The organism is Lysinibacillus sp. NPDC097868 (assembly GCF_044761135.1).
In the GTDB taxonomy this organism is placed as follows: Bacteria; Bacillota; Bacilli; order Bacillales_A; family Planococcaceae; genus Lysinibacillus.
In genome coordinates this window covers 1-57,671 of sequence record NZ_JBIWBS010000005.1, presented here as the reverse complement: position 1 = coordinate 57,671, position 57,671 = coordinate 1, and the positions used below count along the sequence as shown (strand labels likewise).

At 36.5% G+C, this 57,671-nt stretch carries 53 protein-coding genes; 11 read left to right on the top strand and 42 right to left on the bottom strand.

Features of this window, described 5'->3' with window-relative positions; genetic code table 11:
• The first annotated feature begins 121 nt into the window (after positions 1 to 121).
• The gene (locus ACIQXJ_RS20700) at positions 122 to 1,117 is read left to right on the top strand and encodes a LysM peptidoglycan-binding and 3D domain-containing protein (protein ID WP_403057166.1); all 996 of its coding nucleotides are present in this window, start codon (positions 122 to 124) and stop codon (positions 1,115 to 1,117) included.
• A 131-nt stretch (positions 1,118 to 1,248) separates the two neighbouring features.
• Here ACIQXJ_RS20700 and ACIQXJ_RS20695 read toward each other — a convergent pair whose 3' ends face one another.
• The 15 genes from ACIQXJ_RS20695 to ACIQXJ_RS20625 all read right to left on the bottom strand — a co-directional run bounded on the left by ACIQXJ_RS20695 (position 1,249) and on the right by ACIQXJ_RS20625 (position 18,459).
• Complete coding sequence (locus ACIQXJ_RS20695) at positions 1,249 to 1,977, bottom strand: amino acid ABC transporter ATP-binding protein (protein WP_403057483.1); 729 nt, start codon at positions 1,975 to 1,977, stop codon at positions 1,249 to 1,251.
• Positions 1,978 to 2,004: 27 nt separating this feature from the next.
• Complete coding sequence (locus ACIQXJ_RS20690) at positions 2,005 to 2,670, bottom strand: amino acid ABC transporter permease (protein ID WP_403057163.1); 666 nt, start codon at positions 2,668 to 2,670, stop codon at positions 2,005 to 2,007.
• Between the two features lie 32 nt (positions 2,671 to 2,702).
• Entirely contained in the window at positions 2,703 to 3,485 is a 783-nt protein-coding gene (locus tag ACIQXJ_RS20685) for a transporter substrate-binding domain-containing protein (RefSeq protein ID WP_403057160.1), read from the bottom strand.
• A gap of 415 nt (positions 3,486 to 3,900) precedes the next feature.
• On the bottom strand, positions 3,901 to 4,395 hold the full coding sequence (locus ACIQXJ_RS20680) for an LURP-one-related/scramblase family protein (RefSeq protein ID WP_401012319.1): 495 nt from the start codon (positions 4,393 to 4,395) through the stop codon (positions 3,901 to 3,903).
• Positions 4,396 to 4,624: 229 nt separating this feature from the next.
• Positions 4,625 to 6,676: a GAF domain-containing sensor histidine kinase gene (locus tag ACIQXJ_RS20675; RefSeq protein WP_403057157.1), complete on the bottom strand. Its 2,052-nt coding sequence runs from the start codon at positions 6,674 to 6,676 to the stop codon at positions 4,625 to 4,627.
• 862 nt (positions 6,677 to 7,538) lie between these two features.
• Positions 7,539 to 8,426, bottom strand: coding sequence for a nucleotidyltransferase domain-containing protein (locus ACIQXJ_RS20670; RefSeq protein ID WP_403057154.1), 888 nt, complete (start codon positions 8,424 to 8,426; stop codon positions 7,539 to 7,541).
• A 119-nt stretch (positions 8,427 to 8,545) separates the two neighbouring features.
• Positions 8,546 to 9,025, bottom strand: coding sequence for a 23S rRNA (pseudouridine(1915)-N(3))-methyltransferase RlmH (gene rlmH, locus ACIQXJ_RS20665; protein WP_340821557.1), 480 nt, complete (start codon positions 9,023 to 9,025; stop codon positions 8,546 to 8,548).
• A 90-nt stretch (positions 9,026 to 9,115) separates the two neighbouring features.
• On the bottom strand, positions 9,116 to 9,280 hold the full coding sequence (locus ACIQXJ_RS20660) for a CxxH/CxxC protein (RefSeq protein WP_401012289.1): 165 nt from the start codon (positions 9,278 to 9,280) through the stop codon (positions 9,116 to 9,118).
• 272 nt (positions 9,281 to 9,552) lie between these two features.
• A complete protein-coding gene (locus ACIQXJ_RS20655) occupies positions 9,553 to 10,863 on the bottom strand; it encodes a S1C family serine protease (RefSeq protein WP_403057150.1) in 1,311 nt (436 codons plus the stop codon).
• Positions 10,864 to 11,111: 248 nt separating this feature from the next.
• The gene (locus tag ACIQXJ_RS20650) at positions 11,112 to 11,900 is read right to left on the bottom strand and encodes an MBL fold metallo-hydrolase (RefSeq protein WP_403057480.1); all 789 of its coding nucleotides are present in this window, start codon (positions 11,898 to 11,900) and stop codon (positions 11,112 to 11,114) included.
• A 2-nt stretch (positions 11,901 to 11,902) separates the two neighbouring features.
• Entirely contained in the window at positions 11,903 to 12,724 is an 822-nt protein-coding gene (locus ACIQXJ_RS20645) for a two-component system regulatory protein YycI (RefSeq protein WP_403057147.1), read from the bottom strand.
• Positions 12,711 to 14,027 carry a YycH family regulatory protein gene (locus tag ACIQXJ_RS20640; RefSeq protein ID WP_403057145.1) on the bottom strand — a complete coding sequence of 439 codons (1,317 nt, stop codon included), beginning with the start codon at positions 14,025 to 14,027 and terminating at the stop codon, positions 12,711 to 12,713. The genes ACIQXJ_RS20645 and ACIQXJ_RS20640 overlap by 14 nt, the downstream gene beginning before the upstream one ends.
• Entirely contained in the window at positions 14,024 to 15,889 is a 1,866-nt protein-coding gene (walK, locus tag ACIQXJ_RS20635) for a cell wall metabolism sensor histidine kinase WalK (RefSeq protein ID WP_403057143.1), read from the bottom strand. Before walK ends, ACIQXJ_RS20640 begins: the two co-directional genes overlap by 4 nt.
• Positions 15,890 to 15,894: 5 nt before the next feature.
• Complete coding sequence (yycF, locus tag ACIQXJ_RS20630; RefSeq protein ID WP_403057141.1) at positions 15,895 to 16,608, bottom strand: response regulator YycF; 714 nt, start codon at positions 16,606 to 16,608, stop codon at positions 15,895 to 15,897.
• Positions 16,609 to 16,995: 387 nt separating this feature from the next.
• Positions 16,996 to 18,459: a peptidoglycan DD-metalloendopeptidase family protein gene (locus ACIQXJ_RS20625; RefSeq protein WP_403057139.1), complete on the bottom strand. Its 1,464-nt coding sequence runs from the start codon at positions 18,457 to 18,459 to the stop codon at positions 16,996 to 16,998.
• Between the two features lie 296 nt (positions 18,460 to 18,755).
• Here ACIQXJ_RS20625 and ACIQXJ_RS20620 point away from each other — a divergent pair, with 296 nt between their 5' ends.
• Positions 18,756 to 19,673, top strand: a complete 918-nt coding sequence (locus ACIQXJ_RS20620; RefSeq protein ID WP_483869674.1) for a YitT family protein — start codon at positions 18,756 to 18,758, stop codon at positions 19,671 to 19,673.
• Between the two features lie 230 nt (positions 19,674 to 19,903).
• On the opposite strand, the gene ACIQXJ_RS20615 is transcribed toward ACIQXJ_RS20620, so the two are convergent.
• The 12 genes from ACIQXJ_RS20615 to rpsF all read right to left on the bottom strand — a co-directional run bounded on the left by ACIQXJ_RS20615 (position 19,904) and on the right by rpsF (position 31,137).
• Positions 19,904 to 21,193 carry an adenylosuccinate synthase gene (locus ACIQXJ_RS20615; protein WP_403057137.1) on the bottom strand — a complete coding sequence of 430 codons (1,290 nt, stop codon included), beginning with the start codon at positions 21,191 to 21,193 and terminating at the stop codon, positions 19,904 to 19,906.
• A gap of 188 nt (positions 21,194 to 21,381) precedes the next feature.
• Entirely contained in the window at positions 21,382 to 22,743 is a 1,362-nt protein-coding gene (gene dnaB / locus ACIQXJ_RS20610; protein WP_173479150.1) for a replicative DNA helicase, read from the bottom strand.
• Between the two features lie 13 nt (positions 22,744 to 22,756).
• Positions 22,757 to 23,203: a 50S ribosomal protein L9 gene (gene rplI / locus ACIQXJ_RS20605; RefSeq protein ID WP_173479149.1), complete on the bottom strand. Its 447-nt coding sequence runs from the start codon at positions 23,201 to 23,203 to the stop codon at positions 22,757 to 22,759.
• Positions 23,200 to 25,173, bottom strand: a complete 1,974-nt coding sequence (locus tag ACIQXJ_RS20600; RefSeq protein WP_403057135.1) for a DHH family phosphoesterase — start codon at positions 25,171 to 25,173, stop codon at positions 23,200 to 23,202. The genes rplI and ACIQXJ_RS20600 overlap by 4 nt, the downstream gene beginning before the upstream one ends.
• A 12-nt stretch (positions 25,174 to 25,185) precedes the next feature.
• On the bottom strand, positions 25,186 to 26,127 hold the full coding sequence (locus ACIQXJ_RS20595; protein WP_403057133.1) for a YybS family protein: 942 nt from the start codon (positions 26,125 to 26,127) through the stop codon (positions 25,186 to 25,188).
• Between the two features lie 230 nt (positions 26,128 to 26,357).
• Positions 26,358 to 27,050, bottom strand: coding sequence for an ABC transporter ATP-binding protein (locus ACIQXJ_RS20590; RefSeq protein ID WP_403057131.1), 693 nt, complete (start codon positions 27,048 to 27,050; stop codon positions 26,358 to 26,360).
• Positions 27,043 to 28,329 (bottom strand): hypothetical protein, encoded by a 1,287-nt coding sequence (locus ACIQXJ_RS20585; RefSeq protein WP_403057129.1) that lies wholly within the window; start codon positions 28,327 to 28,329, stop codon positions 27,043 to 27,045. Before ACIQXJ_RS20585 ends, ACIQXJ_RS20590 begins: the two co-directional genes overlap by 8 nt.
• The gene (locus ACIQXJ_RS20580) at positions 28,326 to 29,261 is read right to left on the bottom strand and encodes a hypothetical protein (RefSeq protein ID WP_403057126.1); all 936 of its coding nucleotides are present in this window, start codon (positions 29,259 to 29,261) and stop codon (positions 28,326 to 28,328) included. The genes ACIQXJ_RS20585 and ACIQXJ_RS20580 overlap by 4 nt, the downstream gene beginning before the upstream one ends.
• Positions 29,262 to 29,348: 87 nt before the next feature.
• Positions 29,349 to 29,735, bottom strand: coding sequence for a hypothetical protein (locus tag ACIQXJ_RS20575; protein ID WP_403057123.1), 387 nt, complete (start codon positions 29,733 to 29,735; stop codon positions 29,349 to 29,351).
• Positions 29,736 to 29,954: 219 nt separating this feature from the next.
• A complete protein-coding gene (rpsR, locus tag ACIQXJ_RS20570; RefSeq protein WP_024364646.1) occupies positions 29,955 to 30,191 on the bottom strand; it encodes a 30S ribosomal protein S18 in 237 nt (78 codons plus the stop codon).
• A gap of 46 nt (positions 30,192 to 30,237) precedes the next feature.
• Positions 30,238 to 30,810: a single-stranded DNA-binding protein gene (gene ssb, locus ACIQXJ_RS20565; RefSeq protein ID WP_403057120.1), complete on the bottom strand. Its 573-nt coding sequence runs from the start codon at positions 30,808 to 30,810 to the stop codon at positions 30,238 to 30,240.
• 36 nt (positions 30,811 to 30,846) lie between these two features.
• Positions 30,847 to 31,137: a 30S ribosomal protein S6 gene (gene rpsF / locus ACIQXJ_RS20560; protein WP_024364644.1), complete on the bottom strand. Its 291-nt coding sequence runs from the start codon at positions 31,135 to 31,137 to the stop codon at positions 30,847 to 30,849.
• Between the two features lie 179 nt (positions 31,138 to 31,316).
• On the opposite strand from rpsF, the gene ACIQXJ_RS20555 reads away from it, so the two are divergent.
• On the top strand, positions 31,317 to 31,889 hold the full coding sequence (locus ACIQXJ_RS20555) for a DUF3267 domain-containing protein (RefSeq protein WP_403057118.1): 573 nt from the start codon (positions 31,317 to 31,319) through the stop codon (positions 31,887 to 31,889).
• 17 nt (positions 31,890 to 31,906) lie between these two features.
• Here the strand turns inward: ACIQXJ_RS20555 and ACIQXJ_RS20550 are convergent, their stop codons facing one another.
• From ACIQXJ_RS20550 to ACIQXJ_RS20535, 4 genes are all read right to left on the bottom strand, one after another.
• On the bottom strand, positions 31,907 to 32,947 hold the full coding sequence (locus ACIQXJ_RS20550; RefSeq protein WP_403057115.1) for an acyl-CoA dehydrogenase family protein: 1,041 nt from the start codon (positions 32,945 to 32,947) through the stop codon (positions 31,907 to 31,909).
• A 227-nt stretch (positions 32,948 to 33,174) separates the two neighbouring features.
• Entirely contained in the window at positions 33,175 to 34,275 is a 1,101-nt protein-coding gene (ychF, locus tag ACIQXJ_RS20545; RefSeq protein WP_401012258.1) for a redox-regulated ATPase YchF, read from the bottom strand.
• Between the two features lie 254 nt (positions 34,276 to 34,529).
• Complete coding sequence (locus ACIQXJ_RS20540) at positions 34,530 to 34,730, bottom strand: DUF951 domain-containing protein (protein ID WP_340821535.1); 201 nt, start codon at positions 34,728 to 34,730, stop codon at positions 34,530 to 34,532.
• Between the two features lies 1 nt (position 34,731).
• Positions 34,732 to 35,613 carry a mechanosensitive ion channel family protein gene (locus ACIQXJ_RS20535; protein WP_401012257.1) on the bottom strand — a complete coding sequence of 294 codons (882 nt, stop codon included), beginning with the start codon at positions 35,611 to 35,613 and terminating at the stop codon, positions 34,732 to 34,734.
• A gap of 93 nt (positions 35,614 to 35,706) precedes the next feature.
• Between ACIQXJ_RS20535 and yyaC the strand changes: the two genes are divergently transcribed.
• Positions 35,707 to 36,339 carry a spore protease YyaC gene (gene yyaC, locus ACIQXJ_RS20530; protein ID WP_403057112.1) on the top strand — a complete coding sequence of 211 codons (633 nt, stop codon included), beginning with the start codon at positions 35,707 to 35,709 and terminating at the stop codon, positions 36,337 to 36,339.
• Here yyaC and ACIQXJ_RS20525 read toward each other — a convergent pair.
• From ACIQXJ_RS20525 to rpmH, 11 genes are all read right to left on the bottom strand, one after another.
• Positions 36,256 to 36,972, bottom strand: a complete 717-nt coding sequence (locus ACIQXJ_RS20525) for a DUF554 domain-containing protein (RefSeq protein ID WP_403057109.1) — start codon at positions 36,970 to 36,972, stop codon at positions 36,256 to 36,258. The two genes, yyaC and ACIQXJ_RS20525, sit on opposite strands and share 84 nt — an antisense overlap.
• Positions 36,973 to 37,047: 75 nt before the next feature.
• Positions 37,048 to 37,899: a ParB/RepB/Spo0J family partition protein gene (locus tag ACIQXJ_RS20520; protein WP_403057106.1), complete on the bottom strand. Its 852-nt coding sequence runs from the start codon at positions 37,897 to 37,899 to the stop codon at positions 37,048 to 37,050.
• Positions 37,892 to 38,653 carry a ParA family protein gene (locus ACIQXJ_RS20515; protein WP_173479136.1) on the bottom strand — a complete coding sequence of 254 codons (762 nt, stop codon included), beginning with the start codon at positions 38,651 to 38,653 and terminating at the stop codon, positions 37,892 to 37,894. Before ACIQXJ_RS20515 ends, ACIQXJ_RS20520 begins: the two co-directional genes overlap by 8 nt.
• A 233-nt stretch (positions 38,654 to 38,886) precedes the next feature.
• Positions 38,887 to 39,786 (bottom strand): nucleoid occlusion protein, encoded by a 900-nt coding sequence (gene noc, locus ACIQXJ_RS20510; RefSeq protein ID WP_403057104.1) that lies wholly within the window; start codon positions 39,784 to 39,786, stop codon positions 38,887 to 38,889.
• A 180-nt stretch (positions 39,787 to 39,966) separates the two neighbouring features.
• Positions 39,967 to 40,683 (bottom strand): 16S rRNA (guanine(527)-N(7))-methyltransferase RsmG, encoded by a 717-nt coding sequence (gene rsmG, locus ACIQXJ_RS20505; RefSeq protein ID WP_401012247.1) that lies wholly within the window; start codon positions 40,681 to 40,683, stop codon positions 39,967 to 39,969.
• A 152-nt stretch (positions 40,684 to 40,835) separates the two neighbouring features.
• Positions 40,836 to 42,731: a tRNA uridine-5-carboxymethylaminomethyl(34) synthesis enzyme MnmG gene (gene mnmG / locus ACIQXJ_RS20500; protein WP_403057101.1), complete on the bottom strand. Its 1,896-nt coding sequence runs from the start codon at positions 42,729 to 42,731 to the stop codon at positions 40,836 to 40,838.
• 27 nt (positions 42,732 to 42,758) lie between these two features.
• Entirely contained in the window at positions 42,759 to 44,144 is a 1,386-nt protein-coding gene (gene mnmE / locus ACIQXJ_RS20495; RefSeq protein ID WP_403057098.1) for a tRNA uridine-5-carboxymethylaminomethyl(34) synthesis GTPase MnmE, read from the bottom strand.
• A gap of 301 nt (positions 44,145 to 44,445) precedes the next feature.
• Positions 44,446 to 45,267 carry an RNA-binding cell elongation regulator Jag/EloR gene (gene jag, locus ACIQXJ_RS20490; protein WP_403057095.1) on the bottom strand — a complete coding sequence of 274 codons (822 nt, stop codon included), beginning with the start codon at positions 45,265 to 45,267 and terminating at the stop codon, positions 44,446 to 44,448.
• Positions 45,264 to 46,034, bottom strand: a complete 771-nt coding sequence (gene yidC, locus ACIQXJ_RS20485; protein WP_173479130.1) for a membrane protein insertase YidC — start codon at positions 46,032 to 46,034, stop codon at positions 45,264 to 45,266. The genes jag and yidC overlap by 4 nt, the downstream gene beginning before the upstream one ends.
• Positions 46,035 to 46,272: 238 nt before the next feature.
• Positions 46,273 to 46,617, bottom strand: a complete 345-nt coding sequence (gene rnpA / locus ACIQXJ_RS20480; RefSeq protein WP_340821516.1) for a ribonuclease P protein component — start codon at positions 46,615 to 46,617, stop codon at positions 46,273 to 46,275.
• Between the two features lie 94 nt (positions 46,618 to 46,711).
• Positions 46,712 to 46,846: a 50S ribosomal protein L34 gene (gene rpmH / locus ACIQXJ_RS20475; RefSeq protein WP_004233310.1), complete on the bottom strand. Its 135-nt coding sequence runs from the start codon at positions 46,844 to 46,846 to the stop codon at positions 46,712 to 46,714.
• A 554-nt stretch (positions 46,847 to 47,400) separates the two neighbouring features.
• On the opposite strand from rpmH, the gene dnaA reads away from it, so the two are divergent.
• The 7 genes from dnaA (at position 47,401) to ACIQXJ_RS20440 (ending at position 57,332) form a co-directional block, all read left to right on the top strand.
• On the top strand, positions 47,401 to 48,750 hold the full coding sequence (gene dnaA / locus ACIQXJ_RS20470) for a chromosomal replication initiator protein DnaA (RefSeq protein WP_401012240.1): 1,350 nt from the start codon (positions 47,401 to 47,403) through the stop codon (positions 48,748 to 48,750).
• 168 nt (positions 48,751 to 48,918) lie between these two features.
• A complete protein-coding gene (gene dnaN, locus ACIQXJ_RS20465; RefSeq protein ID WP_403057092.1) occupies positions 48,919 to 50,055 on the top strand; it encodes a DNA polymerase III subunit beta in 1,137 nt (378 codons plus the stop codon).
• Between the two features lie 172 nt (positions 50,056 to 50,227).
• Positions 50,228 to 50,452: a S4 domain-containing protein YaaA gene (gene yaaA / locus ACIQXJ_RS20460; protein ID WP_403057089.1), complete on the top strand. Its 225-nt coding sequence runs from the start codon at positions 50,228 to 50,230 to the stop codon at positions 50,450 to 50,452.
• Positions 50,453 to 50,455: 3 nt separating this feature from the next.
• Positions 50,456 to 51,571, top strand: coding sequence for a DNA replication/repair protein RecF (gene recF / locus ACIQXJ_RS20455; RefSeq protein ID WP_403057086.1), 1,116 nt, complete (start codon positions 50,456 to 50,458; stop codon positions 51,569 to 51,571).
• 91 nt (positions 51,572 to 51,662) lie between these two features.
• Positions 51,663 to 53,597, top strand: a complete 1,935-nt coding sequence (gene gyrB, locus ACIQXJ_RS20450) for a DNA topoisomerase (ATP-hydrolyzing) subunit B (RefSeq protein WP_403057083.1) — start codon at positions 51,663 to 51,665, stop codon at positions 53,595 to 53,597.
• 25 nt (positions 53,598 to 53,622) lie between these two features.
• Positions 53,623 to 56,097, top strand: coding sequence for a DNA gyrase subunit A (gene gyrA, locus ACIQXJ_RS20445; RefSeq protein ID WP_403057080.1), 2,475 nt, complete (start codon positions 53,623 to 53,625; stop codon positions 56,095 to 56,097).
• Positions 56,098 to 56,243: 146 nt separating this feature from the next.
• Positions 56,244 to 57,332 (top strand): HD-GYP domain-containing protein, encoded by a 1,089-nt coding sequence (locus tag ACIQXJ_RS20440; protein ID WP_403057077.1) that lies wholly within the window; start codon positions 56,244 to 56,246, stop codon positions 57,330 to 57,332.
• Positions 57,333 to 57,671 lie beyond the last annotated feature (339 nt).

The window sequence follows — 57,671 nt, the reverse complement described above, 5'->3', positions numbered from 1 at the left end:
ATATTATTGCAATATAAATGCCATAGTCGTAAACAAATTAACACCTCCCTGTTCTTTTTCTCAGAAAAAACTATGTTACGATTATTTTAAATTAGCAACCAAGAACATGGAGGATAAATAAATGCTTAAAAAAATTATATCAATTGTACCAGTTGCAATGCTCTCTGCAACTTTAGGTGCTAATGCTCAAGCTGCAACAATTACCGTCCAAAAAGGTGATACCCTTTGGGATTTATCACGTGCAAATAATACATCTGTAGAAAATATCCAAAAGTTCAATCATATTAATACTAACCTTATTCACCCTGGGGATGTTCTAACCATACCACAGCAAAAACAATATAACGTTAAGCAAGGTGATACATTATGGGACATAGCCCTAAATCATCAAGTAACCGTTTCGCAAATTAAAGAATGGAACCAATTACATACTGATCTCATTCAACCAGGTTTAAATCTATCCATCTTTGTTGGTTTAGAAACTACTACGGCTGTAACTGAAACAATGCCTGCAACTCATGAAGCAAAGGAAACGACAACTTCAGCAACCACTCCATCAAGTAATTCAACTTCAACGGAGAATAAACCTGAAGCAACTGTTCCTTCAACAAGTAATTCAGCTTCAGAGGAAAGTATGCCTAAAGCAACAGCTCCATCAACAAGTAATTCTACTTCATTGGAGAGTACGCCTAAAGCAACAGCTCCATCAACAAGTAATTCAGCTTCAACGGAGAGTAAACCTGAAGCAACTGTTCCTTCAACAAGTAATTCAGCTTCAACGGAGAGTAAACCTGAAGCAACTGTTCCTTCAACAAGTAATTCAGCTTCAAAGGAAATTATAGTGGAAGCTTCAGCCTATACAGCATCATGTGAGGGATGTTCCGGCATTACCGCTACTGGAATTAACCTTAAAACAAACCCAAATGCAAAGGTCATCTCAGTTGACCCAACTGTTATTCCGCTTGGCAGTAAAGTTTATGTAGAAGGCTATGGTGAAGCGATTGCAGGAGATACTGGAGGAGCCATTAAAGGAAAACGAATCGATGTCTTCTTTCCTTCTCAACAGGATGCAATCAATTTTGGAGTAAAACAATTAAAGGTAACAATATTAAACTAACATACATCAATCCCCATCCTATACTTAGGATTTAATATATATGAACAATAAGGTGACTTGAATCCTTATTTAAAGCAAAAAAAGAACCAGATTAGGTTCTTTTTTTGCTTATTCTTCAGGGTCTCTATGTTTTATTTAAGCATTGTTGCAGTTAAAAATTCCCGAGTTCTCTCCTCTTTCGGATGGTCGAAAAATTGTTCAGGTGTGCCGCGTTCAATAATTTTCCCATCGTGCATATAAACAATCCAATCAGCTACTTCTCTTGCGAATCCCATTTCATGGGTTACAACAACCATTGTCATTCCTTCTTCAGCTAAGTCTTTCATGGTTGTTAAAACCTCTCCCACAAGCTCGGGATCGAGTGCCGATGTTGGCTCATCAAAAAGCATAATGTCTGGTTCCATCGCAAGTGCTCTCGCAATCGCCACCCGTTGCTTTTGCCCCCCTGATAGTTTACTAGGATAGACATCCGCCTTATCTTCCAAACCTACTTTTTTCAGTAATTCTTCTGCTTTGTTGACGGCCTTCTCTTTGTCTACACCCTTTACCATAATAGGTGCTTCAATAATATTTTCCAAAACCGTTTTGTGGGGGAATAAGTTGAAATTTTGAAACACCATTCCTACCTTTTCTCTAATTTTATTAAGGTCATCTGTCCGTGGATTGACTTCATTTCCCTCAATAATAATATTGCCGTTATCCTTTCTTTCTAAAAAGTTTAAACAACGAAGGAGGGTACTTTTCCCTGACCCACTCGATCCTATTAGACAAACAACATCGCTCTCGTAGACTGTCATGTCAATATTTTTTAATACATGTAAATCTCCAAACGATTTATTCAATTGATTTATTTTAATCATTTCCTTGGTGTCCAATTTTTTCAGCTCCTATCTGTCGCTTATTGCTAATTTCATTTCAGTTCGGTTCACTACAAATGTCATCAACGCTACCAGTAATAAATAGTAGACTGCTACGATGAGTAAATAGGTCATTTCGTCAAAATTATTTGATCCAAGTGTTGTCGCCACATTAAACAGCTCATTCATGGAGATAAATGCAGCCAACGAAGAATCTTTTAAACTGATGATAAATTGATTGCCTAAAGGCGGCAACGCTCGACGGAATGCCTGTGGAAGAATAATTCTTCTTAATGTCAGTATCTTTGTCATTCCCAAAGAGCGGCCTGCCTCAACCTGACCTTTATCGACTGACTGAATTGCTCCCCGAAGGATTTCAGAAATATAAGCTCCATTATGTAACGCTAGAGCAAGTGAAGCAGCCCAAAAATCAGGAATAAGGAAAATCCCGCTTATTCCGAAGTAAAGGATAAATATTTGAACGATCAGCGGTGTTCCGCGAACCAAATAGACATATATATCTGAAATAAGTTTTAAAATTTTGATATTAGAAATTTTTAATAAGGCAAAGACAAGTCCGATGACGATTCCAAGTAAGATAGAAACCACCGTCAGCTCTAATGTTAATAGCATTGCGTTGAAAAATATTCCTTTTGTTTCCATTAGTATGTTAAAAAAATGCGAAAAACTTGGCAAAGTACTACTTCCTTTCTTTCTATAGCATTGATTTATTCTGGTTTTTTGGTAATGTCCTCACCAAAATATTTCATACTGATCTGAGTCAGTGTCCCATTTTCCCGGAGTTGTTCCAAAGATTCATTTACTCGCTTCAATAGCTTTGGATTATCCTGGGGCAGCACAATCGCTTGTTCACTGCGATTAATTAATTGCTGTCCTTTAATCTTAAACCCTTCTTTTTCAGCTGTTTTTCCTGTAACAAAATCTGTAATGACCGCATCATGACGTCCGGTACTCAACGCCTTTAAAGCTGTAATATCGCTGTCATATGTTTTTACATTGTCTGTATACTCGGAAGCTGTATCGGCATATGTCGACCCTTTTGCAACAGCTACTTCTTTTCCCTTTAAATCTTCGACAGTCTTAATTTTACTATCCGGTCTGGTGAAAATTTTCGGTCCCGAATAATAATACGGGGTAGAGAAAGAAACATGTTTACTGCGCTGCGGGTTAATCGTGTGACTCGCAACCGCTGCATCCGCTCGGCCTGTTTTTACCCCTTCTACAATCCCTTTGAACTTGATTCGTTTCTGAACCGGCTCAAGGCCCATTTCCTTTGCAATTGCTTCCCCCACCTCAATATCAAAGCCCGACATTGTGAGATCGTCATTCATATAACTAAATGGCTTAAATTCACCAGAAGTAGCAAAAACAAATTGGTTTTTATTTATCAGTTCAGATCCATCCTCAAGCTTCTTCTTCTCTGTACAACCAGTCAAAAAGCAGACTACGATTATACTAAAGACCAATAGTAACTTTTTATTCAACAACATGTTGGCTATGACTCCTTTTCCCTTTCGATTATTCCTACAATGCTTCTTGCTAAATAACTTGCTTATGATGGTTAATACCCTATCTACTCCTGATAAAACAAAAAAGTGTATGGCACTGTTAATAGTACCCGACACTTTTTAATCATTTTTAATTTATATACATCTCTTTCAAGTCTTCTCTTTCCTCAAATATTGATGCTTTTCAAATGCTTTCGTAATCATTATGGAAGACAATTTCATAAGCAAATGGTGTGGTACAAATATGTCTTTGAATCGTTAAACCCTCTTCTCTACAACTGTCTACTAAAAAAGCAGCACCAATATAAAATTGATGCTGCCTTAATTAACCGCACTTACTTGTGGTATGGTTCACCGTTCCACCTTTAATGGAGGTTATTTTCAACATGTTAATTTTCTAAGTCGCTGCTGAGGAAGCAGCCGCATGGTCAGCCTTCACACAATCAATTGCAACAACGAATGCAATAATGATGGCCTCCATCTCCTCATCCAATATTTGAACCTTATAGCTATCTCCCCAAGTGAACCACTCCTTGTTCACTTTACCGATGACTACACCATGCTGTAAGACCTGAAACTCCATATCCCACCAGTTACCATGTATCTCAATGTCTGCTCCATCAATCGTATAACGTGCTTTAAAGAAAGAAAACTCTTTCTTAATCGTTAACACCTCTCGACCATTTACCTCAACAAAAAACTTCGGTAAAAAGCTGAACACCTTTTTCGTAATAAGGGCTACTTCATCTCTTGTTTTATTCATAATGGAGAAAGTCTTTGGAATTTGCATAAAACTACCTTCTACGTAATAAACATCCTCTTCCTGCTGATCCTTTATTGTGAATTTGCCACTTAGACTGAATACCTTTTGCTTTATATAAAGTTGCTTCATTCTACACCTCCTTCGAAATAGCATATCAATATAGCGCAGATTTCATCATAGCTATTAATAATTATCGAAATAGTTTTTTGAAATTTGGACTTGTAAATTTATTTATTCAGAGCATTATATGTAAATACCTTCTTAACAAAAAAGATATGCAAGTAAAGAGATTTGCATATCTTGCTATTCTATTAAACACTTGGTTCTCGTAACAACACTAAAGAAAAGTTTCACTTTTTCATATATAAGTAAATTTTATAAAAAAGGTAGTTCCTTCAGATCCTGTTTGAAATTCAATTTTTGCGTTATGACGGGCAGCAATTGCATAGCATATGCCTAGTCCTAAGCCAGTGCCATTATCTTTGGTCGTATAAAATGGAGTACCCAATTTCTCAACTATCGCAGGACTGATACCTTCTCCTTGATCCCGTACTGCAAGAATTACACAATTTCCATCCCCTTTGTAGGTACTGATGGATAGAACCTTACCTGTTCTCATTGATTCTAAGCCATTACGGTATAGATTTATTATCAATTGTCGTATTTCGTTACGATTTAAAAGTAAATTCGGAATGTCATTCAGATTAAATTGAATATTTTTATTTTGATTAAATGCATCTATCTTTATTAAAGGCGTAATATCTCGAATAATAGAATTTAAATCTAACATCTGTAAATCGGATGTCTTTGTATTACCTATAGAAAGGAATTCAGTAATAATAGAATTGGCACGGTCAAGCTCTTCAATCATGACATTAAAGTAATCATTATATTTTTCGAATTCGCTCTCTTTTTTTAATAGCTGCAAAAATCCTCGTACTGTTGTCATAGGATTTCTAATCTCATGGCTAATACCCGCTGCCATCTGACCTATTAAGTCTAGGTTTGATAATCTTTTCAATTCCTTCTCATATTTCTTTTTTTCAGTTATGTTTTTTAAAAGGCAACAGATTCCCTCATCATATGGGTAAGCAACTGCTTCATACCAAAAATAACCATATGCTGAGGTCATTTCGAAATGTACTGGTATTCGCTCTGACATCGCACGATGAAATTCCTTATACATAACCGTATCTACACACTTCGGGAAAATTTCCCATATATTTTGTCCTAATACATCCTTTGCCGTTTTCCTTTGCGGCAAATATTGATGTTTATTCATGTAAAGAAATTCCCACTCTTTGTTCAATGCAAAGAATCCATCCGTAATACTTTCAATAACACTTGTAACCTTTTCATTAGCAGCAGCTAGTTCCCTTGTTCGCTCCTCTACCATATTTTCAAGTTGGTCCATATATAACAAGTTTGAAATTGTAGGCGCTGTGGCATCGACTATCGATTTTGCTAATTGAATTTGAGATTCATGGAAATTACATGTTTCCCCTCCTAAATTAACAACTGTTATAACCCCTAATACTTCCCCCATTGAAACTAGTGGCATCATAAAAAGACTCATACTATCTATATTTGGAGTGACAATTATACTTTTTGTTTCAATAATCTGTTGAATCATAGCTTCGTAGCTTTGGTTCATTCCAATGCTTTTAAGATTCTCCATCCAATTGGCTTCTGTCCAATCACAGTCTGTATTAAATTTCATGAATGTGATTGTGTTTTTTCCCAATGGATCCAGGATGTGGGCTGCACTTTTTTTGCTACCTAAAACCTTTCCTAAGTAGTAAAAACATTTATCAAGACTTTTCTGCACGGAGGAACACATCGACAAATCACGTGTAACATTGAGTAACAACTGCTTTTCTGCAATAAGGTTTTCCTTTTGCTTTAAATTATTTGCGTTTTGAATTGCAACTGCAGCCATATTTACATATGCTTCAACACTCTGAATTTCTGATTCTGTTAAATTCATCGGCGTTCCATAATCAAATAAAAAAACTAAACCAAATATCTCTTGCTCATATGAGATAGGCAGTGCTAATAAGGACTTAATTTTGAAGGCTTCTACCGATCTCGGGTCCGGTCGATTATCCTTTGAGGTATCAGAGATATAGATAGTTTTTTTAGTTTCAATAACCTCTTTGGCCAGTAAGTCTGTTTCAACATCAATTACCTGAGTATCGAGCGTTATGCCATTCATATCTTCTGGTTTTCCTACAAATCCTCTAAATGTTCCATTTTTTTCTGGTAAATAAATACCCACCGAGTTACATTGCACGATTTCCTCGGATATTGCCTGCGTTACACGCTGTAAAACTTCACGTAGTTCTAACTTTGTATTAATTACTTTAGTTATACTCGCGAGCCTAGAATATCTCGTCTGTTCACTTAACATTCACAATGTCTCCAATCAAAACCTACTAAAATTATAAGTAAAAGTATAATTTCTAGCTAACAGTCTAGTTCTAGATTAGTTTATATTATATATGTATCCTATTATACATGGAAAACCTCTATTACTTATGATACGGTTTACCGTGATAGCGCTAGCCTGTTTCGACCCGATGATAGGAACGACCATAAGGACTTCTAATAACTTCAATTCGCTTTTGTTAGTTCTTAATATCCTTCCATTACCAATCACCTTCAATGGCTCTATCCACTTAATAGACCCTACATATGATACCAATGAATAAGAACTGATTATTGATTCTGTTTGCATGAGCTACATTCTCAGAATGCTTTTTATTGTCATTTGTTCCCTTTTAGCAGTAATATTTAACGCTCGCAAATTTAAAAATAAAAAATATTTGATTCATAAATCTACTATATTCCCATTTTATTCTTATACTCAGTTTGGAGAAAAAGGATTATCCAACAAATTCTTATATGGAAACAGGTATAGAAAAAGAGATCTTTTTCTATACCTGTTTTTTTGTATACTTTTTTAGTAAACACTATTTTAGTTGGTAATTGATTGTAACGGAAGGCGGCGACTCCAGCTGGAATAGTGATATGAACCCGTAAAGTTGTACTTCATTTATGCTGTTTTTTCAAAGTTTTTTCTATACTCAACTGGACTTAAACCAAACCATCCAGTTTTTCTTTTATACGTTTTTTATTATAGAGGAAACCCTGTGTATTCATTTTAACAAACAACAACTGCATTTTTATTTAGTCATGACTTCCAAGGTACTGATATTTTTTCAAACGAAAATCACTTTTCAACATTAGAAGGTGTACAAAAGTGACTACCCTCATTTATTAAAACTAACATTATTGAATATGGATAAATGAAAACCATCTAGAACGCTGACACTACAATATTCTAGGTGGTTCTTTTTATAAGCCACATTTACATATTTCCAAACTTCCTGCAATGTATTTCTAAACAATTCATTTAATATTTTAGTAGGATCCTTCGCTTCAACTTTGAGTGATTTAACATATTCTTCGAGTCGTTCCATTTCACTTTCTACAAAGTCGTTAATCACATGAATACGGGGTTCAATATCTAACTCATCACCTATTAGCTTTCGTTTTAAAAGATGCTCAATTGCATTTTTTAATTCGCCCTCCTGAAGGCTATCTTCCAATAGTTCATGGAAGCTAATTGGAGGTGTCGTATTATATTTCTCTATCCACTTACAAGCCAATATCGGCCGAAGTACATAAAAATATTTTTTTATTCTTACTTCTGGTCCCTGCAGGTACTCACGATAATTGTTTTTTGCCATGTTTAAATAATGGTGAAGCATCGAATTTGGATAAAATACACTCGATTCCAAAGACCGTATGTTATCAACAAATGAGTATTTTTGATAATAGATAATATTGCTTCTTAACCATTCTAAAAGTGGCGGATTATTTTTTCTAAATAGGCGTAGCGCTTTTGTGATTTCCCAACCGCTTATATCTAATAAATCATTAATTGGTTCTTCAATTACATCTCTCTTTACTCCAATTCCTTGTGGATCAATCGAGAGATACCATTCTGAAGGATGAATATAAATAAATCGAACATCATAATCGCTGTCTTTTGAAGGAAAGCCCCATGCTCTACTTCCTGATTCGACAGCATATAAAATCTTTACCTTATATTTCTCTTCTATTTCTAACAATTTCTTTTGAATGATTTCGTTCATTTACATTTCTCCTTTCATTTATTAGCTTAGAAAAACTAGCTTCATTGTTTCTTAATTTCAACTTAACGCTTTAGTAAGAGGATTATCCATTAAATTAAAGAACCCCACATTAACCGCACTTACTTATGATACGGTTCACCCTTCATAATCCTAAAGCTTCGGTAAATTTGTTCAATCAATACAAGCTTCATTAACTGGTGGGGTAATGTCATCTTGCCAAATGATTGTTTTTCGTCAGCACGTTTGAGGACATCTTCGTGCAGGCCGAGGGAACCGCCTATAACAAAGGCAATTTTACTTTTTCCATAGGTCATTAGTGACTCGATATCGGCTGCCATTTCTTCAGAAGATTTCATTTTGCCGTTTATGGCAAGGGCGATAACGTATGTGTCTGGGCTAAGTTTGGAAAGGATGCGTTCGCCTTCTTTTTTCTTCACGATTTCCATTTCTGCATCACTTAGCTGCTCAGGTGCTTTTTCATCAGGTACTTCAATTACGTCCATTTTTGCGTAACCACCTAGGCGTTTTACGTATTCGTCGATCCCCATTTTTAAGTACTTTTCTTTTAGTTTTCCGACTGATACAATTGTTATATTCACACGTTATCCACCTTTACATTTCATTTACAAACAAATTATCCACAAAAGTTATCAACATATCCACAGGCACTTTCTATATATTGTGTAAAGTTATTTACTTGATACAATATATTCTGCTGGCTGTTCACAGTAACTACATTTTGTGGATAACTTTTTTTCCTCTTCTACTTTATCCATAATTGGGAATACTTTTTGCTCCGCGACAAACATGTCTAAAGCGTGATCTATATGCTTTTCACAACTGTATTTTTCCATTTAATAGTCTCTCCTTATTTTCCGAAATTTCCACAAACTTATTCACAATTCGGTCTATGTTATCCACAATCTATTGTAACAAAGGAATAGCGAGTAGGGAAGGAAGGCTTTGCTCCGCTACTCGCTGTGTAAAGTTGTTATTCACAAATATCTACTTATCCACACCTCTATTGAGTCTATTCCCTAAACAAAACTTATCATTAGAAGCATTTCTTACTTTTTTAATTTAAAAAAATCGGTGGTAGATTATACATCTACCACCGATACTGTCCTTACAATGAATCGCTATTTGTTAATGTTAATGTTACTTCAACTAATTTACCTTGACGATAAACTTTCATTGTTAAATTATCACCAATTTTTTTGTCGTTATACAAGTGTTTACGTAAATCAATTGATGTTTCGATTTTTTCTCCATCCATTTCAACAATAACATCATATTGCTGCACGCCTGCTTTTGAAGCTGGTGAGTTGCCAATAACATCTGTAATGACTACGCCTGTTGTAATGTCTTTAGGCAGTTTTAATGTTTGTTGTTGATAGAATGCTGGTACGTCTGTTAAATCAACTAGTGAAATACCCATTGTTGGACGTTTCATTTCTCCGTTGCGTTCTAGTTCCTCAATAATTGGAATTGCTGAGTTAATTGGAATTGAGAAGCCTAAACCTTCAACAGATGATTCAGCAATTTTCATGGAGTTAATGCCTACTAATTCACCAGCTAGGTTAACTAGTGCACCACCACTATTACCAGGGTTAATAGCTGCATCTGTTTGTAAAACTTCTTGTTGCCAATCTGCTACCTTGTCGCCATTTAAATCAACTGGGACAGAACGATCTTTACCTGACACAACACCTGTTGTAACAGAGCCATAAAATTCTAATCCTAGTGGATTCCCGATAGCAATAACTGTTTCACCTTGTTTTAGTACATCAGAGTTACCAAATGTCGCAACTGTTTTAACATTTTTCGAACTGATTGAAATGACTGCTAAGTCTGTCCAAACATCGCTACCGACTAACTGAGCCTCTTCTTTTGAACCATCTTGCATTGTTACTTCTAATTGTTTTGCTCCTTCAATTACGTGGTTATTTGTTACGATAAAGGCTTTATCGCCCTCTACCTTATAAATAACACCTGAGCCGCTTCCTGTTTCTGTATCTTGTGTCGTTTGCTGATCCCAAAAACCGCCGCTTGCCACTTCTTGAATATTGGTAATCCCTACAACAGCACCTGATGCTTTATCAACTGCACTTGTGACATCGGTCGTTACTTCTGTAGCTACTTGATTGATGGTTGTATCATTTTTACCAGTACTACTTGCAGTTGTCCCCGGCATTTGATCGACAAGTCCAGGAAGCATTAGCCAAACGAGTAAAGCACCGATGATTACACCAACTAGACCACTAAAGAAATAGCCACCTTTACCACCGCCACTTCCGTTGCCTCCACCATTCCTTTTCGAACGCTTCTCTTGCATTTCTTTTTCCTCACGTTCAAGTCTCTCTTGTAGAGGTGATTTCTGGATTTCATCATTATTTAGAAAATCACTGTTTTTATCATCTTCATTAAAATAACTCATGTTCCTCATCCTTTCGTGCGACTGCTCTATCTATTAATTCTTGCCTTTATCATACGATTCAAACATTAAAATTACATGAAAAATAAATAAAATGGGTATAAAAAATAGCTGTTCAATGCATTAATAATAAAATGCAATTGAACAGCTTATCTTTTTAACTATATTTACTCTAGTAATTATTCTGCAAAACAAGCAAGAAAACCTTTTATAGCCTTTATGCCAATTCGATGATCATTCTTGTCCCATTTTTAAACCGTTACTAGCTTTGTCGGCTCCTCAGCATCAGTATCTAGTAAATGGACATACTCACCTACAATAATCCCACAAGATTGCAACGTTTGTGAAACGCTCATGCGCGCAAGCTCTTTCATATTATTATCTTTACTTAAATGCGATAAGTAAATATTCGTTGGCTTTTCAAACACAACCTCGCTCATCGCAATAGCTGCATCTTCATTTGATACATGTCCTACATCACTCAAAATACGGCGCTTTATGGACCAAGGATAACGTCCCATTTGTAGCATATTGACATCATGATTACTTTCGAACACAAAGGAATCTGCGCCGCGAATAATACCCTTCATACGGTCGCTAACATAGCCTGTATCGGTAATAATCACAAGTTTACGATCATTTTCATGAAATGTATAAAACATCGGATCTGCTGCATCGTGGGAAACGGCAAAGGATTCAATTGATAGTGTGCCAAAATGCTTCACCGTCTCCATTTCAAACTCAAAACGTTGCTCTACAGGAATATCTCCTACGAGTCCGTCCATTGCCTGCCACGTTTTTGCATTCGCATATATCGGTACATTATATTTACGCGCCAATACGCCTATTCCTTTAATATGATCACTATGTTCGTGAGTAACTAAAATGCCACTGAGCTGTTTCATATTGCGGTCGATTTTTGCAAAGAGCTGCTCCATCTTTTTTCCACTAAAGCCAGCATCGACAATAAATGCATGATTATCGTTCTCTACATAAATTGAATTGCCTGTACTGCCACTTGCTAAAACACTAAATCGCATCATTAAACTCCCCAGTCTTCTTCTTCAACCTCTTGCTTTTCCTCTTTTATTTCAATAATCTTACCTTCCACAGCATCGACAAAATACTCTTCAATTTCACCGTCAGATAATTTTACTCGCACTTCCCATGTTGGCAATAATACTTGTGTTTGCGTTAAATAGACAAGTGTTGAATAGCCCAGCTGCATATGCTCAATACGTGAATCTGGCTTTAAAAGCCCTTTTGCATATAATGCCTGAATAACCTGAATCGGCGGAAGCACACTTTCTTGTTGCTCCACTTCCTCAATATTATCAAGCATCGTTTGCTCATACATGGTTACTTCATTTTCCGCATTCCACTGTATTTTTAACAGACCACTCTTATTGTAATAGAGCATTCGATTATTTGTTTTTTGAAAGAAGATGGCTACACGTTCATCACGGTTGACCTTCCATAATCCGTAGGAACCACCTTCTTTAATATTTGCCTGCACAAACTCTGTGAAGCTTGCATCATCATTCACATTTCTCAATTTTACAGGACTTACTAAAATTACCCGAGCCTCTTTTGGATCGGTAATATTTGCTTGATGATTTGGATCGGTAAAATCAGCAGCCGTAAAAGTGTGGACTTTACCTGAAATATACGTAGCTGATTCGACGCCACTCGGCAGAACACCATACGTAATATTGTCCTCTTTCAAACGAGCATCTGTCGTTTTCTCCCCTGGAACCTCAACACTTTGTGCCTCATTGTAACGATTCACATACAATGAGTATAAGAAAATATTTAAAATTAAAAAGACGACGATAAAAATGGATTTTGTTCTATTCCAATCCATTTTTTACACCCCCAAGCATTTCAGGTGTCAGTAAAACCCATGAACCATTACGAATGATAAACCAGCTCGGCTCTAACGTAAATAATTTTAGATTTTCATCTTGCGTTAAATAATATCCAACGGCAATTTCATCGACGTCTGATAATACAATATTATTAAGCTTATGAATTTTTTCAACTATTTCGGCTCCAGATGGCAGTTCTTTAATCTCTTTTTCCGATATGTCTAAAGAAAAGTAAGGCCGTTTATAACGGAAAATGCGGTTATCTCCCCATACCGTTGAAATACGAGTTGTTGCTTGATCACTATAAACAGGGAACCCTTGTAAATAAAGCTGATAATCTATTTGATTTTTACTCGGGTTGCTTGATACAAATCGGTAATCCGCTGTGAAGCCCCCATGTTCATTAATAAATTCAAAGCTATCCTTAAAGAGCTTCGATGGCTCTACTCGAACATTGCTTTCTGCAGCTGGATATACATATGTTAATGATTTAAACCTTGTATCGACAGTCATAAGGGATAATCCATCTGTATATTTTTCAAATGTCGCACTTTCAACATTGCGTTGTACCACATTTGGCTCTGAGAATAATACATTTTTAAATAGTGCTGGTGATAGTTCATTCATATAATACGTATATTTTACAGACTCTATTTTATCGCTAGGAACGTAAAGGGAAGTATAGCCATCACGCTCTACCTCTTTATACGCACTTTGCAGTTTTGCCGGTTCAATAATATCTTTAGCAAATTCATTGGCATTTGTAATACTTACATGTGAGCGTAACAGTGATTTATTAGAGCTACTAACAAAATACATCTGTACTTCTTTATTTGAGTAATTGGTCCAATCTATAATAATACGATTAAAAGTTGTCTCTGGTAACTCTTTTTCGTCAAAGTTGAAAATCGTACTTAGCTCTGAAAAAGGTATTTCTCCAGCGAAAAATACAGTCATACGATTATTAGCACTTATCATCTCATTGATGTATGTTGGTGAAATATTATTATTCACTCGAACTAGGTCAAGAATGTTCCAGCCATCAAAGATATTCATAATATCTTTCATTGTGCCATTCGATACTGTACCTGTTAATTCATCGTCACTGCTATAAATTGCTTTATATGGCTTTATGACGTCTTCCACTTTCTTTTGTGTGCCAATTAAAATTTCCTTGCCCTCTGTTTGCTCAATTACTTTGTAATCAGGGGTATAGGTCCAAATAATGAAGGTTAGCACAACACTTAGCATGACGAGTAGAAATAAAACAATGGATTTTACCGGTTCTATATATTTCATCCCCACTCACCTGCCTCGTCAAAATCATCTAATTCAAATGGTAGTGTAAAGAAGACTGTTGTACCATATCCCTCTTCACTCTCAGCCCAAATCTTCCCACCATGCGCTTCAATCATTTCCCGTGCAATGGCTAATCCAAGGCCTGTACCCCCCATAGAGCGTGCTCGCGCGCGATCGACTCTATAAAAACGATCAAAAATACGACCTACATTTTCTTTTGGAATACCCATGCCATCATCTGAAATCATTACCTTGAGCATATTTCCTTGTACAGTAAAACCAAAGCGGACATAACCGCCATCAGGAGAATATTTAATGGCATTCGAAATAACATTATCAATGACTTGCGTCACCTTATCCGTATCAATTTCAACGTAATACGATGTCTCCGGAAGTAATCGTTCAAATGTTACATTTTCTGATTTAGACATTTCAAAGCGATCGATAATTCGATTAAAGAATGAATTAAATAATACAATATCCTTATTCAATTTATAATTACTACTATCCATTCGTGATAATTGAAGTAGGTCATTCACTAAACGAATCATACGCTCCGTCTCCGTTTGAGTCACGTTTAAAAATGTTGGTGCAATATTGTCATCCTTCCATGCACCATCCATTAATGCCTCCAAATAACTACGCATCGTTGTTAATGGTGTTCGAAGCTCATGTGATACATTCGATACAAATTCTCTACGCTCCATTTCAATCTTTTCCTGCTCTGTAATATCATGAAGGACCGTAATTAAACCATTAATAAAACCTGTTTCTTTTTGAATAACCGAAAAATTGGCACGTAAAATATAGGGAGCCTCTGACGTACTAAAATCCAAGTTGATTGCATCATTCATATGGATTAAATCCTCAAAGCTATATTCCTGATCAATTCCTAAAACGGATGCGATTGGACGTCCTAACGTAATATCTCTTGAAATATGCAATAACTCTAATGCTGGATCATTAATAAGGATAATACGTCCTTTGCGATCTGTTGCAATAACGCCATCGGTCATATTACTAAGAACAGAATCGAGTTTTCGCCGTTCCGCCTCTGTCGTTGATTGAGACTCTTGCAAACGATTGGTCAGATGGTTAAAGGTAGTGGCAAGCTGCCCAATCTCATCTGTTCCATAAACCCGTACTTTGCGAGAAAAGTTGCCTTTCGCCATTGCTTGCGCTTGTTTACGCATATCAGCAATAGGTTGCGTAATTGTACGTGCCACTAATATTCCTAAGAAAATAGTAACTACTAACGATACGGCTGTACCACCTAGGAAAATACGGTTAATATCACTCATCTGTTCAAAAACAGACTCGATATTTGCTTCAATATAAAGCACCCCAATAATTTCATCATCAGGGCCTGCTCCATCACGGATTGGTGTTGCTAACACCCATACTCGGTTTCTTGTTTTATTATCAAGTTTTATAATATCAAATAATGTTTCTGCCGATATTGCTCGCCGGACAAGGTCTGTATTCGAACGCTGTCCGATTAAACTTTGATTATCTACTTCTGAAGTTGCAAGTATACGCTGTCTACTATCAATTACGCGAATTTCTAAAATATCACCTGTCGATACATCCTTCAATCCTGTTGAAAATTCCTTTACGATGGATTTTAGACTTTCCTCAATTGAAGGCATACTTTCATCGCGTTCTTTCAAAATTTCTTCACGAATGCTATATTGCATCAAATCTACACGCTGAAAAATAGATTCTTGAAAATTACTTTTCAAATTCCGCTCTAATTCCTTTGCGAAATAGATACCTATAATTTGTAATGCTAACATGATCAACAAAATATAAATTAATACAAGCTTGACATGAATTGATTTAAAGAAGCTTACTTTTTGCATTTCCTTTACTCCTGTTCAGGATTTCGTAAATAATACCCTACACCACGGCGAGTGACAATCCATGCCGGATGACTTGGATTATCCTCTATTTTTTCACGAAGTCGACGAATCGTTACATCGACTGTACGTACGTCACCAAAATAATCGTAGCCCCATACTGTTTGTAAAAGATGCTCACGAGTCATCACTTGACCAATATGTTTACCTAAATAATGTAGCAATTCAAACTCTCGATGTGTTAGCTCAATTGCTTCATCACGCTTCATCACTTGATAAGCGTCAGGCTGAATAACAAGAGATCCTACTACAATTTCATTTGATGCTGCTTCTTCTTCCTCAGCTGCAGGAGCCACTACTTGAAGGCGGCGCATATTAGCCTTTACACGTGCAATAAGTTCACGAGTACTAAATGGCTTCGTTACATAATCATCCGCGCCCATTTCTAAGCCTAACACCTTATCAATCTCTGAACCTTTAGCTGTTAGCATAATAATAGGGAAATCATATTTTTTTCGGATTTCTCTACAAACTTCCATACCATCTCTTTTTGGTAGCATTATATCTAAAAGCATTAAATCTGGTTGCTCTTCCTCAACTTTTTCTAATGCTTCATCTCCATCATAAGCACAAATTACTTTGTAGCCTTCTTTAATTAAATTAAACTGTAAAATATCTGCGATTGGTTTCTCATCGTCAACAACTAAAATTGTTTTGCTCATACATTCTCTCCCTTTCGCTATTCATCTATTCTAAACAATGTGTATTTGTAAAGTTACTACTCTTAACTCTAACATGCTTTTAGCTTCCATGCATTATTCATGTCCAGTTTCCCTATTTTGACAATTATTTCTCGGGAAATAACTTAACTATTATGCTTACTATACAAAAAGGCAGCCCACTATTTGGACTGCCATTTACAAAAGATCAATTACGCCTCAGCGTATTTGTATTCAGATTTGAGCTATTTAAAAAGCTCCTCTAAAAATCTGTGACATCCGCTAGGGCCTTTAACTTGATACAGCTTGGGGTTTAACCCCCACTGAATTCAATGCATCTCTGGCATCCCCCACTTATAGAAGTGAAGGATGTTTGCTGAAGCAATTTAATTACTGACCTACATATGATAATGGATTGACAAGCTCTCCATTTTTCTCAACTTCAAAGTGTAAATGTGTACCTGTTGAATTCCCTGTAGAGCCCATAATCCCAATAACAGAACCTTTTTCAACTACTTGTCCAACGCTAACTTTTATAGAAGATAAATGTCCATAAAGCGTCGTATAGCCATTTTTATGATTAATAACAATGCGATTACCATAGCTGCCAGAAACACCAGCCGCTACAACTACACCATTATCTGAAGCTAGTATATTGTAGTTACTAGGACGAGCAATATCAATCCCACGATGGTTGGCACCCCAACGTTGCCCCATTCCACTTGAAATATAGCCTCCTACTGTTGGCCAAGAAAACTCTCCCGTCCCACGAGACGAGATAACTTTTGTTCCTACAACTTCAATTTGATCTACTGGTTGTTGTAGTACTTTTTCTTCTAAAGCTACTTTTGATGTTCTTGTTCCATTTTCAGCAGTGATTAAGTAAGAGGTTTCTTTTTTACCATTAACACCCTGCTGTTTTACAACTGTTTCACCTTTATACATCGTAGGGTCTTCTTCAGTTATTTTTTTAAATGGAATTGTATCTGTAATTTTCTTTTCTTGTTTAACTTCTATCGCTACAAATGGTTTTGCAACTGTAACATTTAATGCTTGTCCAATTTGTAACACTGTATCAACTGTTAGACCAGGATTTAATGCCATTAATTCAGCCGTTGTTAAGTCATGTTTTTTAGCGACTGCTCCTAATACATCACCTGATTGAATTTTATATTCCTCTTGCTTAAGGGAGCCTGTCATTAAATACTTGACTGCCTCTTCAGGTGATACAACGACATTTGGAGCTACCTTTTGTGTTACACCAGAAATACCTTGTTTAAACGTTATATTTAAAAGGCGTGATTCACCAGACTGTAAAGCTGGTAAATTATTTATAGATTGCTGGTTAGCAAGCGAGTCTAACTCTTGTTGTGAAACATATTGAAGCTTTAACATACGAATTGTTTCTTCGTAGGCATCCGCATCTTTTAAATAGGCGATTGGCTTATTATCTACTAATAATGCAAAGGCAGGCGATTGAGCTACTAATGATTGCTCAAGCTTCGCTAAAGTTTCTGCATCCTTGGTTTCATTACTAAACACTTGCTCTGGTATTATTTTCACTGCTGAGTTAGCATCAATTAATAAGTCTTTGTACTGATTACTTGCTTGTTGTTCTTTTGAAGCAATAATTTCATGAACAGCTTTGTCATCAGATACAGCACCCATATATTCATTATCTACATATACATGATAGATTTTATTTAATGCTTCTTTATGATTATTTTCTTTTGTAAAGCCCACGTTTATTGCGAAACTTGCCATTAAAACTGCAATAATTGATACTTTTTTAAAAGAAGAAAAATTGTAGGTGAATCGATTGCTTCCTTCTTTTTTATTCCAAGACGAACTCATTCAATAAAGCCCCTTCCAACTTTAACCTAACATAGGTTTAATTACCCACAAAGAATTTTGCACCACTATAATGTACCATAAAGAAAATGTTGTTTGAATAATTTATCCTTTTTGTAATGAAAATGTATTATTTCTCTACTAATTGTTACATAATCCCTATAATTTACAGCACTCATTTTGCTCCTATTTTTTTCAAAATTAATAAATATTATCCTTTTTATTTTATTTCAAAACAGAATTTGAACTTATTACTTTTTAGTTTTTAAATATTTCGATAAAATAGAGTAAGAGACTAATTGATTGGAGCGATTGAATTGAGTGATTCACAGACCTCATTGAAGGTAGCAAAAGCAAAACAACAAAAAAAGAATACAGTGCGGAAAATTACCACCAGAACTATTATGGTTGCAATAGGTGCTATCATTATGGCAGTAGGACTTGAGCTATTTTTAGTACCCAACCATATTATGGACGGTGGCATCGTTGGTGTTTCCATTATCGCCTCGCATTTATTAAGCTTACCCCTAGGCATATTCATCTTCGTTTTAAACTTACCTTTTATCTTTTTAGGATATAAACAGATCGGTAAAACATTTGCACTTTCTACAGGGCTCGGCATTACAGTGCTCTCTGTAACAACAATCTTCTTACATAATCTTCAACCATTTACAACAGACACATTACTCGCCACAGTATTCGGTGGTATTATTTTGGGCATTGGTGTTGGTATCGTTATACGTTATGGTGGTTCTTTAGATGGTACTGAAATTTTAGCCATTTTATTTAACCGAAAATCCCCCTTCTCGGTCGGAGAAATTATTATGTTTTTTAATCTTCTTATTTTTACAATTGCAGGTTTTGTTTTTACGTGGGAGCAGGCAATGTACTCCATCATGGCTTATTATATAGCCTATAAAATGATCGATATTGTGATACAAGGGATGGAAGAATCAAAATCTGTTTATATTATTAGTGATGAAATTGATGAAATTGGGCAAACAATTATGGATCGACTTGGTCGTGGGGTTACTTTTCTACATGGTGAAGGCGCCTATACTGGGAACGACAAAAAAGTTATTTTTACAGTCATTACGCGATTAGAAGAATCAAAATTAAAATCGATTGTCGCTGAAATTGACGACCATGCATTCCTTGCAATAGGGAATATTGCAGAAGTAAAAGGTGGCCGCTTCAAGAAGAAGGACATTCACTAAAAAGAGCGCGTACCATTTGTGGCACGCGCTTTCTTTATTTTTACTTTACGTTTTTGAAACAATGCGATGACACAATGCTTGTTGATTGGAGTGGAGGGCGGCGACTCCTGCGGGAACGCACAGGACGTAAGACGCAACAAACCGCGCGCTAGCGAGGGTTGTGGCTTACGATGTGCCCGCGGAAAGCGCCGCACGTAACGGAAATCAACGGCCATAGTCTTTGATATTTATTATACTTCCCAAATATCTACTAACACATTTGTTTGTTCACGACCAGGGCCGACAGAGAAAGTAGCAATTTGAATACCAGTTAATTCACTTACACGTTCAACGTAACGGCGTGCGTTCTCTGGTAGCTCTTCTAATGTTCGGCAGCCTGTAATATCTTCTGACCAGCCTGGAAGCTCTTCATAGATAGGTACACATTGTTCAATTATATGAAGATTCGCTGGGTACTCCGTAATTGTTTCATCTTTGTATTTATAAGCTGTACAGATTTTTACTGTCTCTAAGCCAGATAAAACATCAATTGAATTAAGTGATAGATGTGTAATACCACTTACACGACGTGAATGGCGAACTACAACCGTATCAAACCAGCCTACACGACGAGGGCGTCCAGTCGTTGTACCGTATTCGCGACCAACTTCACGGATTTGTTGACCAACATCATCAAATAATTCAGTTGGGAACGGGCCATCTCCTACACGTGAAGTATAGGCTTTACATACACCAATAACACTTGATACTTTAGATGGGCCAATACCTGCACCAATCGCTACACCACCAGCAACAGGGTTTGAAGAAGTAACAAATGGATAAGTCCCTTGATCGACATCAAGTAAAATACCTTGTGCGCCTTCAAATAATACTTTGCCACCCTCATCTAACACATCATTTAAAATTTTTGAAGTATCGGTAACATATTTTGCGATTTCTTGTCCATAACCATAAAATTCTTCGAAAATTTCTTCGAATGTTACACCTTCAACTTCATAAAACTTCTCAAACAATTTATTTTTAATTGCTAAATTATGACGTAGTTTTTCTTCAAATACTTCTTTATCTAATAAATCAGCCATGCGGATACCGATACGTGCAACTTTATCTTGATAGCAAGGACCGATTCCTTTACACGTTGTACCGATTTTATTTTCGCCACGGCTTTCTTCATCTGCGATATCTTGTTTAATATGATATGGCAAAATGACATGGGCACGATTTGAAATGCGAAGATTATCCGTATTAATGCCTCGCTCTTGAAGTCCTTTTAGCTCTGTTACAAGCGACTTCGGATTAATAACCATCCCATTTCCCATTACAGAAGTTTTTTCTTTGTAGAAAATACCTGATGGGATTAAATGGAGTTTATATGTTTCACCATCAATTTTAATGGTATGTCCTGCATTATCGCCACCTGCAAAGCGAGCGATTGCATCTGCCTTTTGTGAAAGAAAATCTGTAATTTTACCTTTTCCTTCGTCTCCCCACTGTGTTCCTACAACTACAACTGATGTCATAATCAGCACCTCCGTTAGATACGTATTGTATCTCATTAATCAAGCCGTAAATTATTGTAACAATGATAGAAACGACTCGTCAACAAAAAACAGTTAAAAACACGAACATAAAATCAATTACTATGATTTAACGTTCGTGTTTAATGACGGAATGGTATGAATATTATCTCTTTTTTAGATAAATATTACTAATCGCGTGGAGGTGGTGGTGGCATTTGTGACCAATCCACGTTTATAAATTTATTGAATTCCTTTTTAAAAGCAAGTGTAACTGTTCCAGTTGGACCGTTACGTTGTTTAGCAATTATAATTTCAATCATATTTTTACTCTCGGACTCTTTATCGTAATAATCATCACGATATAAGAAGGCAACAATATCGGCATCCTGCTCAATACTTCCTGATTCACGTAAGTCACTCATCATTGGTCGCTTATCCTGACGTTGTTCCACGCCACGTGAAAGCTGTGATAATGCAATAACAGGTACCTTTAATTCACGCGCTAATTGTTTTAACGAACGTGAGATTTCTGATACTTCTTGTTGACGGTTTTCACCTGGCTTACCACTACCTTGAATAAGCTGTAAGTAATCGATTAGAATCATTCCAAGTCCATGCTCTTGTGCTAAACGTCTACACTTTGCTCGAATTTCATTGATACGTACACCTGGTGTGTCATCAATAAAAATACCCGAATTCGATAAACTTCCCATTGCCATCGTTAGTTTACCCCAATCTTCGGTTGTTAAAGCACCTGTACGTAAAACTTGTGCATCAATATTTCCCTCCGCACATAGCATACGCATGATTAGTTGCTCTGCACCCATCTCTAATGAGAAGATGGCAACATTTTCACGTGCTTGTACAGCAACACTCTGTGCAACATTTAGCGCAAAAGCTGTTTTCCCTACAGAAGGTCGTGCCGCGACTATAATTAAGTCATTGCGTTGGAAGCCAGCTGTAATATGGTCTAAATCACGGAATCCTGTTGGAATACCCGTTACATCACCTTTACGTGATTGAAGCTGTTCAATATTATCGAATGTCTCTACTAAAACGTCTTTTACATGTTTAAAGTCGCCAGCATTTTTGCGGTTGGCGACCTCCATCATTTTCTTCTCTGCCTCGCCAAGTAATGCCTCTACCTCATCCTCACGTGTGTAGCCATCTTCTACAATTTTTGTAGCTACACGGATTAAACGACGTAAGAGCGCTTTTTCCTCAACGATTTTCGCATAGTGAGCAACGTTTGCTGCCGTAGGGACAGCATTGGCGAGCTCTAGTAAATACGATAGCCCGCCAACATCCTCAATCTCTTTTTTTGCTGATAATTCCTCAGTAACTGTTACAACATCTATCGCTTTTCCTAGATCACTTAAACGCAGCATCGTTTCAAAAATCTTCTTATGTGCGTTTTGGTAAAAATCATCGGCTAGTAATATTTCTGATGCCGTGATTAGTGCCTGTGGTTCTAGAAAAATCGCACCGATAACCGATTGCTCCGCTTCCCGGTTATGCGGTGGAACGCGGTCTATCATCGGTTCGTTCATGGATAGTCGCCCCTTATTCTTCCGTTACTTGTACTTTTAATGTTGCTGATACTTCGTGATGTAGTTTTACAGGTACATTTGTAAAGCCTAGTGCACGGATTCCTTCAGGTAAAGTCATTTTACGTTTATCTATTTTAATGCCATGTACTTTTTGAAGTGCTTCAGCAATTTGTTTTGTAGAAACTGAACCAAATAGGCGACCGCCATCACCTGATTTTGCTTTTAGTTCAACGGTTAATGCTTCTAGCTTTTCTTTTAAAGCTTTTGCTTCTGCTAATTCTGCTGCTGCATTTTTTTGTTCTAATTTCTTTTGACCTTCTAATTGGCTCATTGCTTGAGCATTCGCTTCTGCAGCATAACCATTTTTAATTAGGAAGTTTTGTGCATAGCCATCTGCTACATTTTTAACTTCCCCTTTTTTTCCTTTACCTTTAACATCTTTTAAAAATACTACTTTCATAATTCAGAACTCCCTTCGAGTACCTCATATATGGCCTCTTCTAAATGTTTTTTTACTTCATCAATAGAAAGTGCATCTATTTGGCAAGCTGCATTTGTTAAATGCCCGCCACCTCCAAGCCTTTCCATGATGAGCTGTACGTTTACTTCTCCTAGCGACCTTGCACTAATACCGATTTTGCCATCAGCACGATGCGCAATGACGAACGATGCGTTAACGTCTTTCATCGTTAGTAAAATATCAGCCGTTTGTGCGATTAATACGGAATCATAAATTTTCGCCTCTTCACCGACAGCTACAGCAATGCCCGGCTTTACGAATTTTACCGTTTGCACAATTTTTGAACGTTCGATGTACGTAATGATGTCTTCTTTTAATAGCCTTTGCACTAAAACTGTATCGGCACCATTTGTTCGTAAATATGAAGCTGCCTCAAAAGTACGTGCACCTGTACGAAGTGTAAAACTTTTTGTATCAACAATTATCCCCGCTAATAATGCTGTCGCCTCTAACATATTAATTTTTGCTCGCTTTGGCTGATACTCTAGCAACTCAGTTACAAGCTCTGCTGTGGACGAAGCATAAGGCTCCATATAAACGAGTGTTGGATTTTCAATAAAGTCTTCGCTACGACGATGATGGTCGATAACTACTACCTTTTCGGCAAGCTTTAATAAGTATGGATCGATTACTAAATCGGGCTTATGTGTATCCACAATAATGAGTAAGGACTTTTCAGTCATTTTCGCTGCAACTTCTTCTGGCGTTAAGAAATGCTCATAGAAGTCGGATTTACTTTCAATTTCATGCATTAAACGTGTTACACTTCCGTTTAATTCATCGAAATTAATAACAACATAGCCCTTTACATCATTCATTTGTGCCATTTTGCGGACCCCGACAGATGCGCCTATAGAGTCCATATCAGGGTTTTTATGTCCCATTACAAACACCTGGTCACTGTCTTGTATTAAGTCACGTAACGCATGTGAGATAACACGAGCTCTTACACGAGTACGTTTTTCTACAGGGTTGGTTTTACCACCGTAAAATTTAAGCTTTCCAGTAGGCTGCTTGATGGCTACCTGATCCCCACCTCGACCTAATACAAGGTCCAAGCTTGATTGGGCTAACTCACCAAGCTCCACTAATGAAGAAGAACCTGCTCCAACGCCAATACTAAGCGTTAAGGAAAGATTTTTTTGTGCTGTCTTTTCACGGATTGTATCTAAAATAGCAAATTTCTTCTTTTCTAGTTCCGTTAAAATTGACTCATTTAAAACCGCTAAAAAACGGTCCGATGAAATTCTTTTTACAAAAATACCATGCTCCGCTGCCCAGTCGTTGACAATGGATGTTACCATCGTATTTGTTAAGCTACGTGGTTGATCGTCCATTGCTTGCGTAATTTCATCATAGTTATCAACAAATAAAATAGCAATGACTGTGCGATCTGCAAAATATTGCTTTTCAATAGCGATTTGTTCAGTAATATCGAAGAAGTATAGCAAACGCTCTTCTTCTTTGTAAAAGACACGATATTTCCGATCACGAAGCGTAATTGTAGCTTCCTTTGTCTCCTCGGTCTTCATCAGTACATAGATATCGTCGGATATATTAACGATCCCCTCACCCACTAATGCCTCATTGTCTAACACATTTTGCATATATGGATTGGACCATTCTATTTCATATTCCTCATTCACCAGCAAAATCCCAATGGGCATTTCTAGTAATGCCTCTTCTCCAACCTTTTTCATTCGGAAGGAAATGGATTCAATATGCTTTTCTGTCTCTTCAAAAGTAGCTTTTTCAATTTTCCATGTATAGGCCATTAATATAGCGAAGCCTATTCCATAGCCAATACCAATCCCAATATTCCATATACATAGAAGCATAAACGTCACAATGCCAAAAATGGAAAGAACAAAAAGCGGATAGCGGATTGGTCGTCTTCTAAAAGTCCCCATTACATCAGCCCCTTATTCCTTAGTCTTCCCTTTCACAAGTGAACGCACGTCGAAACCTAAATCGATAATACCGAGTAAAATAATGAATGATGCAAGTGGAATGGCTAAAACAGTAGCAATCCATTTTACAACGCTCGGCATTCCTTTCGTCGCAATGAAATAATGTATAAATGATATCCCTTGAAGGATTAATAAAAGCCACAAAATATAAGATACATTTAATACGATAACATCTAGCATAGAGCCCGATTCTGGATGTATAAATAGATTAATACACAATATAATCATGTAGTACCATAACACAGAGCGTGGAAGTCGCATATTTTCAAACGGTGAGAATTTAGGAACTTTTAAACCTAATCGTTTTAAAATTGGTAAATTCAGTGTAATTACAATAAAAGCTATTGAAAATGCTAAGATTGTCACCGTCGAAGGTATTGTTAGCTCAATAGTTTTAAGCATAACCTCCATTTGTTCAGGTTGTATTGCAACTTGACCAGTTACACTTTTAGCAAGCTCGTTGGATTGCTCATAACTGTCCCGAGCAAGATCCAAACTCATTTCAATCACGTTAATTCCCGCTAATTGCACATAGGCTAGATACACAAGTGCTGACGATAAAAGTACCGCGATACCTGATGACATGAATAAATAAAGTTTGCTCTTCTTCAATTGAATTCCATTACCTATGACTACTCCAAGCAACGCCATAATAAAGGCAAATGGCAGCATAAATAGTCCACTCGTTAAAACTGTTAAAATACAGCCAACAACTGCAACGAGTATTGATGAGGAACGCTTGTAACTTGCGCTATACCAAGCAATCGGTAATGGAGTAAATAATAAGGCTACCATAGAAATGATTGGTACATACGCTGAAGCAATCATTAAGATTGTAAAAATTGCAACCATCATCGAGCCTTGTACAAGCGCCTTTGTTTGATTATTCGGCATTGAAAACCTTCCTTTTTGTCAGTCAAACTTACTAAACTTTATTGTACCATTTTTTCACCTTATTGAACAAAAAACGCTAAGAACGTCTGTATGCTTTATGATAAATTGATGTCAAAAGTAAAGTTTCGTAATCAAAAAAGGTAATCGCATGGCATTTTACTGTTACGGATAAAAGCAAAATAAAGAAGAGTCCGGTGCAATACCGAACTCAAAATACTAAAATTCAATGATTAATGATTTAGCATCGTTTGGGAGTTCAAAAAAATCCCTTCAGAATGCATTCTATATTCTTTATCAACATATTGAGAACTTAAGTGACTATGAGTAGCCATAATGATAGTCGTTTCATTCTCGCATAGCCTTTTAAAAAGGTTAAACACTAACATCGTCGTGTCGTCATCCAATGATCCAGTAGGTTCATCTGCTATTAACAATTTAGGCTTTTTAATTAATGCTCTAATGATCCCTACCCGTTGTCTTTCTCCTCCAGATAACTTGTCGATTTTCTTATCAAGTAAATGGTTAATTTTTAAATACGCACTCAGTTCATCACTATACGCCTTGGTTTGCTTTTTATCATATTTACCTAATAATAACGGTGCTACTATATTTTCTCGAACAGTGAGGTTACGAATCATTGGATTGTATTGTGAAATGTATCCGATTCGACTGCCTCTTATATTCGAAAGTTCGTTAAGATTTTGCTCATGCATTTCTATACTATCCATAACATACTGACCACTATCTGCTTTTTCAAGTCCAGCCAATATATTTAGAAGCGTACTCTTACCGACACCACTTGGTCCTTTAATAGAGATGAATTGATTGTTGGCCACTTCTAAATTAATTTTATTTAATATCGTTTTTTTGTTATATGCCTTTACTATGTTAACTAATGAAATAAAGTTTATAATTTTAATCACCCTTTAACTTTTCAATGACATTCGTTGTTGCTAATAAGTTATTCACTAACATATAAACAACGACATTGATTAACAACCAAACCAAGAACCCGGCAATTATTAAAATGGATATAATCGAAATGTCTTGCATGAATAGAACGGTGCACAACAATGCTAATCCTATACTCATGCCATTGAGAATTGAAAATTCAAGTTGTATATTTTTTTTGATTTTATGATTTGCAACCCCACTCATAATGAACACTAAATACGTATCAAATTGTCTTTTTATAAAGCTTTTAACGAACAAATAGAAGGCACACAAAATAAAAATAAATACAACACCCGATATTGTAAAAATATGTGTTTGATTGGCATCAATCATTTTATATAAGAGATCAACTGATAGCGAATTCGCACCAATAATTTGATAATCAGTGAAATTCGTCGCTTTTTCTATCTCTCCAATTTCCTTTCTTACTTCAAGCGCGTTTAAGTTGGTCATTAAATGACCTCCCATTTTACTTAAAAGAAGTGCCCTAAAGAATACTTCATCTACCTCCGTTTTTCGTAACAATTCAGAAGGCTGTTCAGAAAGCGACATGGAAGGTAATAGAATATAACGATTGAGTACTTGCTGCGGTTCAAGATTAGTGAAAACAAATGAATTTTCCTTTACAAAGCCTACTACTCGCCCAATAAATTTTTCAAAATAATAATGAATCTCTAATTGGTCATGCAACTTATAGTATGGACGATATTCAGAGCCGAGAATGACAGGTATTTCCTTTCTTCCTGCTACGTAGACATAAGCGGAATCCTCAAATGGCTGTCCTTCCATCAGTTCAACGACATTATAATCAAATACGGATTTAGTCACTTGCATCGATTTAGTGGTTTGATAAAACTCACCTTCGTACTCATATATATCATTGTTAGAGCCCCATTCATAATAGGCGGAGAACTTCTTATCAGGAGGATATTCTTTTAAGCCTATTTGTTGCGATACGGCATTATAAAAGACAACTTTACTATTTTTAAATACCCCATTATTAAAATCATTGAGTACATCATAGTTTTTTACATCTTTAAAAAATTCAATTTCTCTTTCACCTATTAAATCATCCGAAATCTGATAGATGTTGTAGTTATGAAATTTACTTGCTGAACGTATTTCTATTTTGGAAATATTTATATTTACTAATAGAACAAATAAAACGAGAGAAAATATAAATGAAAGTAGCACAGTTAACAACGTAAACAATTTTTTATTTTTCAATAAAAGTCTAGTTGTATTCAAAACGATCTTACTCCTTTTTTAATCAAGGACTTTGTTACAAGTAGACAGGCGAAAAAATATCCTATAAATGTTATGAACATATAGAAAACCGATACGTAGTACCAATGATTCCCCCAAATCGCATAGAAATGGTTAACGGCTATTAATACTAAAGATTCCAATAACATTATCACGAATAGCGCAATGAATTCTGATTTAAAAACTTTAACAAATATGATTTGCAATTTCCCGCCTGCTAAATACAATATTTGAACAATTGATTTTTTCCTTTGAATTGAATAATGGACTGTAACAGCTTGAGTGATGATTACAAACAGTAAAGAAATGAGTAAGAACCCTTTCAAAAAAATATTTGACTTCAATATGGAAGTACCTCTATCCTCGGTTTCAAGAAGCTTATAACTCGTATTAGGAAATATTTTTTGCATCAATTTATATGGATTTCCACTTTCTACATTGAGAATAAACTTTGTCCCATTTTGTAAGTTGATTTGTTGAGACTCTGATATATACCAAGCCTCCCTATTCAAATAAGAGCCTGATGTGTCAAATTGGCCAATAATGAGGCTTTTCAAATTTTTTGAAAGTGAACCTTCTGGAAAAACGGAACCTGTAATTATATAGTCTGTTGATAGTGGTTGTTTTTTATAGTTTATAGGTGGCAACTTTACTGATTTGTTAATATAGATATATTTTAATTGTGGATTATCTAGTTTATATTGCATTAACAAATAGGGCTCTTCTAAGTCGATGTCTAGAGAAGACTCTTCTGTATTGATAATGAATTCAACAGCGTTTTTGTCGATATAGCCATTGTTAATCATATTGGTATAGCTAACAGAGTCCATTATATAAAGCAGGGCAGCGGCACTAGCAAACAATAGTGCAGTTAGTAACACAAATTTGCTGGATACTATATATTTTTTCATCATGTTTATTCCTTCATTGCAAGAAAGAGATAATCAATTGATTATCTCTTCATGTATGTTATTTTCCATAGTAAGTTTTCGCAACCCAGTCTAAATCCCCAGGGTGCCAACCGCTAATTGCTTGTGTTGTACCGACAGCCCATTGACGCTTACTATCTGCTTCTGCACGACCTGAAATAGCAGATTCGTAACGAGCTCGAGAATAATGGTATACACCTGGCCAGTCGTGTCTGCAATGACTCGCTCATAAACAGCTGAACCTCTTCTTGTATACTCTTTCGTTGCCCTATGTATAGGGTTACTAGTAGCAAATGAAGAAAACCCGCTATCTTGTCGTACAGTAAAGTAGCCTGTATCTTCACTCCAACCGCCATAAATCGTTGGGTCATCTAGTGTTACTGCATTTGCTGAAGATAAGATTGTGCCGCTTAAACTTAATGTAAGTGCACCTACCAACATCCATTTTGTAGTTTTCAATTTAAACACCCCTTGATTTACAAAATAAATTTGATAATTTTAAACATTATAATAAATCGTTATTTATTTATTTGTCAATATTCAAAATTTAATAGTTTTACACTAAGATTTTTGTTCAAGCATTTATGTAAATCCGCCACTGCTTCTCGAATTGAACCTCTATTTTCAAACAAAATAAAAAAGCACAACAAGGTATAAACCTTGTTGTGCTTAGCAATCTTATTTATCTTCAGATACGAATGGAAGTAATCCCATAATACGAGAAACTTTGATAGCTGAAGTTAATTTACGTTGGTACTTAGCGCTAGTGCCAGTTACGCGACGTGGTAAGATTTTACCGCGCTCAGAAATGAATTTTTTAAGTAAATCCACATCTTTATAGTCGATATGCGTAATGTTATTAGATGTAAAATAGCAAACTTTACGGCGTTTGCGGCCTCCGCGACGTGGTGCCATAGTGATGTCTCCTCCTTATAAGTTTATAGTTTTTGTAGATTGAAGATTAGAATGGAAGATCGTCTTCCGATACTTCAATTGGTCCCTTGCTGTTAGCAAATGGATCTTCATCTACTCGTGTATAGTTCGGCTGATTCATTGGTGGTTGATTTTGCTGATAAGAAGCACCGCCGCCAAATGAACCTTGCTGAGGCATCGCGCCGCCATACTGTTGCTGTGGTTGACCACCGCCATATGACGGTTGGCTATTTGCGTAAGATTGTCCACCGTATTGGTTTGATGCAGGAGCACCTCCACCACTACGAGGCTCTAAAAACTGTACGCTATCTGCCACAACATCAGTTGTATATACACGCTTACCATCTTGTCCTTCAAAGCTACCTGTTTGGATACGACCTTCTACTCCAATCAAACTTCCTTTTTTCATGAAGTTCGCTAAGTTTTCAGCCTGTTTACGCCAAGCAACGCAGCTAATGAAATCTGCTTCTTTTTCACCTTGTTGGTTTGAGAATGTACGATTTACAGCTACTGTAAAACGAGTAGACGCAATACCATTTGGTGTGTAGCGCAGCTCAGGGTCTTTTGTTAGTCTTCCAACTAATACGACACGATTTATCATCAGAATGCAACCTCCTTTTCAGCATTTTGTTTAAAATTATTTTGCTTCTTCACGTACTGCAATGTGACGAATGATATCTTCGCTGATGTTAGCAAGACGTGTGTATTCGTTGATTGCTTCTGAAGGAGCGTTTACTTTTACGATTTGGTAGTAACCTTCGCGGAAGTCTTGGATCTCGTAAGCTAAGCGGCGTTTGCCCCACTCTTTTGCTTCGATGACTTCAGCACCGTTAGAAGTTAAGATTTCGTTGAAACGTTCAACTAAAGCTTTCTTCGCTTCGTCTTCAATGTTCGGACGTACAATGTACATTAATTCGTATTTTCTCATCTGTTTACACCTCCTTATGGACTCAGGCTCTCCTGTTTACAGGGAGCAAGGAGTAAGCAATAAATATTACTCACATCAATGAATTGTAACACATTGGCATCTGTCTTTCAAGTCGCAATCAAATAATTCATTCGATATAATAAAGACCATAATTAATTTTATAAAGGAGAACTATTTCTATGCTACCAGATCAAGAACCTAATGTAATTGAATTAGATATTAAAAAGCTAATGATGGATAGTATCGTTATTACTAGTGGTCTCTCTCTATTATTTATTGCCATACAATATATTTGTTTAAAAGATTTTCAATTTTCGTTATGGAGCATGCTAAGCGGAGTTGTCCTTTTTGTCATACTTTATATTGTGCTTATTATCTTGCATGAAGCTTTTCATTTAATAGGCTTTATGATTTTCGGCGGTGTGCCCTACAAATCGTTAAAGTACGGTGTTAATTTAGAGCTTGGTATTGCCTATGCAACGACTAACCAGCTACTCCCTAATCACGCAATGAAAAAAGCGTTGCTATTACCATTTTGGACAACTGGAATTGTACCAACAATTGCTGGCTTTTATTTTAACAGTACTGTTTTATTACTTGCTGGTGCCTTTTTAATAGCGGGAGCAGTAGGAGATTTCGCCATGTATAAGGAATTACGCAAATATCCAAAAAACGCCCTTGTACAGGACGATCCTCAGTTACCAAAGCTTTATGTTTATTCTCCACAAAAAAAGGAACTATCTCAAAAGTAATCGCTTCTTTTCTATGATTATGGTGTTAAAAATCCATGTTGTGCAGCTGTACATAAATTTCTCCAAATTCGATTAATAGTGGCTGTTTCAATAATAGCGTCCATTCCAAGACTACGAATGATATTATTTGCAATATCCACACATACAGCTGCACTTTCCTTGCTCATTTGCGTAAATTGTTGTAATTCTTGCTCTGTCAATTCAGCCCCAAGTTTATGTTTTTGCCAATAGTCTGTTAGCATAGCGTAAAATTGTTCTTCAACTTGTAAAAAGCGCTTTTTTTGCTGCATAAATAAAAATTGCAGTGCGCCTATACGTTCACTATAAGAGGATTTCTTATTTTTTTGCTCCATTAGGGAAAAAGCTTCATCTAAAAAATTCTCTGTAATTCCGAGACAGACACTTAAAAAAGAAGCCTCTGCAAAAGTAGCGAACGGAAAACTATGAACTACATTATTATATCTATTTTTACTAATGCCTAATTGGAATGTTTTATCGTACGGTATCCATACATCTTGGACACGAATGGTATGGCTTGCTGTAGCTTTTAAACCCATCGCTTGCCAGTCATTTATGATTTCCACTTGCTCACGACTTACCGCACAACTAATGATTTTATCTGTCATAATACCATCTTCTTTAATAAAGCAATTCATTGTAAAGGTTGTCGCATAGTCAGCACCACTACAAAACTTCCATTGCCCTGTTACAGTATAGCCACCATCCTTTTTTACGGCCGTGCCGTTAGGATAGCCACTCCCTGCTATTACAGCATCACTTGGTGAAAAAATCTTTTCTCCTATTCCTTGATTTAACGTAGGAATAAATAGATTACCACCTGTTCCAATCGTCACAAGCCATCCAAAGTTCCCATCAATAGCAGACATACGCTGAAACACTTTTATCCCTTCTAGTAAGTCTAAATCTTTGCCACCTAATTCCTTTGCTATAAACAATTTAAACAATTGTTTCTCATAAATAACCTCTAATATATCTTGTGGCAACTTTCCTAACTGTTCGATTTCTAAAGCACGTTCTTTTATTTCTAATATGTTCATAATATCCCCCTATGGAAATTGAAAATTCTGATATTATATAACCAAAAATAGGCTTTTCCAAACGTCAAAATACTACGCTAGGAGAAGCCTATTTTGTTTGTATAACTATTAGTAAAAATCGCATAGAATACCACAGGAAAGACAACGGCACATTACACGACAGAGAGCACTCGATAACGATGCAACTAACATCTCACCTATGGATAGCACAACGGTTTGTATTTTATTTAGACGTTAAAGCGGAATAACATGATATCGCCGTCTTGTACAATATATTCTTTACCTTCAAGACGTACTTTACCCGCTTCTTTAGCAGCAGCTTGTGAGCCTGCCTCTACTAAATCATTGTAAGCAACTGTTTCTGCACGAATAAATCCGCGCTCAAAGTCAGTATGAATGATACCAGCACATTGTGGTGCTTTCATGCCTTTACGGAATGTCCATGCACGTACTTCTTGTACTCCAGCAGTGAAGTAAGTAGCAAGACCTAATAAATCATAAGAAGTACGGATTAGTTGATCTAGGCCTGATTCTTTAATGCCTAATTCCTCTAGGAACATTGCTTTTTCTTCATCGTCAAGCTCTGAAATTTCTTCTTCGATTTTTGCACAAATTGTAATTACTTGAGCACCTTCAGCCGCTGCATATTCACGTACCTTTTGAACATATTCATTATTATCTGCATCTGCCACTTCGTCCTCTGAAACATTTGCAACGTATAGCATTGGTTTAATAGTTAATAGGTGAAGACCTTTAATGACTTTTAACTCGTCTTCTGAAAGCTCTGCTGCACGAGCAGGTCTGCCGTTTTCTAATTCAGCTTTGATTTTAAGAAGAATTGGTTCTTCAACCATCGCTTCTTTATCTTTTTGCTTCGCCATTTTGCTCACACGTTGTAAACGTTTATCAACTGATTCTAAATCAGCAAGTGCAAGTTCTAAATTAATGACTTCAATATCATCAATTGGATCTACTGCGCCAGATACGTGTGTAATATTTTCGTCTACAAAACAACGTACTACTTGGCAAATTGCATCAACTTCACGGATATGTGCAAGGAATTTGTTTCCTAGCCCTTCTCCTTTAGAAGCGCCTTTTACGATACCAGCAATATCCGTAAATTCAAATGCTGTTGGGACTGTCTTTTTCGGTACTACTAATTCTGTTAGTTTATCTAAACGTGCATCTGGTACTTCCACGATACCTACGTTTGGATCGATTGTTGCGAATGGATAGTTTGCAGCCAAAGCGCCCGCTTTTGTAATTGCGTTAAATAGTGTTGATTTTCCAACGTTAGGTAAACCAACGATTCCAGCTGTTAATGCCATAAATGGACACAACCTTTCTATGATCAGTTCAATTTTGTTGTTTTTATCCCGTATTATTAGGTGCTAAAATTCTTACTTCAAACAGCCAGTCTGCGTAAGCCATCTAAACAGTGCTGTTCAGGCCAATATTCGTTCATTACTTCGACTAAGCCGATTTATTCATCCCTTTGAGGACTTCTGAAGCAAGTTAGAGATTTCTGTATAACCCTATCTATTATATTGATTCGCCCATAAAAAGTCTAATACGCAAAAAGCTAGGCTTCGCTTGCATGCTTAAGGACCTTTTTCATTTTTTTCTCAAATTCTCGACGTGGAATCATCACACTGTGCTGACACCCTTCACATTTAATGCGCACATCCGCACCCATCCGAATAATTTTCCACTCATTTGTGCCACAAGGATGCTGTTTTTTCATTTCGACAATATCATTTAGTTCAAACTTTTTCGCTTCCATATTATTCACTACTCCCATCTTCTTTCCCATTTCCACCATATAACATCATATTAGGATACGCCATAGGAATATTATGTTCCTCAAACAGTTTTGTTACATCACGACGAATTGTTCGTGCCACACCATATTGTTGCTGTGGTAATGTCTCTGCAGCAATACGAATGGTTACTTCGGTACCTTTTACATTTTGCACACCTAAAAAGATAGGTGCTGCTACAAGCTCTTTATGAATTTTTGGAAGCGAATCTAAATACTGTTTAATAAGCGCTTCCGCTTTTTCAAAGTCTGCATCTGTAGTCATTTGTAAATCTATAAAAATTTTCGAGTTATTTATAGAGTAATTAATAACTTCTCCAATTGAACCGTTTGGAATAATAAATTGCTCACCAGTAGAACCTTTAATTTTTGTTGTACGTAATCCAATTTCTACAACAGTTCCTTCTGCTGCGTTTATTTTAATATAATCCCCTACACCAAATTGGTCTTCAAAAATAATAAAGAACCCTGTAATGACATCCTTCACTAAACTTTGTGCACCAAAACCGATAGCTAAACCGACAATTCCAGCCCCTGCAAGCAAACCAGCGACTTTAATGTTTAGCGAAGATAGGATAGCTATAATGGCTGAAAAATAGACAACATAGGAAATAACACTTTGTAGTAATCTTGCAATTGTTCGTTGCCGACGCTCTGAGTGATTTAATGGTGAGCGCATACGTATTAAGAATACTTTTTTGATAAATTTTTTACCTAATCGCACTGTTAACCACGATGCAATAAGGATTATCGTAATCTCAAATGTTGCATCAATTACCTGATCCCAAAATGTCTCGGACGTGACTATATCCCATTTTTTCTTTATCCATCTAGCGTTAAAATCCATTATTACCACCTCTTGAATAACTTGTTAAAAATTTGCGTATACTGCATAAAAATTGAGCACTTCCACCAAATAAAAATGAAAGTGAGTTTTTTTATGAATACTATACCTAATTTAGTACTACCCTATTCTCTTCATCATGAAAGTAAAAATGCCGTGTGGCAATTGAGTACATTATTTTTAGAGTATATCCCTTTCCATCATGAACGTCTTGTTTTTTGCTGTATCGGAAGTGATCGTTGTACTGGCGATACACTTGGACCGTTAACAGGTAGTTTTTTAAAAAAATCTGTTAGTTTTTCCTATGAAGTTGTAGGAACTTTGGAAGATCCATTGCATGCCCTCAACCTAGATACTACAATACAACAGCTACACCATCATACTACGAAACCATTTATCATTGCGATTGATGCATGTCTCGGTAGTGAACAAAATGTTGGTCATATTGCCGTGCAGGATGGACCAATATTGCCTGGGAAAGCTGTAAAAAAAGAATTGCCCCCAATCGGTGACATTTCCGTTAAAGGAATCGTCAATATTGGAGGCTTTATGGAAATGCTTGTTTTACAAAATACTAGGTTGCATATATCTTACGCAATGGCTGAAAAGCTTTCACGCGCTTTACTGCTTGCTGCACATCGTTACTCACTGAAAAGGATAGATGATAGCAACCATAATACCGACAACGACGATACCCGGCAACAAGTTGGCAGCCTTGATCTTTGTTAAGCCAGCTATATTTAAACCTATGGCTAAAATCATAACACCCCCTACAGACGTCATTTCTGTAATGAACATCTGTAGTGCATCATCTGGAATATAAGCACTGATAACACCTGCAAAAATTGCAATAATACCTTGATAAACAAATACTGGAACGGCTGATAATAGTACGCCAATACCTAAAGTAGACGCTAAAATAATCGATGTAAATCCATCAATAATGCCTTTTGTTATTAGGACGTTATGGTCATGACGAAGACCACTATCGAGTGCACCTATTATCGCCATTGATCCAACAACAAATATTAATGAAGCAGTTACAAAGCCTTCTGCAATATTAATTTGATTGTCGCTATTACGTCTTTTACTAAAAAGCGATTCTACCCACTGACCAAGTCGATTCATTTGCTTATCTAAATCTAACCATTCTCCTATCACAGTTCCTACTACTAAACTTACCACTAAAATAATAAAATTATTACTCTCAAAGCCCATTTTTATTCCTAATAGTGCGACTGATAAGCCAATAATCGATAATACAGAAGCCTTCATCGATTCAGGAATATTTTTGAAAATGCGCCCCACCAATGCGCCTACTACTATTAGTAGTGCATTAATTAATGCTCCTAAAATTACCACACAAAGGCCTTCTTTCTCTCTAAAAAATAGAGAGCGCCTAGTATGTCGGCGCTCTAATTTACATTTAATGGTCCCTTAATCGTCTTCTTGAATGTTTAATATTTCCAAAATACGTTCTAAGTCATCTTCTGAGTAAAATTCGATTTCAATTTTACCTTTATTATTCGCCTTTTTAATTTGGACATTTGTACCAAAATAATCTCTTAACTGAGATTCCTTCGCTACAACAAAAATATCCTTCTTCTTCGGCTGCAATGTTTCACGTGAAACTTCTTCATTTAAATTTTGCACTAAAATTTCAACTTGGCGTACGTTTAAACCTTGTTTTATAATCTTGAGTGCAATTTCTGGAATTCTTCGTTTATTTTTCAATCCAAGTAACGCACGTCCTTGCCCCATTGATAATGTACCGTCATTCATTAATGCACGAACATCCTCTGGCAAAGCTAATAATCGAACGTGATTGGCAATATGTGGCCTACTCTTCCCTAATCGCTTGGATAGCTCCTCTTGTGTTAAGTGTAAGTTTTCCATTAAACTTTGATATGCTTCTGCCTCTTCAATAACTGTTAAATCTTCACGCTGAAGGTTTTCTAATATTGCAAGTTCCATCATTTGTGAGTCTGTTAGCTCTTTAACAATGGCTGGTATTATGTCTAGCCCAGCTATTTGTGCTGCTCTAAAACGACGTTCGCCCGCTACAATTTCGAATTTCCGCGCCTTTTTTCGTACAGCAATCGGCTGTAAAATACCATGCTCTTGAATTGAATCTGCTAATTCTTTCAACGCTTCTTCATCAAATATTTTACGAGGCTGAAATGGATTTGCGACTATTAGCTGTAGTTGTATTTCTTCTACTTGTCCGCTTTGTTCTAACGATTCCCCTGGAAATAGAGCACCAATACCTTTTCCTAAACCTTTAGCCATTTTTAATCACTTCCCTCGCCATCTCTAAATAAACTTCAGCTCCTCTTGATTTTGCATCATAAATGATAATAGGCTGTCCATGACTCGGAGCCTCACTTAATCTTACATTACGAGGAATTATTGTTTTATATACTTTATCTTGAAAATATTTTTTTACTTCATCAATTACTTGCAACCCTAAATTGGTTCTTGCATCAAGCATTGTTAATAATACACCATCAATATATAGCTGCTGATTCAAATGCTTCTGCACTAAACGTACAGTGGACAATAATTGGCTTAAACCCTCTAAGGCATAATATTCGCATTGCACAGGAATAATCAACGCGTCCGACGCAGTTAATGCATTAATCGTTAAAAGCCCTAGTGACGGTGGACAATCAATAATAATATAGTCATAGTCTTCTTTCACATCTTGAAGCGCGTGCTTTAAACGTACTTCCCGAGAAATAGTTGAAACCAATTCAATCTCTGCTCCCGCTAGTGAAATGGTTGCAGGAACGATTGATAGATTTTCTACATTTGTTTGTTGCACGACATTTTCAACATTTTCATCATCGATTAGGACATCATAAATACAACTTTGTATTTCACCTTTATTAATGCCAAGTCCACTTGTTGTATTGCCCTGTGGATCTGTATCGATTAATAGCACTTTTTTCCCCAAGTATGCCAGACAAGCGCTCAAATTGACCGATGTCGTTGTTTTACCTACGCCACCCTTTTGATTGGCGATTGCTATAATTCTACCCATTTAAAAGCACCTGCTTTCATCTATCAAAGTTTGCTTTGACAAATCCATTTGTAAAATCATTGTTCAATACCGCTATCTTAATTATCATTCTATCAAAAAAAACGAATAGAGTTGTATAAAATATTAAGAATATATACAAAAAAGGAGGTATCTTAGAAATAATTCTAAGATCCTCCTCTGTACAGAAGATATATTACAGTACAAATTACTTTTTTAGTATAATTAAATATTCATTAAGATTTCTTCTTTTTAGGTATTTTCACTGTAATTTGATAATATTCTTCCGTATCTTCTTCCTCTGTTTTAACCGTTATACCACTTTTCGTCACCATTGATAGCGATTGCTTAATCGTATTCAATGCGATACGAACATCTTTACTTATCGCTTTCCTTTTCGGCTTCAGCTTTTTAGGAACATCTTCTTCTTGATCCACCACTTCAGGATGTAGCAATGTATGAATATGCTCTTCTAGTTGACGCACATTCCAATCATTTTCAATTGCTGCTTGCAAAATTTCTAATTGCAAAGGTTGGTCTTTAATTGCAATTAGTGCACGTGCATGTCTTTCAGAAATTTGACGCTTTAAAATAGCTTGCTGTACTTCTTCAGGAAGCTTTAATAGACGTAATTTATTGGCTACCGTGGATTGTCCTTTTCCTAGACGTTGAGCCAGTGCTTCTTGTGTTAGTTCATGAAGCTCTAATAATTTTTGGTAGGCAACCGCTTCTTCAATTGCCGTTAACTCTTCACGCTGAAGGTTTTCGATTAATGCAATTGATGCTGTTTCCTTATCCGTTAAATTTCGTACAATCGCAGGAACTTCCGTCCATTGTAGCTTTTTCATTGCTCGGTAACGACGCTCACCGGCAATGATTTCATATTGATTGTTTGCTGTGCTACGTACAACAATTGGTTGAATCACACCATGAGTATGAATGGTTCTTGATAATTCTTCAATTTTTTCGTCATCAAAAATAGTACGTGGCTGAAAACGGTTTGGTACAATTTGATCGATTGGAAGCTTAATAACCTCTTCTGTTGTACGAACCGCCTCTGCTTGTTCTACTTCATTTTCCACAATAGGCTCTGCTTTATTTCCGCCTCCAAAAAAACGTGAAAAAGGACTTTTCATCCAAGTGGCACCACCTTTAAGTAACTATCTTGCTCTGTCTCATTCTATTATTATTTATTATATTTCCTAAAATGTATATAGTTCATAGATGTCATTTGCGTGAACCATCCATAACTAGTATGTATGCTCAAACTAGAGAAAATATTTTTCCAGTTCGAGAAGTTTCACATGAAACACTAATTATTGAATAGGTGTTTTATTTGGTACACCAGGTTTACGCGGGTATTTTTTTGGTGTTCCTTTTATTTTATCAAAAACATATAAAGTACGTTCACTTTCTTCAACAGGTAAAGAGAAAGAATATTCTTCTTTTAGTGAAACACCTAACGTAATCAATGCTTTTTTTGCATCTTTTAATTCTTCAGGACCTGCAGAAGCCTTTAATGCTACAAAATAACCACCCTGTTTTGCCAATGGCACACATAATTCTGATAGTACAGACAAGCGAGCTACTGCACGGGCTGTCACAACATCAAATTGCTCACGATATTTTACATTTTGACCAAATTCCTCTGCGCGTGCATGAACAAAATGCATATGGTCTAACTGTAATTCATCACTTAAATGATTTAAAAATGTAATTCGTTTATTTAAAGAGTCTACAATTGTTACTTGTAAATGTGGAAAGCAGATTTTAATTGGAATACTTGGAAAACCAGCTCCTGCTCCTACATCACAAACTGTTGTTACCTTTGTAAAATCAAAATAAAACGAGGCACTAATTGAATCATAGAAATGTTTTAAATAGACCCCTTCAAAATCTGTGATAGCAGTTAGGTTCATCTTTTCATTCCACTCGACAAGCAGTTCAAAATACTTTTTAAACTGTGCAACTTGCTTTTCAGAAAGCTCGATGCCCTTGTCCTTCAATGCCTCAATAAATTGTTGTTCGTTCATGTAAGGTCTCCTTTTAAAAATGGCTCAGTATAGTCTAATTGCTGTTTGTCATGTCTATTAGGAAGCAATCAACCTCGAGGCATAATATAGCCTAAAAATAGGAAGCGGGCACAATGGTATGCCCGCCTCTTATTCACTTTGCTGTTCCTCTATTATTCGCCACTTACACGTGCGATTTTTCCTTGTTCGATGTAAACAAGTAAAATCGAAATGTCTGCAGGGTTTACACCAGAAATTCGAGACGCCTGTGCAATAGAAAGTGGCGTTACTTGTTTTAATTTTTGTCGTGCTTCTGTTGCAAGACCTGAAATGGCGTCATAATCAATGTTTTCTGGAATTTTTTTATTTTCCATTTTATGAAGCTTTTCAACTTGTTGCAATGCCTTTTCAATATATCCTTCATATTTTAGCTGAATTTCGATTTGCTCTTTTATTTCATCCGTAAATTCAATATCAGCTGGTATTAATGAAGAGACTAAATCATAGTGCATTTCCGTACGTTTTAATAAATCTGCGCCACGGATTCCATCTTTCAGTTCACTACCACCTACAGAGCGAATGGTAGATTGCGTTACTTCATTCGGTTTAATAATGACTTCACGAAGGCGTGCAATTTCATTTTCAATTAACGATTTTTTCTCCATGAACTTTTCGTAACGTTGCTCTGATAACATACCCATTTTATAACCATGTTCTACTAAACGTAAATCTGCATTATCATGACGCAGTAGTAAACGATATTCAGCACGAGATGTTAGGAGACGATAAGGCTCATTCGTACCTTTCGTTACTAAATCATCGATTAAGACACCAATATAAGCTTCTGAACGGCTTAAAATCAGTTCTTCTTTACCAAGGGCGTTGGCAGCGGCATTCATCCCTGCCATTAAGCCTTGAGCAGCGGCTTCTTCATAGCCGGATGTTCCGTTAATTTGTCCTGCTGTATATAAACCTTTAATGCGTTTTGTTTCTAACGTTGGCCATAATTGCGTTGGCACAATGGCATCATATTCAATAGCATAGCCTGCACGCATCATTTCAGCTTGTTCTAAACCTGGAATTGATTTTAGCAAACGCTGTTGTACATGCTCAGGTAAGCTTGTCGATAAACCTTGCACATAAACTTCTCGAGTATTGCGTCCTTCTGGCTCTAAGAATATTTGGTGGCGTGGCTTATCATTAAAACGCACGACTTTATCTTCGATTGAAGGACAATAACGCGGGCCAGTTCCTTTAATCATACCTGAGTACATCGGTGAAAGATGTAAATTCGCCTCAATAATTTCATGTGTTTGAGGGCTTGTATATGTTAACCAACAAGGAAGTTGATCCATGATGAATTCAGTTGTTTCAAAACTAAATGCACGTGGGGCATCATCACCTGGTTGTATTTCTGTTTTTGAATAATCAATTGTACGGCTATTTACACGAGGCGGTGTACCTGTTTTAAAGCGTACAAGGTCAAAACCTAATTCTTTTAAATTATCCGCTAAGCGAATTGATGGCTGTTGGTTATTTGGGCCACTTGAATATTTCATGTCCCCTATAATAATTTCACCACGTAGGAATGTACCTGTTGTAACTATTACTGCGTTGGCACGATAAATAGCACCAATTTGTGTAATAACACCTTTTACTTCGTCTTCTTCAATAATCAGCTCTTCTACCATCGCTTGATGTATAGTTAAGTTTTCATTTTCTTCTAATACACGTTTCATTTCTTGTTGGTATAGTACTTTGTCCGCCTGTGCACGTAATGCACGAACAGCTGGACCTTTCCCTGTATTCAACATACGCATTTGAATATGCGTTTTATCAATAACTTTCCCCATGACCCCACCTAGTGCGTCAATTTCACGTACGACAATCCCTTTTGCAGGGCCACCAATGGATGGGTTACATGGCATAAATGCAATCATATCTAAGTTGATTGTTAACATAAGCGTGTTAGCGCCCATTTTAGCAGCAGCATACGCAGCTTCTGCGCCTGCATGACCCGCTCCAATAACAATCACATCAAACGTGCCTGCCTCATATTGTGTTGGCATGCTCGTATCTTCCCTTCTCTAGTAGAATTATTTTCCTAAACAGAACTGTGAAAACAGCTGATTTATTAGGCTTTCTTGCACTGTATCCCCAATAATTTCACCAAGTATTTCCCAAGTTCTTGTTACATCTATTTGCACCATATCAACCGGTACTCCAGCCTGTGCTCCAGCTAATGCGTCCTCTACGGTCGCTTGCGCTTGGTGGAGTAATGCAATATGACGTGCATTTGATACATATGTTAAATCGCCCGCTTCAATTTGACCCTCGAAGAATAATGCAGCAATTGCTTCCTCTAATTCTGTTATTCCTTCTTCTTGTAAAAGAGACGTTGTCACAATACGATGACTACCTGCTAATTCTTTTACACGATCTAAATCGATTTTTTGCGGTAAATCTGTTTTATTGACAATGACGATATAATCCATCGCCTCAATTGTTTCGAAAAGACGTTCATCCTCAATCGTTAATTCATCTGCATAGTTTAATACGAATAAAATTAAATCTGCGCTTTGTAACGCCTCACGAGAACGTTCAACACCAATTCGCTCTACAATATCTTCTGTTTCACGAATGCCGGCCGTATCGACTAAACGAAGAGGTACGCCACGTACATTTACGTACTCTTCTATAATATCACGAGTTGTACCTGCTATATCTGTCACAATCGCTTTATTTTCTTGCACTAAACTATTTAAAAGTGAAGATTTCCCTACGTTCGGTCGTCCTAAAATAACAGTCGATAAGCCTTCACGTAAAATTTTTCCCTGAGATGACGTTTGTAAAAGTTTAATAATTTCATTACGCACCCATGTACATTTTTCAAGCAATACGGGCACTGTCATTTCTTCTACATCATCATACTCTGGATAATCTATATTAACCTCTACTTGCGCTAATGTCTCTAGCAATGCTTGGCGTAAATCACCGATGAGGCGAGATAATTTCCCATCCATTTGACCAAGCGCTACATTCATCGCACGATCTGTCTTCGCTCGAATTAAATCCATCACCGCTTCGGCCTGCGATAAATCAATACGTCCATTTAAAAATGCACGTTTTGTAAATTCACCTGGCTCTGCAAGTCTTGCACCATTCGTTAATACTAATTTTAATACTCGATTAACTGACACAAGTCCTCCGTGACAATTAATCTCGATTACATCCTCACGCGTGAACGTTTTCGGTCCTCGCATTAACGATAGCATGACTTCTTCTACTACCTCATTTGTTTTAGGATCCACTAAATGCCCATAATGAATTGTATGTGAAGCCTGCTTCGTTAAACTTTTCCCACCAGGCGATTTAAATATTTTATCTGCAATGGCTACTGCTTCATCTCCACTTAAGCGAACTATAGCAATAGCACCTTCACCCATAGGTGTGGATATCGCAGCAATTGTATCGAACTCCATTTCATTACCTCCTCAACGTTATCCACATGTGGATAATTAAAACCGATCAACACTTTCTAACATCTTAGACTAACATATTTTCGATAAAATCTAAAGTAAGGATAATTTCCAATTGTGGATAAGCTAGAATTTTTAATCCTTCATCCAGTTTTGAAACTTGCAATATCCGACATATTACGACTTGTTTTATGGGTACACACATTAATTGGCTTATAAGACATTAAAAAACGGCCACTTTATCATAGATAAAATGACCGTTTTTTTTATAGCATATGTCTGTATGCCTTTTCGTAAAGAGAGCCTATGCTTTCTTTACTGGTTCAATAACTAAATAGCGATTCGGTTCTGTTCCTTCTGAAAATGTTTCAATATCAAGGCGATTCGCTAATTGATTATGAATAATTTTTCTTTCGTATGATTGCATCGGCTCAAATGCCACACGTTGATTTAAACGAAGTGCCTTATCAGCCATACGATCCGCCAGTTGCTCTAAGGCTACTTGACGACGTTCTCGGTAGTTTTCAACGTCTAATTTAACCATCAGGAACTGTTTAGCCGTTTTATTTAATACAAGTTGTGTTAATTGCTGTAAGGAATTTAACGTTTGACCGCGTTTCCCTATAAGCAGCGCTGCCTTCTCACTATTCAATTGAAACATCACATATTTACCTTCGCGCTTTGTTTCAATTTCAAGATCTTGAATGTCCAATTGCTTAGCTATACTCACTAGGTAAGCCTTTGCTTCTTCTATTGGATTTATAGAGTGATCTTCTTCCTCTTTTTTCTCTTCTTTAACTACTTGTTGAATAGCTTCAATATCCATTGGTTGTTCTGAAACTTGTGAACTTGATTTTTCAACGTCATCCACTACCTTTTGTTCGTTCAATTGCTCAGTAGCTGTATCGCCTTGCTCAGCTACTCTTTCCATTTCTGTAGTTGGACGAACTTGTACTTCCTTTACAGTCACACGCACTTCTGCAGAACGTGCTCCAAAACCTAAAAATCCTTTTTTACCTTCTTGTAAAACTTCAACATCTACTTGTTCACGGGTTTTGCCAAGTTTCTGTAACGCCAATGAGATCGCTTCTTGTGTTGTTGCGCCTATTTGCGTAAGTTGTTTCACTTTTTAGCCCCTCCATTTTGAGCAGGTTGTGTTTTATTTTTTTGCCAAGGTTTATAAATATACAGGTTTTGAAGAATCGAGATAATATTCCCGATTACCCAATATAGTGATAATGCAGCTGGTAACGCCATACCGAAACCGATAATCATGAATGGCATAATATACATCATTATTTTCATTTGAGGGTTATCCATTGCTGGGCCCGTACGTAAAACGAAAAATTGCATGATACCAGCAATTATTGCCAAAGCAGGTGCAGATTCTGCTAATGGGAAGATAAAGAAATTTCCTAAATCAAAAGCAGGTGTAGCATTCATTCGACTAATCGCATGATAGAAACCAATCAAAATTGGCATTTGAATGACTACTGGTAAACATCCAGCAACTGGGTTTACACCGGACTCACTCATCAGCTTCATCATTTCTTGCTGATACTGTTTCTGTGTTTGTGCATCCTTAGAAGCATACTTCTTCTGCAATTCCTTCAATTTTGGCTGAATTTCTTGCATTTTTTTAGAGCTCTTCGTTTGTTTAATCATCAATGGAAGAATTGCTAAACGAATAATAATTGTTACCGCAATAATCCCCCATGCATACGTACCAAGTAAATCAGCAAAATATTTAATTGCTGATACTAACGGCCAAACAATGAATTCATTCCAGAAGCCTTGGCTTTCTTTGGATATTGGTTCATTAAATTCTGTACATCCAGATAGTAGTAATGCTACTGATACTAGCGACAAAATCACCCAAAGTTGTTTCTTCAACCGTCTTCCCCCTACAATTACTATTCACTTTTCTTAAATCTATATGCGTTGTCTTTATTCAATTTTATAATTACGACTGAATAAAGTTATCAGTTATTTTATCATGCAAATTAGCTTTCACTCTACTAAATATGCCAATAATTATAGGCTCATGCAGTAATGTGTTTACTAAATTAACATAAGTTATCGTGGAATCTTTTATAAGTGTACTTTATCGCCACTTTGGTTGCCGTATGTATTACGATTTCTTCAATACTCTAGCAATTCGTAGTACATGCTGCAAACTTTGTTTCACTTCATGAAAATCCATAGTGGCCGCCGGATGTCTGGCGATAATAACATAGTCCATATTCGGCTTTAGTTCATCTTTTAATTCATGAATACTTTGTCGAATATAACGTTTAATTTGGTTGCGTGTTACCGCATTACCAAGTTTTTTACTAACTGATAAACCTACACGAAATTCTGTTTGTCCCTCTTTTGGGAAAAAATAAACGACAAACTGTCGATTCGCGAAAGATTTACCCTTTTTAAACACCTTTTGAAAATCCTCATTCTTTTTCACTCGTTGGCGTTTTTTCATTACTTTCACCTGCTACTAAATTATACTTTTGATCCTTATCGGCTTCAAAAAATAAAGAAAAAAAAGACCACTGATGTGGCTCAGTGGACTTATTTTATGCTGATAAAACTTTTCTTCCTTTACGACGACGAGCAGCAAGAACTTTGCGACCGTTTTTCGTGCTCATACGTGCGCGGAAACCGTGAACTTTGCTGTGCTTACGTTTCTTTGGTTGGTAAGTACGTTTCATTGTATATAGACACCTCCTGAATGAAAGTTGAATTTTTCAACATACAGACCTGCATATTATATAAAGTAAATAGCTACTTTGTCAATGAATTTTATAAAATTCTTTTAATCCGTCTAATCTATGTTTTTAATTTCTCTCTTTTAAATTATCCACAGAATACTTGTTTTTTTTACACAGACCTGTGTATAGTATTTTTTGCCTTATTTTTTATCCACAACGGTTATCTACAGCTTTTTCACATAAGCAGTCCTTGTGGACAACTCAATAGTGAGTAAATCAAGGTTGTGTGGATAAGTTTCATAAACTATTGAAATAGCTTTGTTTTTCTGATACGATTACTGTGCTTCACTTTGTTGAAAACTAAAACGAACTATTCTTTTATCCACAACTGTTGATATGCTGTGGATAATTTTTATCACAGCCTTTGGTTAAGTATTATCCACAGCTTGTGATTTTGTGGATTAGTCGTAAAATGAACGTATTTACTTATCACATAAATGCACTATATTTTTTTATTGCTGTATATGTATTGAACTGTAAAGGAGAATAGCAGCTTGGAACATTTAGAAGAATTATGGAATAATGTCCTGGCTCAAGTTGAACAAAAAATTTCTAAACCAAGCTTTGAAACGTGGCTAAAGTCTACAAAATTACTTTCTTACAATGGAAGTGGTTCGACAGTGACAATTGCCGCGCCAAATTCGTTTGCTCGAGACTGGCTTGAAAATCATTATATTCATTTGATTACAGGTATATTAACGGAGCTAACAGGCGAAGACTTGCTTATTAAATTTGTTGTTCAAAAAAACCAGGATTCGGACGATTTTGACTTACCAGCGCCGATTATCCAAGCTAAAAATAACGACCATCATGATATTTCACCAGGAATGTTAAATCCGAAATATACATTTGATACGTTCGTTATTGGCTCTGGAAACCGCTTTGCTCATGCTGCATCATTAGCTGTCGCTGAGGCCCCTGCAAAGGCTTATAACCCTTTCTTTATCTATGGGGGAGTAGGGCTTGGCAAAACGCATTTAATGCACGCTATTGGCCATTATGTGTTAGAACATAATCCAAATGCAAAAGTCGTGTACTTATCATCAGAAAAATTTACGAATGAATTTATTAACTCTATTCGTGATAATAAAGCACTCGATTTTCGCAATAAATATCGTAATGTAGATGTTCTGCTAATTGATGATATTCAATTCCTTGCTGGAAAAGAATCAACTCAAGAAGAATTTTTCCATACTTTTAACACATTACATGAGGAATCAAAACAAATTGTCATTTCTAGTGACCGTCCACCAAAGGAAATCCCTACTTTAGAGGATCGCTTACGTTCTCGATTTGAATGGGGGCTTATTACAGATATAGCACCACCAGATTTAGAAACACGTATTGCCATTCTACGAAAAAAAGCTAAAGCGGATGGTTTGGATGTACCAAACGAGGTAATGCTCTATATCGCGAACCAGATTGACTCCAATATCCGGGAGCTTGAAGGTGCGCTTATTCGTGTCGTAGCATACTCATCGCTAGTTAACAAAGATATTAATGCTACATTAGCTGCTGAAGCGTTAAAAGATATTATTCCTAATACGAAGCCAAGAACTGTAACTATTTTAGACATTCAAAATGCTGTAGGAGAGCACTTTAATATTCGTTTAGAAGACTTTACAGCTAAAAAACGAACAAAACTAATCGCCTTTCCTCGACAAATTGCGATGTTTTTATCGCGCGAATTAACAGATTTCTCATTGCCGAAAATTGGCGAAGAATTTGGTGGTCGTGATCATACTACAGTTATTCATGCTCATGAAAAAATATCTTCGATGTTGAAAAATGACACTCAGTTGCAACAAGATATTAAACAAATTCGTAGCATGCTAGGGAAATAATCTTGTGGACAACTCAAATATTTAAACACAAACTTATACACAGTCTATCTACATGTGGATAGACTGATTTTATTCACATAGAAGCACTTATCCACAAATCCACAGGGCCTATTACTATATCTTTTATATTTAAATAAATAAATAATATAAATATGTGAGGGAAAAGAAATGAAATTTGATATTTTACGTGACCGTTTACTAGAAGGTTTAAATGATGTCATGAAAGCAGTAAGTTCAAAAACAACTATTCCAATATTAACGGGGATTAAAATTGATGTGACGAACGAAGGAATTCGTTTAACTGGTAGTGATGCTGATATTACAATTCAAACATTTATTCCAGTAGAAGAAGATGGACAACAAATTATACACATTACAGAAACAGGTTCAATTGTTGTACAAGCACGTATGTTCAATGAAATCGTACGTAAATTACCAACAAATGAGGTAGAAATTCAAGTTACAACAGGTTTCCAAACGCATATTCGCTCAGGTAAATCTGAATTCCATTTAATTGGCTCAGATGCAGCTGAATATCCTTTATTACCCGAATTAACCGAAGATCAAAAATTTACTATACCTGCAGACCTATTAAAATCAATTATCCGTGAAACAGTATTTGCTGTAGCTACTTCAGAAAGCAGACCGGTGTTGACAGGTGTAAACTGGCAGATAAAAAATGAAACATTAATCTGTGTTGCAACAGATAGCCATCGTTTAGCAAGACGTAAAGTACAACTAGAAGATTTACCAGAAGTTGAACATAGCGTCGTAATTCCTGGTAAAAGTTTAAATGAGTTAAACAAAGTGTTAGAAGACTCTACAAACCTTGTCCAAATTGTTATTACAAGTCAGCAAGTATTATTTAAAACAGGAGATGTATTATTCTTCTCTCGCTTGCTTGAAGGAAACTATCCAGATACATCACGTTTAATTCCAGAAGAATATCAAACAAATGTAACGATTAACGGTAAAGCATTGTTACAAGCAATCGATCGTGCATCACTTGTGGCGCGAGGTGATCGTAATAATGTCGTGCGATTTGAAATTTTAGACAGTCAAGCGGTTGAAGTTTCATCGAATTCTCCGGAGATTGGTAAAGTACAAGAAGAAATACTTGTTGAAGCATTAGAAGGGGAAAACTTAAAAATTTCCTTTAGCGCGAAATACATGATGGAAGCATTGAAAGCAATCGATGGCCAAGATGTAGTGATTCAATTTACAGGCGCTATGAGACCGTTTATTTTACGTTCTGTGCACGATGATGCAATTCTACAATTAATTTTACCAGTACGAACATATTGATCATCTAATTTTTATTAGTTGAGCAATGCTGAGAAAAGATATTTGTTTTACGTTTACTTTATTTGGATAAACTTTGGGATAGTCGCTAGTTGCGGCTATCTTTTTTTACTTATGCTGCATTTTTAGGTATGATAGAGAGATAGACATTCTGTATTTGGAGGGTAACACAGCTATGAAAGACATTGAAATCGACGTAGAGTTTGTCACATTAGGGCAACTTTTAAAAATGACCGATGCTATTAGCTCAGGTGGAATGGCAAAATGGTTTTTACACGAAAATGATGTTTACGTAAATGGCGAGGTAGACGATCGCCGTGGTCGCAAATTACGTAACGGAGATGTTGTAAATATCCCTCGATCTGGCCGGTTCCGAATTGTTGGGCCTCTTGGACAATAAATTATGCATATAGAGCAGTTAAAACTTACAAATTACCGTAATTATGACGCATTGACGTTAAATTTCTCTCCAAAAATAAATGTATTTATTGGTGAAAATGCCCAAGGGAAAACAAATGTCATGGAATCTATCTACGTATTAGCGATGGCTAAATCGCATCGTACGACGAACGATAAAGAATTGATACGTTGGGATTCAGACTATGGTAAAATAGAAGGGGCCGTTCAAAAAAGGCATGGTATTTTACCGATAGAGCTTACCATTACGAAAAAGGGCAAAAAAGGTAAGATTAATCATATTGAACAAAGTCGCTTGAGCCATTACATTGGTCAAATGAATGTAGTGATGTTTGCGCCAGAAGATTTGAACGTTGTAAAGGGAAGCCCGCAAATACGACGACGTTTTATCGATATGGAGATTGGTCAAATTTCGCCAGTCTACTTACATGATTTATTAACCTTTCAAAAGATTTTAAAACAACGTAATCATTATTTGAAGATGAATCAGGGCAAGGTAATGACGAACGACGTGATGTATGATGTTTATAATGAGCAGTATATTCACGCAGCTACCCAAATTATTCGAAAAAGATTTCAATTTATGGATTTGTTACAGGAGTGGGCAGAACCAATTCATGCAGGAATTTCACAAGGCAAGGAAACTTTAGTTATTAAATACCGCACCGTAGCAGGTATTGATAAAGGACTTACGACTGGTGAAATTGAAGATCTCTTGCTTAAAAAGCTAATAGAGGTTAAGGACCGTGAATTTGATCGTGGCGTCACTATGGTTGGTCCACATCGAGATGATTTGCAATTTTTGGTGAACGACTATGATGTGCAAACATATGGCTCCCAAGGGCAGCAACGTACAACTGCTTTATCATTAAAGCTTGCCGAAATTGAGTTAATTAAACAAGAAACAAATGAAACACCCATTCTACTTTTAGACGATGTATTGTCGGAACTCGACGATTATCGCCAATCGCATTTATTAAATACCATTCAGGGTGAAGTCCAAACCTTTGTAACGACTACAAGTGTTGATGGAATTCATCATGAGACGATGGAACATGCACAGCTGTTCCACGTGAAACAAGGTGCGATTGAAGAAAGTTAGCCAGGGAGTTTTTTAGATTATAAAAGAATGGTAATAGTCAGCTCGGTTGACTGTTCATTCATTTACACACAAAGATGTTATGAAGGAGTAGATGGAAGCCGTGGCTATAGAAAACGAAGGTTTACAAGATCAAGCGTATGAAGCCGATCAGATACAGGTATTAGAAGGTTTAGAAGCAGTTCGTAAAAGACCAGGGATGTATATCGGTTCAACAAGCTCTAAAGGACTTCACCATTTGGTGTGGGAAATAGTTGATAATAGTATTGATGAAGCACTTGCAGGATTTTGTACGGATATCTCAGTTACGATTGAAAAAGATAACTGGATTCGTGTAGAAGATAATGGGCGAGGAATTCCTGTAAGTATTCAAGAAAAAATGGGTAAACCAGCTGTCGAAGTAATTATGACAGTGCTCCATGCCGGAGGTAAATTCGGCGGTGGGGGTTACAAAGTATCTGGTGGTCTTCATGGTGTAGGGGCGTCGGTTGTAAATGCTTTATCAATCGAGACAATCGTTCAAGTTCACCGTGAGGGACATATCCATGAAATAAAATTCGAACGTGGCCAAACTAAACAGGCATTAACTGTTATTGGTGAAACAGATCATAACGGAACAACTACTCGTTTCAAAGCAGACCCAGAAATTTTCAAAGAAACAACCGTTTATGAATTCGATATTTTAGCACACCGTATTCGCGAACTAGCGTATTTGAATCGCGGTATTCGAATTACAATTGCAGATGAGCGTGAAGATGAGATACGTTCTACTACATATCATTATGAGGGTGGTATTCGTTCTTATGTAGAGCACTTGAATAAATCTAAAGAGCCTATCCATGAACCAATCGATGTTCTTGGTGAAAAGGATGGTATTTCAATTGAAATTGCAATGCAATATAATGCAGGCTTTTCTTCGAATATATTCTCATTCGCTAATAACATCAATACGTACGAGGGTGGTACACATGAGTCTGGCTTTAAAACAGCACTGACTCGTGTTATCAATGATTACGCGCGTAAAAATGGTTTATTAAAAGAAGCAGATGCCAACCTTACAGGTGAAGACGTTCGAGAAGGGTTAACGGCTATTGTATCTATTAAGCATCCTGATCCGCAATTTGAAGGACAAACGAAAACAAAGCTCGGTAACTCAGAAGTAAGCCAAATTACGAATGCATTATTCTCAGATGGATTTGAACGTTTTATGTTAGAAAATCCAACTGTAGCACGTAAAATTATTGATAAAGGCTTAATGGCTGCTCGCGCACGTGTAGCAGCGAAAAAGGCTCGTGAATTTACACGCCGTAAATCAGCGCTTGAAGTATCAAGTTTGCCTGGTAAACTTGCGGACTGTTCTTCTACAAATCCTGCAGAATGTGAAATTTACATTGTAGAGGGTGACTCTGCCGGTGGTTCAGCAAAATCTGGACGTGATCGTCACTTCCAAGCGATTTTACCTTTGCGTGGTAAAATTTTGAACGTTGAAAAAGCACGATTAGATAAAATTTTATCGAATGCAGAAATTCGAGCAATGATTACAGCATTCGGTACTGGTATTGGTGAGGAATTTAATTTAGAAAAAGCCCGTTATCATAAAATCATTATTATGACGGATGCCGACGTAGATGGAGCGCATATCCGTACGTTACTTTTAACATTCTTCTTCCGTTTCCTAAGACCGCTAGTAGATGCTGGCTATATTTATATTGCACAGCCACCACTATATCAAGTGAAGCAAGGTAAGCATGTTGAATATTGCTATGATGATATTGCGCTACAAGAGATTTTAGGAAGATTATCAAGTATGCCAAAGCCTGTCGTTCAACGTTATAAAGGTCTTGGGGAAATGAACGCAGAGCAGCTATGGGATACAACGATGGATCCAGAGCATCGCACATTATTACAAGTAGAATTAGATGATGCAATTAAAGCAAACGAAGCTTTCGAACGCTTAATGGGCGATGAAGTAGAACCTCGTCGTCAATTCATTGAAGAAAATGCAGTATACGCTAATTTAGATATTTAATTTTTCTTGAGGGGAGGTCTACACTTTGTCAGAACAAGAACGCTCCGGAGTAAAAGGAGTTAATATAACAGAAGAAATAGAAACATCCTTCCTCGATTATGCAATGAGTGTAATCGTTTCGCGTGCATTACCAGATGTGCGCGATGGATTAAAACCAGTTCATCGTCGTATTCTGTACGGCATGCAAGAGCTAGGTAATACAGCAGATAAAGCGTATAAAAAATCAGCACGTATCGTTGGGGATGTAATGGGTAAGTACCATCCACATGGTGACTCCTCTATTTATGATGCAATGGTACGTATGGCGCAAGATTTTAGTTATCGTTACATGCTAGTTGATGGTCACGGGAACTTTGGTTCTGTCGATGGCGACGGAGCTGCGGCGATGCGTTATACAGAATCACGTATGTCTCGTATTGCAATGGAAATGCTTCGTGACATAAATAAAAACACAATTGACTACACAGATAACTATGACGGCTCTGAAAAAGAACCAATTGTTTTACCAAGTCGCTATCCAAACTTATTAGTTAATGGTGCGGCGGGGATTGCCGTTGGTATGGCAACAAACATTCCCCCACATAATCTTGGGGAAACGATTGATGGAGTGTTAGCACTATCTGAAAATCCTGCAATTACAACGGAAGAATTGATGGAAATCATTCCAGGCCCGGATTTCCCAACTGGGGGAATAATTTTAGGGCGTAGTGGTATTCGCCGTGCTTATGAAAGCGGCCGTGGCTCAATTATTATTCGAGCTAAAGTAGAAATTGAACAAAAATCTAATGGTAAGGAAACAATTCTAATTCATGAATTACCTTACCAAGTAAATAAAGCAAAACTAATCGAAAAAATCGCTGAGCTAGTACGCGATAAAAAAATCGATGGCATTACAAATTTACGTGATGAATCTGACCGCCGTGGTATGCGAGTAGTTATTGAAGTACGAAAAGATGCAAATGCTAATGTAGTCTTAAATAATCTATATAAACAAACAGCGATGCAATCAAGCTTTGGTGTTAATATGCTGTCGTTAGTAAATGGTCAACCAAAAGTAATGGGCATAAAAGAGATGCTTTATCATTATTTAGAGCATCAAAAAGTCATTATTCGTCGCCGTACTGAATTTGACTTAAAGAAAGCGGAAGATCGTGCGCACATTTTAGAGGGCTTACGTATTGCACTTGACCATATCGACGAAATTATTGCGATTATTCGTGGTTCTCGTAGCGGTGAAGAAGCAAAACCACAATTAATGGAACGATTTAATTTATCTGAACGTCAGGCGCAAGCAATTTTAGATATGCGCTTAGTCCGTTTGAGTGGATTAGAACGAGAAAAAATTGAAGCAGAATATCAAGAGTTACAAGTGCTAATTGCAGAATTAAAAGCAATCTTAGCTGACGAAGCTAAAATTGTTGAGATTATTCGTACTGAAATATTAGAACTTAAAGAGCGCTTCAATGATGCCCGTCGTACAGAAATTACATCTGGCGGTATGGAAATGATTGAAGATGAGGATTTAATTCCTGTAGAAAATTCGGTTGTTACTTTAACGCATAATGGTTATATTAAGCGCTTAGCTGCAAATACATACCGCAGTCAAAAGCGTGGTGGCCGTGGTGTACAAGGAATGGGTACAAACGATGATGATTTCGTAGAACACCTTATGAATACTTCTACGCATGATACTATTTTATTCTTCACAACTAAGGGGAAAGTATTCCGTGCAAAAGGTTACGAAATTCCTGAGTATGGCCGTACAGCTAAAGGTTTACCTATCGTTAACTTACTCAACATCGATAAAGGTGAAAAAGTTACTGCAATGATTCGCGTAGATTCATTTGATAAGGATGCTTATTTTATCTTTACGACGAAAACAGGTATTACGAAGCGTACACCAGTATCGCAATTTGCTAATATCCGTACAAATGGCTTAATTGCTATTAGTTTACGAGAAGATGATGATTTAATTGCTGTTCGTTTAACGGATGGAGTAAAGCAAGTTATTATAGGTACACGGGACGGGATGCTTGTTCGTTTCCAAGAAGATGATATTCGATCAATGGGTCGTACTGCAGGCGGTGTCCGTGGTATTAAACTACGTGACGGCGATGAAGTAGTTGGAATGGAAATCGTTGAACCAGGACAAGAAATTTTAGTTGTTACCGCAAAAGGCTATGGTAAACGTACAACCGAAGAGGAGTATCGTTTACAGAGTCGCGGTGGCGTTGGTTTGAAAACAATTCAAATTACCGACAAAAACGGTCCTATGGTAGCTGTTAAAACTGTCGATGGTTCTGAAGATTTAATGCTTATTACAATCAACGGAATGCTTATACGTATGGATGTAAATGATATTTCATTAATCGGTCGTAGTACTCAAGGAGTTCGTTTAATTCGTTTAGGAGATGACGAACTGGTTGCTACTGTAGCGAAAGTGGAAAAAGAAGACGAAGATGCGTCTGACGAAGATGAAAATGAACAAATAGAAGAATAAAAAAAGGCCGATGACGACAGCTCTAGTTGCTGCTCATCGGTTTTTATTATATATCATGAAAAATAAGTAATAATTTTGAAATTCGTGATAATATATTAATAGACCTTAATTTAAGTAAGTGAAATAGTAAAGAGGTGTTTAATTTCGTGGAAACGGTACATGTCCCAATTTCAGAATTACGTTTAGGAAAAGTTATTTCTGAAGATATTTTTGCTAATACACAATATCCTATTATCTTTAAAGATACAGTAGTATCCCATGAACATTTACAAGTTTTCAGTGCATTTAATATTTCAAGAGCACCTGTATATAAAGATAGTATAAAAGATGTTTTAGTAGAAACCGAAAAAGAAATAGATTTTGCTATACAACCGGAAGCTATCCCAACCTTTAAAAGAGTTTACGACAATTCTGTGGAACAATTTAAAAAGGAGTTCAAAAATTGGGAGGCTGGTGCAAAGGTAGATATTACAAAAGCTCGTACAATTATTTTGCCTTTACTAGATATGGTATTAGAAGATCGTACTATAATTTTTAACTTAAACGAGTATTCTAATCCTAAAGATTATTTATATCATCATTGTGTAGGTACAGCTTTGATTTCTTCCGTTATTGCTCAAAAATTAGGTTATGATAAAGGGTTAACGATTCAAATCGCGATTGGCGGTTTATTAGCAGATTGCGGAATGGCTAAAATTCATCCACGTATTCGTGATAAAAAAACGACTTTAACCGAACAAGAATTTTCAGAGATTTATAAACATCCTATATATAGCTACAACATGATAAAGGATTTAACAATTTTAAAAGATACAGTAAAAGAAGCTATTTTTCAGCATCATGAGCGCTTAAACGGAAGCGGCTATCCTAAAGGTGAGAAAATCGCTAATATATCTATCTTTGCTCAAATTATTGCTGTTGCGGATGTTTTTCATGCTATGACATGTGAGCGTATCTATCGATCTAAACAATCTTCGTTTAAAGTTATAGAAATGATTAATGAGTCAGAGTTTGGAAAATTTGATATTAAAGTAGTAAGAGCACTGATTGATTTAGTGGCAGACCTACCTATTGGTACAATTATTGAGCTTTCAAATCTAGAGCGCGGGGAAGTAATGTTTGTTAACAAATATGCTCCAACTCGACCAATTATTAAATTAAGTATTACTGGTGAGATTTTTGATTTAGGTAAAAATCGTACTTTTTATATTTCACGAATAATTACAAACGAATAGCATGAATAAAGTATTAATAAGGCAGTCATTAAGGTTCTGATTGCCTTATTAACTTGTTGTAATATATGAGTGAATTAATGTTATTAAAAACTATTTTAATTTTTTTAGAGAAAGTGTTGACATAGATTATGATACTTGGTATTATTAATGAGTCGCCAAGAGGTGACACGCAAAATGAAACAAAATGAACCTTGAAAACTGAACAAGCAAAACGTAATCAATATAGTTTTTATTAGCTAACTTCGTTAGTGAACGAAACAAAATTTTGGACATCAAAATTGATGCCAGCAAAACAATTTGAGCTAATCAAATTTCTTTTATGGAGAGTTTGATCCTGGC

Excerpts from the sequence above, each read along its gene's own strand:
- ACIQXJ_RS20615 (WP_403057137.1), bottom strand. The coding sequence starts at position 21,193 with ATGACATCAGTTGTAGTTGTAGGAACACAGTGGGGAGACGAAGGAAAA.
- mnmE (WP_403057098.1), bottom strand. The coding sequence starts at position 44,144 with ATGGAGTTCGATACAATTGCTGCGATATCCACACCTATGGGTGAAGGT.
- ACIQXJ_RS20660 (WP_401012289.1), bottom strand. The coding sequence starts at position 9,280 with ATGGAAAAATACAGTTGTGAAAAGCATATAGATCACGCTTTAGACATG.
- gyrB (WP_403057083.1), top strand. The coding sequence starts at position 51,663 with ATGGAAGCCGTGGCTATAGAAAACGAAGGTTTACAAGATCAAGCGTAT.
- ACIQXJ_RS20520 (WP_403057106.1), bottom strand. The coding sequence starts at position 37,899 with ATGGCTAAAGGTTTAGGAAAAGGTATTGGTGCTCTATTTCCAGGGGAA.
- ACIQXJ_RS20645 (WP_403057147.1), bottom strand. The coding sequence starts at position 12,724 with ATGGATTGGAATAGAACAAAATCCATTTTTATCGTCGTCTTTTTAATT.
- ACIQXJ_RS20555 (WP_403057118.1), top strand. The coding sequence starts at position 31,317 with ATGCTACCAGATCAAGAACCTAATGTAATTGAATTAGATATTAAAAAG.
- ACIQXJ_RS20650 (WP_403057480.1), bottom strand. The coding sequence starts at position 11,900 with ATGCGATTTAGTGTTTTAGCAAGTGGCAGTACAGGCAATTCAATTTAT.
- yyaC (WP_403057112.1), top strand. The coding sequence starts at position 35,707 with ATGAATACTATACCTAATTTAGTACTACCCTATTCTCTTCATCATGAA.
- ACIQXJ_RS20670 (WP_403057154.1), bottom strand. The coding sequence starts at position 8,426 with ATGAACGAAATCATTCAAAAGAAATTGTTAGAAATAGAAGAGAAATAT.
- noc (WP_403057104.1), bottom strand. The coding sequence starts at position 39,786 with ATGAAAAGTCCTTTTTCACGTTTTTTTGGAGGCGGAAATAAAGCAGAG.
- rpsF (WP_024364644.1), bottom strand. The coding sequence starts at position 31,137 with ATGAGAAAATACGAATTAATGTACATTGTACGTCCGAACATTGAAGAC.
- dnaB (WP_173479150.1), bottom strand. The coding sequence starts at position 22,743 with ATGAACGAACCGATGATAGACCGCGTTCCACCGCATAACCGGGAAGCG.
- rsmG (WP_401012247.1), bottom strand. The coding sequence starts at position 40,683 with ATGAACGAACAACAATTTATTGAGGCATTGAAGGACAAGGGCATCGAG.
- rpsR (WP_024364646.1), bottom strand. The coding sequence starts at position 30,191 with ATGGCACCACGTCGCGGAGGCCGCAAACGCCGTAAAGTTTGCTATTTT.
- recF (WP_403057086.1), top strand. The coding sequence starts at position 50,456 with ATGCATATAGAGCAGTTAAAACTTACAAATTACCGTAATTATGACGCA.
- rnpA (WP_340821516.1), bottom strand. The coding sequence starts at position 46,617 with ATGAAAAAACGCCAACGAGTGAAAAAGAATGAGGATTTTCAAAAGGTG.
- ACIQXJ_RS20685 (WP_403057160.1), bottom strand. The coding sequence starts at position 3,485 with ATGTTGTTGAATAAAAAGTTACTATTGGTCTTTAGTATAATCGTAGTC.
- ACIQXJ_RS20700 (WP_403057166.1), top strand. The coding sequence starts at position 122 with ATGCTTAAAAAAATTATATCAATTGTACCAGTTGCAATGCTCTCTGCA.
- dnaN (WP_403057092.1), top strand. The coding sequence starts at position 48,919 with ATGAAATTTGATATTTTACGTGACCGTTTACTAGAAGGTTTAAATGAT.
- ACIQXJ_RS20515 (WP_173479136.1), bottom strand. The coding sequence starts at position 38,653 with ATGGGTAGAATTATAGCAATCGCCAATCAAAAGGGTGGCGTAGGTAAA.
- rplI (WP_173479149.1), bottom strand. The coding sequence starts at position 23,203 with ATGAAAGTAGTATTTTTAAAAGATGTTAAAGGTAAAGGAAAAAAAGGG.
- ACIQXJ_RS20600 (WP_403057135.1), bottom strand. The coding sequence starts at position 25,173 with ATGGGGACTTTTAGAAGACGACCAATCCGCTATCCGCTTTTTGTTCTT.
- ACIQXJ_RS20675 (WP_403057157.1), bottom strand. The coding sequence starts at position 6,676 with ATGTTAAGTGAACAGACGAGATATTCTAGGCTCGCGAGTATAACTAAA.
- ACIQXJ_RS20535 (WP_401012257.1), bottom strand. The coding sequence starts at position 35,613 with ATGGATTTTAACGCTAGATGGATAAAGAAAAAATGGGATATAGTCACG.
- yaaA (WP_403057089.1), top strand. The coding sequence starts at position 50,228 with ATGAAAGACATTGAAATCGACGTAGAGTTTGTCACATTAGGGCAACTT.
- ACIQXJ_RS20655 (WP_403057150.1), bottom strand. The coding sequence starts at position 10,863 with ATGAGTTATTTTAATGAAGATGATAAAAACAGTGATTTTCTAAATAAT.
- yycF (WP_403057141.1), bottom strand. The coding sequence starts at position 16,608 with ATGAGCAAAACAATTTTAGTTGTTGACGATGAGAAACCAATCGCAGAT.
- ACIQXJ_RS20595 (WP_403057133.1), bottom strand. The coding sequence starts at position 26,127 with ATGCCGAATAATCAAACAAAGGCGCTTGTACAAGGCTCGATGATGGTT.
- ACIQXJ_RS20625 (WP_403057139.1), bottom strand. The coding sequence starts at position 18,459 with ATGAGTTCGTCTTGGAATAAAAAAGAAGGAAGCAATCGATTCACCTAC.
- walK (WP_403057143.1), bottom strand. The coding sequence starts at position 15,889 with ATGCAAAAAGTAAGCTTCTTTAAATCAATTCATGTCAAGCTTGTATTA.
- ACIQXJ_RS20550 (WP_403057115.1), bottom strand. The coding sequence starts at position 32,947 with ATGAACATATTAGAAATAAAAGAACGTGCTTTAGAAATCGAACAGTTA.
- rpmH (WP_004233310.1), bottom strand. The coding sequence starts at position 46,846 with ATGAAACGTACTTACCAACCAAAGAAACGTAAGCACAGCAAAGTTCAC.
- mnmG (WP_403057101.1), bottom strand. The coding sequence starts at position 42,731 with ATGCCAACACAATATGAGGCAGGCACGTTTGATGTGATTGTTATTGGA.
- ACIQXJ_RS20580 (WP_403057126.1), bottom strand. The coding sequence starts at position 29,261 with ATGATGAAAAAATATATAGTATCCAGCAAATTTGTGTTACTAACTGCA.
- ssb (WP_403057120.1), bottom strand. The coding sequence starts at position 30,810 with ATGATAAATCGTGTCGTATTAGTTGGAAGACTAACAAAAGACCCTGAG.
- ACIQXJ_RS20680 (WP_401012319.1), bottom strand. The coding sequence starts at position 4,395 with ATGAAGCAACTTTATATAAAGCAAAAGGTATTCAGTCTAAGTGGCAAA.
- ACIQXJ_RS20695 (WP_403057483.1), bottom strand. The coding sequence starts at position 1,977 with ATGATTAAAATAAATCAATTGAATAAATCGTTTGGAGATTTACATGTA.
- ychF (WP_401012258.1), bottom strand. The coding sequence starts at position 34,275 with ATGGCATTAACAGCTGGAATCGTTGGTTTACCTAACGTTGGAAAATCA.
- ACIQXJ_RS20640 (WP_403057145.1), bottom strand. The coding sequence starts at position 14,027 with ATGAAATATATAGAACCGGTAAAATCCATTGTTTTATTTCTACTCGTC.
- ACIQXJ_RS20540 (WP_340821535.1), bottom strand. The coding sequence starts at position 34,730 with ATGGAAGCGAAAAAGTTTGAACTAAATGATATTGTCGAAATGAAAAAA.